The 51,985-nt window shown below is 63.6% G+C and carries 47 protein-coding genes, 1 tRNA gene and 2 pseudogenes (1 of these 50 cut by a window edge); 24 read left to right on the forward strand and 26 right to left on the reverse strand.

The genetic code is table 11. From position 1 onward, the window contains the following. The 9 genes from NKH49_RS13390 to NKH49_RS13430 all read right to left on the reverse strand — a co-directional run. Window positions 1-1,262, reverse strand: the 5' portion of a protein-coding gene (locus NKH49_RS13390; protein ID WP_352448220.1) for a homospermidine synthase. The gene continues 184 nt to the left of window position 1, outside the view; 1,262 of the gene's 1,446 nt are visible here — the first part of the coding sequence; the start codon lies at window positions 1,260-1,262; the stop codon falls past the left edge of the window. 122 nt (window positions 1,263-1,384) lie between these two features. Next, a complete protein-coding gene (locus tag NKH49_RS13395) occupies window positions 1,385-2,218 on the reverse strand; it encodes a hypothetical protein (protein ID WP_352612887.1) in 834 nt (277 codons plus the stop codon). Between the two features lie 127 nt (window positions 2,219-2,345). Continuing rightward, window positions 2,346-2,591 carry a hypothetical protein gene (locus NKH49_RS13400; protein ID WP_352612885.1) on the reverse strand — a complete coding sequence of 82 codons (246 nt, stop codon included), beginning with the start codon at window positions 2,589-2,591 and terminating at the stop codon, window positions 2,346-2,348. 16 nt (window positions 2,592-2,607) lie between these two features. Then, window positions 2,608-3,564, reverse strand: a complete 957-nt coding sequence (locus NKH49_RS13405) for a heme-dependent oxidative N-demethylase family protein (RefSeq protein ID WP_352612883.1) — start codon at window positions 3,562-3,564, stop codon at window positions 2,608-2,610. Then, complete coding sequence (locus NKH49_RS13410) at window positions 3,561-3,848, reverse strand: YciI family protein (RefSeq protein ID WP_352448216.1); 288 nt, start codon at window positions 3,846-3,848, stop codon at window positions 3,561-3,563. Before NKH49_RS13410 ends, NKH49_RS13405 begins: the two co-directional genes overlap by 4 nt. A 17-nt stretch (window positions 3,849-3,865) precedes the next feature. Next, window positions 3,866-4,528 (reverse strand): aminotransferase class IV family protein, encoded by a 663-nt coding sequence (locus NKH49_RS13415; protein WP_352469537.1) that lies wholly within the window; start codon window positions 4,526-4,528, stop codon window positions 3,866-3,868. Then, a complete protein-coding gene (locus tag NKH49_RS13420) occupies window positions 4,477-5,628 on the reverse strand; it encodes an aminodeoxychorismate synthase component I (protein ID WP_352469538.1) in 1,152 nt (383 codons plus the stop codon). The genes NKH49_RS13415 and NKH49_RS13420 overlap by 52 nt, the downstream gene beginning before the upstream one ends. 157 nt (window positions 5,629-5,785) lie before the next feature. Then, on the reverse strand, window positions 5,786-6,583 hold the full coding sequence (locus tag NKH49_RS13425; RefSeq protein ID WP_352612880.1) for a helix-hairpin-helix domain-containing protein: 798 nt from the start codon (window positions 6,581-6,583) through the stop codon (window positions 5,786-5,788). A gap of 390 nt (window positions 6,584-6,973) precedes the next feature. Next, window positions 6,974-8,809, reverse strand: a complete 1,836-nt coding sequence (locus NKH49_RS13430) for a M3 family oligoendopeptidase (protein ID WP_352612878.1) — start codon at window positions 8,807-8,809, stop codon at window positions 6,974-6,976. A gap of 152 nt (window positions 8,810-8,961) precedes the next feature. On the opposite strand from NKH49_RS13430, the gene NKH49_RS13435 reads away from it, so the two are divergent. From NKH49_RS13435 to NKH49_RS13445, 3 genes are all read left to right on the forward strand, one after another. After that, window positions 8,962-10,539, forward strand: a complete 1,578-nt coding sequence (locus NKH49_RS13435; RefSeq protein WP_352612876.1) for a sigma-54-dependent transcriptional regulator — start codon at window positions 8,962-8,964, stop codon at window positions 10,537-10,539. A gap of 359 nt (window positions 10,540-10,898) precedes the next feature. Next, on the forward strand, window positions 10,899-12,752 hold the full coding sequence (gene mepK, locus NKH49_RS13440; RefSeq protein WP_352926290.1) for a peptidoglycan L,D-endopeptidase MepK: 1,854 nt from the start codon (window positions 10,899-10,901) through the stop codon (window positions 12,750-12,752). A gap of 105 nt (window positions 12,753-12,857) precedes the next feature. Beyond that, a tRNA-Gln gene (locus tag NKH49_RS13445) sits at window positions 12,858-12,931 on the forward strand. Window positions 12,932-12,974: 43 nt separating this feature from the next. Here NKH49_RS13445 and NKH49_RS13450 read toward each other — a convergent pair. Continuing rightward, entirely contained in the window at window positions 12,975-13,613 is a 639-nt protein-coding gene (locus tag NKH49_RS13450; RefSeq protein WP_352469543.1) for a 2-dehydro-3-deoxy-phosphogluconate aldolase, read from the reverse strand. Here NKH49_RS13450 and NKH49_RS13455 point away from each other — a divergent pair. Further along, complete coding sequence (locus NKH49_RS13455; RefSeq protein ID WP_352588071.1) at window positions 13,603-13,764, forward strand: hypothetical protein; 162 nt, start codon at window positions 13,603-13,605, stop codon at window positions 13,762-13,764. The genes NKH49_RS13450 and NKH49_RS13455 overlap by 11 nt on opposite strands. 18 nt (window positions 13,765-13,782) lie before the next feature. After that, window positions 13,783-14,703 (forward strand): oxygen-dependent tRNA uridine(34) hydroxylase TrhO, encoded by a 921-nt coding sequence (gene trhO, locus NKH49_RS13460; RefSeq protein WP_502907876.1) that lies wholly within the window; start codon window positions 13,783-13,785, stop codon window positions 14,701-14,703. Window positions 14,704-14,725: 22 nt separating this feature from the next. Here trhO and NKH49_RS13465 read toward each other — a convergent pair whose 3' ends face one another. Further along, a complete protein-coding gene (locus NKH49_RS13465) occupies window positions 14,726-15,085 on the reverse strand; it encodes a YybH family protein (RefSeq protein ID WP_352539344.1) in 360 nt (119 codons plus the stop codon). 277 nt (window positions 15,086-15,362) lie between these two features. On the opposite strand from NKH49_RS13465, the gene NKH49_RS13470 reads away from it, so the two are divergent. Further along, complete coding sequence (locus tag NKH49_RS13470; RefSeq protein ID WP_352612871.1) at window positions 15,363-16,109, forward strand: tellurite resistance TerB family protein; 747 nt, start codon at window positions 15,363-15,365, stop codon at window positions 16,107-16,109. A 223-nt stretch (window positions 16,110-16,332) separates the two neighbouring features. Next, entirely contained in the window at window positions 16,333-17,088 is a 756-nt protein-coding gene (locus NKH49_RS13475; protein ID WP_352478254.1) for an SDR family oxidoreductase, read from the forward strand. Window positions 17,089-17,111: 23 nt separating this feature from the next. Here the strand turns inward: NKH49_RS13475 and NKH49_RS13480 are convergent, their stop codons facing one another. After that, the gene (locus NKH49_RS13480) at window positions 17,112-17,492 is read right to left on the reverse strand and encodes a YciI family protein (RefSeq protein WP_254816974.1); all 381 of its coding nucleotides are present in this window, start codon (window positions 17,490-17,492) and stop codon (window positions 17,112-17,114) included. Between the two features lie 24 nt (window positions 17,493-17,516). Next, window positions 17,517-18,701, reverse strand: coding sequence for a pyridoxal phosphate-dependent aminotransferase (locus NKH49_RS13485; protein WP_352612870.1), 1,185 nt, complete (start codon window positions 18,699-18,701; stop codon window positions 17,517-17,519). A gap of 83 nt (window positions 18,702-18,784) precedes the next feature. Here NKH49_RS13485 and NKH49_RS13490 point away from each other — a divergent pair, with 83 nt between their 5' ends. The 4 genes from NKH49_RS13490 (at window position 18,785) to denD (ending at window position 21,816) form a co-directional block, all read left to right on the forward strand. Beyond that, entirely contained in the window at window positions 18,785-19,471 is a 687-nt protein-coding gene (locus tag NKH49_RS13490; RefSeq protein ID WP_352612868.1) for a GNAT family N-acetyltransferase, read from the forward strand. A 113-nt stretch (window positions 19,472-19,584) separates the two neighbouring features. Beyond that, entirely contained in the window at window positions 19,585-20,568 is a 984-nt protein-coding gene (locus NKH49_RS13495; RefSeq protein ID WP_352612866.1) for a cation diffusion facilitator family transporter, read from the forward strand. Between the two features lie 62 nt (window positions 20,569-20,630). Beyond that, complete coding sequence (locus NKH49_RS13500; RefSeq protein ID WP_352539338.1) at window positions 20,631-20,837, forward strand: hypothetical protein; 207 nt, start codon at window positions 20,631-20,633, stop codon at window positions 20,835-20,837. A 1-nt stretch (window position 20,838) separates the two neighbouring features. Next, on the forward strand, window positions 20,839-21,816 hold the full coding sequence (gene denD, locus NKH49_RS13505; RefSeq protein WP_352612864.1) for a D-erythronate dehydrogenase: 978 nt from the start codon (window positions 20,839-20,841) through the stop codon (window positions 21,814-21,816). A 25-nt stretch (window positions 21,817-21,841) separates the two neighbouring features. On the opposite strand, the gene NKH49_RS13510 is transcribed toward denD, so the two are convergent. From NKH49_RS13510 to NKH49_RS13525, 4 genes are all read right to left on the reverse strand, one after another. Further along, entirely contained in the window at window positions 21,842-22,987 is a 1,146-nt protein-coding gene (locus NKH49_RS13510) for a nickel/cobalt transporter (RefSeq protein ID WP_502907877.1), read from the reverse strand. Between the two features lie 5 nt (window positions 22,988-22,992). Next, window positions 22,993-23,661, reverse strand: a complete 669-nt coding sequence (locus tag NKH49_RS13515) for a DUF1007 family protein (protein ID WP_352469555.1) — start codon at window positions 23,659-23,661, stop codon at window positions 22,993-22,995. A gap of 86 nt (window positions 23,662-23,747) precedes the next feature. Then, window positions 23,748-24,647, reverse strand: a complete 900-nt coding sequence (locus tag NKH49_RS13520) for a LysR family transcriptional regulator (protein WP_352469556.1) — start codon at window positions 24,645-24,647, stop codon at window positions 23,748-23,750. A 1-nt stretch (window position 24,648) separates the two neighbouring features. After that, a complete protein-coding gene (locus NKH49_RS13525; RefSeq protein WP_352612859.1) occupies window positions 24,649-25,848 on the reverse strand; it encodes an amidase in 1,200 nt (399 codons plus the stop codon). A gap of 562 nt (window positions 25,849-26,410) precedes the next feature. Here NKH49_RS13525 and odc2 point away from each other — a divergent pair. Beyond that, entirely contained in the window at window positions 26,411-27,544 is a 1,134-nt protein-coding gene (gene odc2 / locus NKH49_RS13530; RefSeq protein ID WP_352612858.1) for an ornithine/lysine decarboxylase, read from the forward strand. A gap of 208 nt (window positions 27,545-27,752) precedes the next feature. Continuing rightward, the gene (locus NKH49_RS13535) at window positions 27,753-28,355 is read left to right on the forward strand and encodes a GNAT family N-acetyltransferase (RefSeq protein ID WP_352613150.1); all 603 of its coding nucleotides are present in this window, start codon (window positions 27,753-27,755) and stop codon (window positions 28,353-28,355) included. A 54-nt stretch (window positions 28,356-28,409) separates the two neighbouring features. On the opposite strand, the gene NKH49_RS13540 is transcribed toward NKH49_RS13535, so the two are convergent. Further along, a complete protein-coding gene (locus NKH49_RS13540; protein WP_352612856.1) occupies window positions 28,410-28,694 on the reverse strand; it encodes an SCP2 sterol-binding domain-containing protein in 285 nt (94 codons plus the stop codon). Between the two features lie 179 nt (window positions 28,695-28,873). Between NKH49_RS13540 and NKH49_RS13545 the strand changes: the two are divergent. Next, window positions 28,874-29,074, forward strand: a pseudogene (locus tag NKH49_RS13545) (chloride channel protein); the annotation flags it as partial. Between the two features lie 57 nt (window positions 29,075-29,131). Here the strand turns inward: NKH49_RS13545 and NKH49_RS13550 are convergent. Then, on the reverse strand, window positions 29,132-30,142 hold the full coding sequence (locus NKH49_RS13550) for a nucleoside recognition domain-containing protein (RefSeq protein WP_352926294.1): 1,011 nt from the start codon (window positions 30,140-30,142) through the stop codon (window positions 29,132-29,134). Window positions 30,143-30,260: 118 nt separating this feature from the next. Here NKH49_RS13550 and NKH49_RS13555 point away from each other — a divergent pair, with 118 nt between their 5' ends. Then, window positions 30,261-30,713: an Lrp/AsnC family transcriptional regulator gene (locus tag NKH49_RS13555; protein ID WP_352612852.1), complete on the forward strand. Its 453-nt coding sequence runs from the start codon at window positions 30,261-30,263 to the stop codon at window positions 30,711-30,713. A gap of 126 nt (window positions 30,714-30,839) precedes the next feature. Here the strand turns inward: NKH49_RS13555 and NKH49_RS13560 are convergent, their stop codons facing one another. The 7 genes from NKH49_RS13560 to NKH49_RS13590 all read right to left on the reverse strand — a co-directional run bounded on the left by NKH49_RS13560 (window position 30,840) and on the right by NKH49_RS13590 (window position 38,563). After that, window positions 30,840-31,487 carry a VOC family protein gene (locus tag NKH49_RS13560; RefSeq protein WP_352612850.1) on the reverse strand — a complete coding sequence of 216 codons (648 nt, stop codon included), beginning with the start codon at window positions 31,485-31,487 and terminating at the stop codon, window positions 30,840-30,842. Between the two features lie 182 nt (window positions 31,488-31,669). Further along, on the reverse strand, window positions 31,670-31,915 hold the full coding sequence (locus NKH49_RS13565; RefSeq protein ID WP_023675441.1) for a MoaD/ThiS family protein: 246 nt from the start codon (window positions 31,913-31,915) through the stop codon (window positions 31,670-31,672). After that, window positions 31,915-34,179, reverse strand: coding sequence for a xanthine dehydrogenase family protein molybdopterin-binding subunit (locus NKH49_RS13570; RefSeq protein ID WP_352767312.1), 2,265 nt, complete (start codon window positions 34,177-34,179; stop codon window positions 31,915-31,917). Before NKH49_RS13570 ends, NKH49_RS13565 begins: the two co-directional genes overlap by 1 nt. A gap of 2 nt (window positions 34,180-34,181) precedes the next feature. Next, window positions 34,182-34,658 carry a (2Fe-2S)-binding protein gene (locus NKH49_RS13575; RefSeq protein WP_352539334.1) on the reverse strand — a complete coding sequence of 159 codons (477 nt, stop codon included), beginning with the start codon at window positions 34,656-34,658 and terminating at the stop codon, window positions 34,182-34,184. Next, window positions 34,658-35,518 (reverse strand): FAD binding domain-containing protein, encoded by an 861-nt coding sequence (locus tag NKH49_RS13580; RefSeq protein WP_352539333.1) that lies wholly within the window; start codon window positions 35,516-35,518, stop codon window positions 34,658-34,660. The genes NKH49_RS13575 and NKH49_RS13580 overlap by 1 nt, the downstream gene beginning before the upstream one ends. 137 nt (window positions 35,519-35,655) lie before the next feature. Next, window positions 35,656-37,299, reverse strand: coding sequence for an MFS transporter (locus NKH49_RS13585; RefSeq protein ID WP_352926296.1), 1,644 nt, complete (start codon window positions 37,297-37,299; stop codon window positions 35,656-35,658). Between the two features lie 232 nt (window positions 37,300-37,531). Beyond that, window positions 37,532-38,563: a histone deacetylase family protein gene (locus NKH49_RS13590; protein WP_352926298.1), complete on the reverse strand. Its 1,032-nt coding sequence runs from the start codon at window positions 38,561-38,563 to the stop codon at window positions 37,532-37,534. A 141-nt stretch (window positions 38,564-38,704) separates the two neighbouring features. Between NKH49_RS13590 and NKH49_RS13595 the strand changes: the two genes are divergently transcribed. The 9 genes and pseudogenes from NKH49_RS13595 to NKH49_RS13635 all read left to right on the forward strand — a co-directional run. Next, on the forward strand, window positions 38,705-40,372 hold the full coding sequence (locus NKH49_RS13595; protein WP_352926300.1) for an amidohydrolase: 1,668 nt from the start codon (window positions 38,705-38,707) through the stop codon (window positions 40,370-40,372). 139 nt (window positions 40,373-40,511) lie between these two features. Beyond that, window positions 40,512-41,606, forward strand: a complete 1,095-nt coding sequence (locus NKH49_RS13600; protein WP_352469565.1) for an ABC transporter ATP-binding protein — start codon at window positions 40,512-40,514, stop codon at window positions 41,604-41,606. Continuing rightward, the gene (locus NKH49_RS13605) at window positions 41,606-42,526 is read left to right on the forward strand and encodes an ABC transporter permease (RefSeq protein ID WP_352469566.1); all 921 of its coding nucleotides are present in this window, start codon (window positions 41,606-41,608) and stop codon (window positions 42,524-42,526) included. Before NKH49_RS13600 ends, NKH49_RS13605 begins: the two co-directional genes overlap by 1 nt. Further along, window positions 42,519-43,319 carry an ABC transporter permease gene (locus NKH49_RS13610; protein ID WP_352469567.1) on the forward strand — a complete coding sequence of 267 codons (801 nt, stop codon included), beginning with the start codon at window positions 42,519-42,521 and terminating at the stop codon, window positions 43,317-43,319. Before NKH49_RS13605 ends, NKH49_RS13610 begins: the two co-directional genes overlap by 8 nt. 23 nt (window positions 43,320-43,342) lie before the next feature. Next, a complete protein-coding gene (locus NKH49_RS13615) occupies window positions 43,343-44,377 on the forward strand; it encodes an ABC transporter substrate-binding protein (protein ID WP_352926303.1) in 1,035 nt (344 codons plus the stop codon). Window positions 44,378-44,524: 147 nt separating this feature from the next. Next, window positions 44,525-45,706 (forward strand): serine hydrolase domain-containing protein, encoded by a 1,182-nt coding sequence (locus NKH49_RS13620; protein ID WP_352926304.1) that lies wholly within the window; start codon window positions 44,525-44,527, stop codon window positions 45,704-45,706. A 119-nt stretch (window positions 45,707-45,825) separates the two neighbouring features. After that, window positions 45,826-48,138 carry a Tex family protein gene (locus NKH49_RS13625; RefSeq protein WP_352926306.1) on the forward strand — a complete coding sequence of 771 codons (2,313 nt, stop codon included), beginning with the start codon at window positions 45,826-45,828 and terminating at the stop codon, window positions 48,136-48,138. Between the two features lie 238 nt (window positions 48,139-48,376). Beyond that, on the forward strand, window positions 48,377-49,582 hold the full coding sequence (locus tag NKH49_RS13630) for an acyl-CoA dehydrogenase (RefSeq protein ID WP_352918208.1): 1,206 nt from the start codon (window positions 48,377-48,379) through the stop codon (window positions 49,580-49,582). A gap of 443 nt (window positions 49,583-50,025) precedes the next feature. Beyond that, window positions 50,026-51,876, forward strand: a pseudogene (locus tag NKH49_RS13635) (transglutaminase family protein); the annotation flags it as partial. Window positions 51,877-51,985 lie beyond the last annotated feature (109 nt).

Below are 51,985 nucleotides of genomic sequence, written 5' to 3' on the forward strand. Positions count from 1 at the left end.
TCGGGATTTTCCAGCGCCCAGACCATGCCGGCCAGCACCGCCGACGTGACCTGCATGCCGGTGGCGTTCTGATAGGGCGCCAGCTTGCGCGCCTCGGCCAGCGACAGCTGCGAGCCGTACCAGTAGGCGTTCTTGGCGTGGCCGTAGAGCAGCACGCCGAGTTCGTCGACGCCATCGACCAGTTCATTTTCGTCGAGCACGTGATGCACGGGCTGAGCCTTGCCGGCGACACCGAACATCTCGTGCAGCGACAGCACTGCGTCGTTGCAGGGATGATAGGCGTAATGGCAGGTCGGCCGGTATTGCACCTTGCCCTTCTTGCCGCGCAGCGTGAAAAAATCGGCAATCGAGATCGCTTCGTTGTGTGTCACCAGGAAACCGTATTGCGGGCCGGGCGTCGGACACCACGTGCGCACGCGTGTATTGGCGCCGGGCTGCTCCAGATAGATCGCGGCCTTCGAACCGTTCTTGTGGCTTTTGGCGTTCTTCGGCATCCACGCCTCATGCGTGCCCCAGCCGAGCTCGGCCGGCTGCAGCCCTTCCGAAATGAAGCCTTCGACCGACCAGGTGTTCCAGAACACGTTCATCGGCTTGGGCTTCTTGGTGCGCTGGGTGTCGCGCTCGGCGATATGGATGCCCTTGACGCCGGCCTTCTTCATCAGCCTGGCCCAGCCTTCGCGATCGTGCTGCGCGGGTTCCGAGAAGTCGAGGCCAAGATCTGTGGCGAGATTGACCAGTGCCTGCTTGACGAACCACGAGACCATGCCCGGATTGGCGCCGCAGCACGAGATCGCCGTGGTGCCGCCCGGGTTCTTCGCGATTTCAGTACGTACGGTCTCGCGCAGCGCATAGTTGGTGCGTGAGGCGTTGTCGGCCTTCTCGTCGAAATAAAAGCCGAGCCAGGGTTCGACCACCGTGTCGATATAGAGGACGCCAAGCTTGCGGCAGAGCTTCATCAGCTCAAGCGAGGAAGTGTCGACCGACAGGTTGACGCAAAAGCCCTGGCCGCCGCCATTGGTCAAAAGTGGTGTCAGCAGCTTCTTGTAGTTCTTTTTGGTCACCGCATCCTGCATGAAAGTGATGCCGCGCTCGTCGAGCAATTTGCGGTCGGTGTCGCGCGGGTCGATGACCGTCATGCGCGACTTGTCGAATTTGAAATGGCGCTCGATCAGCGGCAGCGTTCCCCGTCCGATCGAGCCGAAGCCGATCATCACTACAGGGCCGGTGATCTCACCGTAAACGGGCCAGTTTTCATTCGCCATTTATCGATTACTCCCTCAAAAAACGCTTCGGAACAGCGGCTTGGCCGCGGCGCGACAAACCATAGATCATTGTCACAATAAAGCGAAAAGCGGACGGCCGGCCTCACGCCGCGCCATCCCGGCTACGGCTCGACTAGTCTCGCGAATGCAGGCTTGAAGAGGTCACGTGCCTCGGAGACCGGCAGTTCCAGCAGATCGTCGGCGCAGGCCTGGATGGCATGCGGCAGGGTCTGGAGCCCGAAAACCAGAACCTGCTTGTCGCCCTCACGCCAGAGGCTGACCGCTAGATATTCGCCGATGAGATCGTCCATGCCGCATTCGGCTTCGTGATCGATATCGGTCTGATCGATCGGTTTCTTGTGCCGCTGCTTGACGAAGGAGGCCAGGGAAGGACCGGGCTTGCCATCCACCGTATCCGAGAAAATGTCCTGAAGGCCAAGCAGGGCGCCGCGCAGCACATCCATGATGTAGGCGTCCGAATTGTTGGTCGGATGCGCTCCGCCGCAGAAGATGCTGCCGGACTCCCGCCAGCTCATCAGCCGCGGAGTCAGCGACGTCACTTCGAATGTGCTGTCCTCATAGCCGCCGAGCGTGCCGCCGTTCATACCGTCAATTGGCCCGCCTTCGTTGAAACCGGCATATTGCGCCGCCACGCAGCCCAGTGCGCCGATGTTTGCGCGCCAGTGCCTCTCTTGCAGCAGAGCATTCGCGGCCTCGATCGGAACGTCGCCGGACAGTTCGACAATGCGCGGCGTGGCAAACCTGGTGCGGGGGTCGACGACATAGCGGTAGGTTGCGTCCGGCCAACCAGTCGTCTTGCCGTTATCGAGCTGAGTGTCCATCCGCAGATAGTCATAAGGGGACGTTTCCATAGTGAGCGGCGTGTCATTGGCGAAGAATTTCATGAAGCTGAAATCGTAGAGATCGAGCGGGGTGCCGGGCTCGTTCCCGGTCACTTGCCGACTTGCGACCCGTTCCAATCTGAGCGGCAGCGCCTTCTTTCCGTTCCAGCTGCCTTCAAGGGTCTTGCCGTTACTGGATGAGGCCAGGCGCCACACAGCGGCAATCGGCGCGGCCTTTCCGTCATCGCAATTGTCGGCGCCGCATGCCTCCTCCTCGGCCAGTTCGAACTTGCTGCCCCTTTTGAGACCGGGCCTGCAGCGGGATGTCAACGCCCTTCGAGCGGTAGAAATAGCGGCCGGCCAGCGGGCCGCCGGGCGCCGCGGGGTCGCCGGTGAATTCGACGACGATATCGGCCTTTCCAAGCTTGCCGGCATAAGTCACCGGCTCCGCCCCGGCTGCTGTCGACAGTAGCAGGATCGCGGCCATGAACGTGACCGGCCTGCTAAGATGCTGGATCATTGTTCCCCCCAGCGATCATTTTCAGTGTTTCCACCAGCCGGTCACGGTCGGCGGTCATCCCCTTGTAGTCGAGTTGTGCCTCGTCCAGCGCCAGAAGTTGTTCGGCCAAGGACGCCGCGAGCGCCGCGCGGTCGGGGTGGCGTTCCAGCACGGCGAGCGGGTCGAGATGGATGCGGATGGTGAAGAGTACGTCGCCCGAAACGGGGAGCTTTCTCAGCGTCTGCCGCTCGACGCGGATAAAGGCATGGGCGTCGATGTCGCCATCCGGGAATCTCGACGGGCGACTGCTGGCGCGGTCGATGCGTTCGAGGTTGGAGAGCGGATGGTAGAGCGCGTCGCCCGCCTGGATCGACCAGTTGTAGCGCTCGACGGCTTGGCCCTGGAGGCCGTCGAACATGCGGTTGATGAGATCGGCCGGGCGTGTGCCCGGGCCGAAACCCGGTACCGGCGCGTGGATCTGCTGCAGCGGCTTGCCGAATTTTTCGATCAGCGACCATGACGACGGGAAGCAGAGCGAGCCGGCCGCCAGACGCCAGCCGCTCTCGTCGCGACGCATCAGGATCAAATCCTCCTGGACGAGCAACGAGGCCGCGACAAGCGGCGCATCGCTGAAAGAAGCTGAGGTGCCTGAGCCCTCGAGATTGTCGATGCCGCCGATCACCTCGATCGCATTGTCGGTACGCCTGTGGGTCTCAGGAAAGTTCGCCGCCAGATGCGCACCGAGCAGATCGAGCACTTCGCGCTGAGCGTCGCGCGTTGTTTGCTCCTCGACAAAAACCTTGCCGGGAATTTCCGCATAAAGCCGGCGTTTCTCGGCAAGATAGGGCAGCAGATATTCGTCGACCTCGATCCAGCTATCGAGATTGAGCGGCTTCAGCCCGATGGTGAACAGTTTCGACGAGCCGTCATAGGGTGTGTGGGTCGGCGGGCGGAAGCTCATGCCTCTTTGTAGGCTTCCAGTGCGGCGGCGGCCATTCTCGCCGTGAATTCGGTGATTTCGTAATCGGCGGCACCTGCCTTGGCGAAGGGATCGTCCGCCAGTCTGGCATCGAGCACTTCGCGTGGACCACGCGCGATGATGATGCCGCCGGTCCTTGGCCGCTTTGGCCCGGAGGCGACAAAGATACCTTGCGCATAGCAGGCCTTCAGCCACTCGACATGCGCTTGCTGCAGGCGGTCGATCTCGGTCAGCGGCACCTTGTAGTTCAGCGAAACCACGAACATTGTTGTCTCCAGATGCTTCAGCCCAGCCGCGCCGGGATCAATCCGCGCAGCGAGTTGCCGACGAACAGCGCCTTGGCCGATTTCAGTTCGTTCCACGTGTAGACCGCTTCACCGGCGCGGCCTTGATCCAGCAGTTCGCCGCGCAGGACGCCAGGCAGCAGGCCGCAATCGAGCCGCGGCGTGGCCAGCACGCCGTCGCCGAAATCGGCAAAGACATTGGTGATCGTGCCCTCGCAGATTTCGCCGCGCTCATTGGCGAGCAGCACCTCGTCGGCGCGCCCGGCGAGATATTCGGCGCGCGCGCGCGTATAGGTTTGTCGGCGGCTGGTCTTGTGGCGCAGCAGCATATCGCTCGAATCAAGCCGCACGCGCGCCAGCTGCAGGGTCCAGACCTTGTCTGCGGCGAGCGGCTCGTAGGGCTGCACCGACACCGCCATTTCCCCCTTGCGCGACAGGACGAGGCGGGTGCGCAACGCGATCTGTTGGTGGCCGACCGCATTCATCAGCGCTTCGCCGACCCTTGTCGGATCGCAGGCGAAACCGAGTTCGCTTGCCGAGCCGTAAAGCCGCGCGAGATGGCGGTCGAAACGGAGGAAACCCGAGCCGGGTTCCCAGCGCATTGTTTCGATCAGTTCGAAATCGGCAGTGTTCCCGTCGCGAAACGGGCTTTCAGCAGACACTCCTGGTACTCCTCTTCGGCTGTCGAATCGAAGACGACGCCACCGCCGACATTGTAGACCGCCTCGCCATTGGCAAAGAGCGAGATGGTGCGGATCGCCACCGAAAAGCGCATCCGGCCGCCGGGCGCGATCCAGCCTATGGCGCCGCAATAGACATCGCGCGGGCCACTTTCCAGCTCGCGCAGGATCTCCATGGCGCGGATCTTCGGTGCGCCGGTAATCGAGCCGCAGGGGAACAGCGCGGCGAAAATCTGATGGATGGCGAGGCCGGGCAAGAGTTTCGCCCGCACGCGGCTCACCATCTGGTGGACGGTCGGGTAGCTCTCGATGCGGAAAAGCTCCGGCACATCGAGCGTGCCAACCTCGCTGATCAGTGAGATGTCGTTGCGCAGGAGATCGACGATCATCCGGTTCTCGGCCTGGTTCTTCTCGTCGTTGCGCAAGAACGCTTTCAGGCGATCGTCCTCGGCTTTTGTTGCGCCGCGCGGCGCGGTGCCCTTCATCGGATGCGTCTCGATCATGCCTTCCGCGTCCACCTCGAAGAACAGTTCGGGCGAACGCGACAAGACGATCGGATCGCCGAGCGCGACCAGCGCCCCATACTTCACCGGCTGGCGTTCGGTCAGCGCGTTGAAGGCGACCAGCGGGTCGCCCGACCACTGCGCATGGACCGGAAAGGTCAGATTGCCCTGGTAGCAGTCGCCCTTGCGGATGTGGTCATGCAGCCTGGCAAAGCGTTTGGCGTAGTCGTCCGAAGACCATGCTGCCTTGGCGTCGAAGATTGGGCCGTTGCTGGCCGGCGGATCGCCTGGCGCGACCGTCTGCTCGACCGGCGCATCGAACACGCCGAGGCAAAAAAGCGGGGCGCGGCGGCCGGCCGGCAGCAGCGGAACGAGCTTGGGTTCGAGCAGGTAACCGGCCTCGTAGGAGAAATAACCGGCCAGCCATTTGCCGCCGTCATGTGCAGCCTGCGCGGCTTCCAGCGCCGGCAAAAAATCTGCCTCGCCATGCGCTGCGATTAACTCGGCCGGCCGGTCGAAAACGAGCTGCCGCGCGGTCTCGTCGTTCCTGAAAATTGCAAAGGGCAGGGGCAGGGACATAAGGCTCGGATGCTGCGGTCACCAGCGATCGATCTATATGGGGGCTCGACCGTGCGCAATCGAGGGAACGGCGTCCCAAGACGCAAAGGCGCGGCGGGCAAAAACAAAAGCGGCGCCCGAGAGCGCCGCCTTGTTCCCGATGCCGCCTTGCGATGGATCAGGTGTTGCTGGCTTCTCCCGCGGTCGGGAAGCGGCGCGCAAATTCCTTTTCGTCGCCGGCGGCAAGCAGTTTCGCCTGCTCGATCCAGCGTTCACGTTCGATGCGGCCGTCGAAATTCAACGTCGCCTCGATCCGCTTGACATCGTCGGGTGTCCAGGCGGCGATCTGGGCATAGGTCGTGACCCCAAGCCCTTTGAGCAGCCGCTCGTTGGTCGGGCCGATGCCGATCAGGCGACGCAGGTCGTTGGCTTTGCCTGGGGCAATAGCTGTTGCCTTGCCGGTCGCGGCTTTCTTTGCCGCCGGCGCGGCCTTGCTTGCCGCCGGCGCAGCCTTGCTTGCCGTCGGCGCGGCGCTCGCTTTCGATGCAGGCGGTTTCGGCGTTGCCGTTTTCGCGGCACTTGCGCGTGGCGCGGTCGCGGCCTTCGCCGTTGCAGATTTCTTCGGCGCCGGTTTGGCTGGTGCGGATGTCGAAATCAGGGTTGACGGCGCCTGCATCGCCGCCTTGGTCGCACCGGCATTGGCGGCTGGCGCCTTGGCTGTTGCCGCCTTCGCGGTTGGCGCCTGGGTGGTTTTCGCCTCGCCCAGCCGGCGTTCGAGATCGGCGCGGGCGCGGCCGCATGCATCCAACTCACCGGTCAGACGGTCGCTATCGGCCCGCAATCTGTCGCGTTCGCTGCGCGTGCGGTCTAGATCGCCGCGCAAACTGTCGAGTTCGCCACGCAGGCGTCCCCAAATGAACCAGCCAACCAACACACCTACCAGGAACGCCAGGAGCATGTAGAAAAAAGTGCCCATTGTCTTTCTCTCTCCAGTCCGATCCGTCCGCCCTGGCCTGTAGAGCCATGACCTCGGCGAAGGACCATTCGATGGTGGTTCCGCAATTTGCAGAACAGCCGGCTTCGATCGAGCTGTCGGCGACCGGTTTGCCCCTGGCCAACAACCGTTGTCGCATCCGCCGACACGCCATGGCCGGTCGGGATTTTCCGACCGGATCCATTCGTGCCCGGCTGAGCTTGAGGGCGGACGCTATCATACAGCTTACGGGAATCTAACGGAAAACTTCCATGGAAAGTTATTTAAGAACAAATAACCAAGACAAGAATAGACCATCGCCAATATGCGTTGCTGCTAAACTGTTCTGGAAAACCCGGTCATCCGGTGTTGCGCATCGCCCAGTGTTGCGCATCACTTGTCCAGTGTTTCCAGCTCGTCGATCAGTCCGCTGATCACGCCAAGCCCGATCTGCCAGAAGGCAGGGTCGGCCGCGTCGAGGCCGAACGGCGCTAGAAGCTCGGAATGATGCTTGGTGCCGCCGGCGCGCAGCATGGCAAAATATTTCTCCTGAAAGCCGCGCTCGGCGTTCTGGTAGACCGCGTAGAGCGAGTTCACCAGGCAATCGCCGAATGCGTAGGCATAGACGTAGAAAGGCGAGTGGATGAAGTGCGGGATATAGGTCCAGAAAACCTCGTACCCTTCGCGCAGCTTGATCGCCGGCCCGAGGCTTTCCGCCTGCACTTCCAACCAGAACTGGCCGAGCTTGTCGGAGGTCAGTTCGCCGCTCCTGCGCTCGGCATGCACCTTGCGCTCGAACTCGTAGAAGGCGATCTGGCGCACGACCGTGTTGATCATGTCCTCGACCTTCTGGGCGAGCATGGCCTTGCGTTCGCGCTTGTCGGTGGTCTGCTCGAGCAGCGAGCGGAAGGTCAGCATTTCGCCAAACACCGATGCGGTTTCGGCCAGCGTCAGCGGCGTCGATGCCATCAGGGCGCCCTGGCCGCCGGCCAGCACCTGGTGCACGCCGTGGCCGAGCTCGTGCGCCAGCGTCATCACGTCACGCGGCTTGCCCATGTAGTTGAGCAGCACATAGGGATGCGCCGAAGGCACGGTCGGATGGGCGAAGGCGCCAGGCGACTTGCCGGGTCTCACCGGTGCATCGATCCAGTTGCGGTCGAAGAAAGTTCTGGCGATCTCCGCCATGTCGGGCGAAAAGCGCTGGTAGGCGGAAAGCACGGTGTTCTTGGCCTCGTCCCAGCCGATGACCGCCTGTGGGGTCTCGGGCAATGGCGCATTGCGGTCCCAGTGGTTCATCACCTCCATGCCGAGCCAGCGCGCCTTCATCGCGTAATAGCGATGCGACAGGCGTGGATAGGCGTCGCGAACCGCGGCGGCGAGCGCATCCACCACGCTGCGTTCGACGCGATTGGCGAGATGGCGGGAATCGGCAATGTCCTCGAAGCCGCGCCAGCGGTCGGAGATCTCCTTGTCCTTGGCCAGCGTGTTGGTGACCAGCGTAAAGACGCGCAAATTCTTGCGGAAGGTCGTGGCCAGCGCCTCGGACGCCCGGCGGCGCACCTCGCCGTCGGCGTCCTGCAGGCGATTGAGCGCCGGCTCAAGCGTCAACTCCTCGCCGTCGACGTCGAAACGCAAATCGGTCATCGTCTCGTCGAACAGGCGGTTCCAGGCCCCGCGCCCGGTGATCGATTTTTCATGGAAGAGCTGCTCGATGCGGTCTTCGAGCTGGAAGGGCTTGTCCTTGCGCAGATCGAGCACCCAGGGCCGGTAATGGGCGAAGGCCGGATCGGCGGCGAGTGCGGTTTCGATCGCACCATCGTCGATGAGATTCAGCTCGAGCGCGAAAAACAGCAGGTGCGCGCTGGCATCGGTCATCTTTTCCTGGATGTCGCCATAGAGCTTGGCGCGCTGCGGATCCGACGTGTTGCCGGCATAGACAAGCCCGGCATAGGAGACGATGCGGCCGATCAGCTCCTCCAGCACTTCATAGACCTGAAGCGCCTCGCCAAGCCTGCCGGCGCCGCCACGCCCGGCCTCGGCGGCGAGCGTGCCTTTCCAACGGCTCTCGAAGGCGATGGCATCAGCGGCGGCCTTGGCGATGTCGCGCTTCAACTCGGGCGCCTCCATGCCCGAATAGAGATCGGCTAGATTCCATTCCGGCAGGTCGCCAAGCTCCGCCACGCCCTGACCGGGCGCCGCCGCCAGCTTTCGAGCAAAAACCATGCGCATTGCCGATCCTTCCAGACACAAAAATTCGAGGAAACGAGAAGCCGGTCAAATCCTAAGGAATTCATTCACCGGGTTTTTTGAAAGCTTATTTAGAACCCTGTGCCAAGATGATCCATAGGGCGCATTCTCGGGCGGGCACGGTCGGATCAGTCATGGCAGCTTCCATACTCATAGTCGATGACGATCCCGTGCAGCGCAGGCTGCTCGAGGCGGCGGTGACGAAATTCGGCCACACCGCGATCGTCGCCGATGGCGGCGAGGCCGGTCTCCATCTCGTCGACGGACCCAATGCGCGCGACGTGTCGGTGATCATCCTCGACCTGATGATGCCGGGCCTCGATGGCATCGGCGTGCTGAAGGCGATGCGCGAGCGTGGCATCCACATTCCCGTCATCGTGCAGACCGCACAGGGCGGCATCGAAACCGTCGTTTCGGCAATGCGTCACGGCGCCTTCGACTTCGTCGTCAAGCCGGCCTCTCCCGACAGGCTGCAGGCGTCGATCGGCAACGCCCTCAAGGTCGAAGCGCTCGAAGGCGAAGTGAAGCGCTCGTCACGGCAGCGCGGCGGCCATCTGACGTTCAAGGACATGATCACCCACAGTCCGGCGATGGATCGGGTGATCCGGCTCGGCAGCAAGGCGGCGGCGTCCAACATTCCGATCCTGATCGAAGGTGAATCCGGCGTCGGCAAGGAACTGGTGGCGCGCGCCATCCAGGGCAGCGGCGACCGCCGCTCGAAACCCTTCGTCACCGTCAATTGCGGCGCCATCCCCGACAATCTGGTCGAATCGATCCTGTTCGGGCACGAGAAGGGCTCGTTCACCGGCGCCACCGAAAAACATACCGGCAAGTTCGTCGAAGCGCACACCGGCACGCTGTTTCTTGACGAGATCGGCGACCTGCCGCTCGACGTGCAGGTCAAGCTGTTGCGCGCCGTACAGGACGGCGAGGTCGATCCGGTTGGCGGCCGCTTGACCGTCAGGGTCGACATCAGGCTGATCTCGGCAACCCATCGCAACCTGCTGCAGCAGGTCAAGGACGGCAAGTTCCGCGAGGACCTGTTCTACCGGCTGAACGTCTATCCGATCTTCGTGCCGCCATTGCGCGACCGTCGCGACGACATCCCCTATCTGGTCGAGCACTTCATGGAGAAGGTGGCGCCCGCCGATCCGCGCCACCGCCTGCGAGGCATCTCGGCTGCGGCGCTTGCCATGCTGCAGGCCTATGACTGGCCGGGCAACATAAGGCAGCTCGAAAACGCCGTCTTCCGGGCCTCGGTGCTCGCCGACGGCGACATGCTGACCGAAGAAGAATTCCCGCAGATCCGGGCGCAAGTCGAGGGCACGGTCAATCTCGATTCGGGTATCGCCTTGCCAGCTCCAGGGTGGCCAGCTTCAGGGGGGCCAACTCCAGGGTGGCCAGCTTCCGGAGTGGCTTCGGGCAGCCAGCCGCGCGACAACATATCGGCCGCTGGCGGCATCGCAGCCGCCGACGCCGATGCACCAGCCAAGCCTCGTTTCGGCACGCTGCGGGCGCTCGACGAGCGCGGCAATGTGCGTGCGCTGGCCGACGTCGAACTCGAAATGATCAAGCTCGCCATCGATCACTATAACGGCCAGATGAGCGAAGTCGCCCGCCGCCTCGGCATCGGCCGGTCGACGCTCTACCGCAAGCTCAAGGAATACGGCATCGACCCGGAAACCGGCCGCGTCGAACGGCTCGCTTCCTGAGTCACAGGGCCAAGCCGGTTCTCATCCGGACATCATTCCACGCAACTGCGCCTCGAAATGATGTGTTCGCCACAGTGTTCACGTATTAAGGCGGACGGTAACAGATCGTGTTTCGAGCTGGCGCCAAAACATGATCTAAACCAGCGGTTTACCAAGATATCCTGCGCAATATTTTTGGCGGGATATCGCCACCGTGTTACCGCATTTCGGCTTCAATAAGCGATGATTAACCATTAGGATCGATATTCGGATGCACACACCACGCATCCGTTTGGTCAAATCCGGGGACAAAACGGCAGCCTGCAAGGCCTTTTGATTTGAACAGAATCGAACGACACGAAAACGGGCGGCATTATCACATGAGCGTCTGGCCGAGATGGCTGGCAGCGGTGATTGTTGCCGTCGGGTTCCTTGCAGCGGCGGCAACCGGCGCCAGCGCCGAGACACGTTCGCTGAAGCTCTATCATCTCCACACGCATGAAAAGGCGGAGATCGTCTACAAGCGTAATGGCCGCTACGACCAGGCGGGCTTGCGAAAGATCAACATCATCCTGCGCGACTGGCGCCGCAACGAGCCGACCAAGATGGATCCGCGCCTGCTGGACCTGGTCTGGGAAGCGTATCGGGAGAGCGGCGCCACCGATTACATCCAGGTCGTCTGCGGCTATCGTTCGCCGGCCACGAATTCGATGCTGCGCAGCCGCAGCAGGGGCGTCGCCGAGAAGAGCCAGCACATGCTCGGCAGGGCGATGGATTTCTACATTCCCGGTGTCCCATTGAAGAAGCTGCGTGACATCGGCCTCAGGATGCAGGGCGGCGGCGTCGGCTACTACCCCAGTTCCGGCTCGCCCTTCGTGCATATGGATGTCGGCAATGTGCGCCACTGGCCCGGCATCAGCCGCCAGGAACTGGCGCGCGTGTTCCCCAACGGCAAGACGCTGCATGTGCCGAGCGACGGCAAGCCGCTGCCTGGTTATCAACAGGCGCTCGCCTCCTACAAGGCCCGCAAGGGCGCCGGCGCACCGGCCATCGAACTGGCCAGCGCAAGCGGCGGCGGCAAAAAATCCCGCGGGTTCCTGGCAGCCTTGTTCGGCGGTGGCGACGACGAGGCGGACGACAGCGCCGATGTGGCGATGGCCGAGCCGGCGCCAAAGCCCCGTAACGTGAAGCCGGCGCCGTCCGCCAAGAGCAGCAACCTGCCTGGCATTGCCATCGTCGCGCCTCAGGATGCCAAGCGCGCTCAGATTCCGGAAGTCGCTGATGCTCCGGCGCCTGCGCCTGAACCGGAGGATGACACGCCGGAGACGATCATCGCGGCATTGCCTGCCCGCAGCATCCCGCTGCCGGATTTTGCTCCGCGCCCGAAGACGGACGTCGGCGCCCAGCCGCCTGAGAACGTTCCGTTCGGCGTGGCGGATGCGGCTGGATCGACTGAACAGGCGGTGGCGACCGCGCAAGCGCCGGCAAGCGCGGCGCCGGCAAATGTTCCGTTCGGCATAGCAGACCCGTCTGCTGCGGCCGGCCCGGTGCAGGTCGCTGCAAACAACATTCCCGTGCCGAGCTGGCGGCCCGATCATTCGCTGCCGGCCGATCTTTCGCCTGCTAGTCTTGCGCCGCAGGACAAGCAAGTGTTGCTGGCGCTGGCGAGTGCGGCCGAGCGGAGCAACACCGCCACCGACGCATTCTCGGTGTTGCCGTCGGCGCGGCCCGACAGTTCCCAGCCCGACGAGGTCAAGGCCGTTCTGGAAAGGGTCAGCGCGACCGACGAATACAAGGTCGCGTCGCTTTCCGAGCAAGCATCGGTGTTCGAGGAACCGGCGAGCGACGACGGGGCATCGAGCGACGGGGCATCGCCGCGCGAGGCCATCGTTGCCCGCCCGGCCGGCTCCGATCCGGCCGCCGTCATCGGTGCAGGCGTGAAGACCACACGCAAGGAACCCAGGGCCACCGCCCGCGACCTGAAGCCCGGCCCCAAGCCGGTGGTGGTCGCCGCCGCGCCGCAGGCCGCCCGGTGGGCGCTGCACAGCGGTGAGTATGTCGCAACCGTTTCAGATGCGACAACGGCGCCGCGCTACGCCTACGACTTCGTCCGTACGGCACCGAGCGAGGTCTATACGATAGGCTTCCAGCCGGGCAACGAGATGGCCGACGCAAACCGGTTCACCGGCAAAGCCGTCAAGTTCATGTCGGTTGCCCGCTTCAAGACCGAGTAGGCCGCGCTGGGCAAATATCGTAAAGGCTGCGCTGGCACCCCGCGCGGCCTCCACCGCCGGCACTGGTTTCCTTCATCCAGGGATGCTAACCACTGGTCGGCATTCTCCCGCTTCGTCTAATGGTAGGACAGCGCCCTTTGAAGGCGTGAATCGTGGTTCGAGCCCATGAGCGGGAACCAGCCCGGCGAACCAGATCGGCGGCGGCTTTTGATGCAGAAGATGCTAGCGCCCGAGCTTGCTTGCCGCGCGCGCCAAGGCTTCGATCTCGTCCCATTTGCCGGCCTTGACCAGATCGTCCGGCGCCACCCAGGAACCGCCGACGCAGATGACGTTGGGCAGGCTGAGGTAGTCGGCGGCATTCTTGCCGGTGATACCGCCGGTCGGGCAGAATTTCACGTCGGCAAGCGGCGAGGCGAAAGCCTTGAGCGAAGCGATGCCGCCCGACTGTTCGGCCGGGAAGAATTTCAGAAAGCGCAGGCCGGCTTCGCGGGCGGCCATGACCTCTCCCGGCGTGATGGCGCCGGGCAGCAACGGCACGTCGCTGTCCTTGGCTGCCGCGAGAAGCTCGCGGGTGATGCCGGGGCTGACGATGAACTTCGAACCGGCGGCCGCCGCCTCGCCGAACTGCCGGGCGTCCAGGATGGTGCCGGCGCCGACGACGGCGTCTTCAACCTCGCCCGCCACCCGGCGGATCGCCTCCAGCGCGTCGGCGGTGCGCAGCGTGATCTCGATCGCCGGCAGGCCGCCGCGGGCCAGCGCCCGGGCCAGCGGCACCGCGTCGGCGGGATTGGCGATCTTCAGCACCGGTATGACCGGCTGGCCGTTGAGGAGCGACAGGAGCTTTTCGGTCGTGCTGGGCATTCGTCGTCTCTCCTCTGTTGATCAAGTCGACCGGTTAGCAGAAGGCGGTTTTTCTGTCCACGAAACGCGGCGTGTCGCGATGTCACGCGTGGTGTTCGAAACCTTCCGCGATCAGACCGCTCCCGGCTCTGCCTTGATCCGGCTGTCGTGAGCGTCTAGTGGCTTGGTGATGACACTTCCCAGCCAAGCCTTCCGCGTTGCCGCGCTTTACCGCTTCGCCCGGCTCGACACCTTCGAGGCGCTGCGCGCGCCGCTCGCCGCCTTCTGCTGCGCACGCGGCATCAAAGGCACGCTGCTGTTGGCGCGTGAGGGCATCAACGGCACGGTCGCCGGCAGTGAAACGGCAATCGCGGCGCTCATCGATCATCTCGAATCCATCGACGGTCTCGCCGGCCTCGAGATCAAATACAGCAGCGCCGCAACGATGCCGTTCCACCGCATGAAGGTGCGGTTGAAGCGCGAGATCGTCACCATGGGCGTGGAGAATATCGATCCGGCGGCAGATGCAGGCACCTATGTCGCGCCGGCCGACTGGAATGCACTGATCTCGGATACGGGCACCATCGTCATCGACACGCGCAACGCCTACGAGGTGTCGCTCGGCACCTTCAAGGGCGCTGTCGATCCCACCACCAACAGCTTCCGCGAATTCCCGGCCTGGGTCGAGCAGCATCGGCACGAGCTCGACGGGCGCAAGGTCGCCATGTTCTGCACCGGCGGCATTCGCTGCGAGAAAGCGACAGCCTATGTGAAGTCGCTCGGTTTGGAGGATGTGTTCCACCTCAAAGGCGGCATTCTGAAATATCTCGAGGACGTGCCCGCCGAACAGAGCCTCTGGCAAGGCGAATGCTTCGTCTTCGACGAGCGCGTTTCGGTATCGCACGGGCTGGTCGAAGGCGAGGCCGAACTCTGCCGCGCCTGCCGGCATCCGCTGGCTGCAGAAGACCGGCTGTCGCCGGAATATGCCACCGGCGTTTCATGCCCGCATTGCTTCGATGCCCGCTCGGACGAAGATCGCGCCCGCTACGCCGAGCGCCAGCGCCAGGTCGAACTGGCGCAAGCGCGCGGCGATCGTCACATCGGAAGTTAGCTTCACGTTAAGCAACTTTACGTTAAGCAACAGAGAAACGATCGATGACCCACAGCCATGTCCCGTCGTTCTGCCGGCGCGCGACCTCGGTGGTGATGGTGCCGTCAGGAAGCCGGGTCGAGGTCAGCGCCAGGTCGCCATTGACGACAGCCGGGCGCTGATCTCCGGACTGAAATTTTCGGCCGGTTGCGGTGATCTCCGCGAACAGCCCCCGGATGGCTTCGCGGCCGAACGTCAGCTGTCCGCCACCGCTGTCGATGACGGCATGCTGCTCGAAAAGCGCGGCCATGCCGTCAATGTCTCCGACCCATTGCCGTGAAATCAACAGGCGCTCCAGTTCCTGGGGGTCGCGTGCCGGCTGGCGGTCTGTCTCATCGGTCATGCCAGGCTCCTCTCAAGCGACATGCCGCGACATTAGTCGAAGTCGGGGGCGGTTTCGACACGTCCGATGTCCAGAGCGTCGCGCGTTTTTTGACGCGGATGGAGGCTGCAGCATTATAATTTCCGCGTGAAATCCCAGCAGATGTCGGTGCGAGGTCATGCGTGGCAGCGGGCAAAAGGACGCGCCGCGTCATTGTAATGTCAAACTGCGGGACCTAGGTCTTCGACGTGCAAACCCTGCCCGCGCACCTTCGGCCGGGCCAATTCTGGAGGCATAGATGTTCGATCCCAAGAAGCTCCTCGACGATCTGCTCGGCTCGCAAGTTCCCGGCACCGGATCGACCGTCCGCGACAAGGCGGGGCAGGCGGTGCAGATGGCCAAGGACAATCCGCTTGCCGCCGGTGCGCTGGCCGCGGTGCTGCTCGGAACCGGCCCCGGCCGCCAGGTCACCGGTGCGGCGGTGAAGCTTGGTGGGTTGGCTGCGATCGGCGGCCTCGCCTACAAGGCCTACCAGAACTACAAGAACGGCAACGCGCCGGCCGAGACGCAAGCTGCAGGCGAACCGGAATTGCTGCCGCCGCCGGCCGATACCGCCTTCCATCCGTCGCAAGCGCCGCAGGGCGAAGACGAATTCACGCTGACGCTGGTCAGGGCGATGATCTCGGCGGCGAAGGCCGACGGTCACGTCGATGACGAAGAGCGGCAGAAGATCGCCGGCAAGCTCAGCCTCGCCGGCGTCGGCGCCGAAGCGGAGAAATTCCTGATGTCGGAACTGGAGGCGCCGCTCGATCTGGATGTGCTGATCGCCGGGGCCAAGACCGATGCGCAAAAGCTGGAACTCTACACCGCCTCGCGTCTTGCCATCGATCCGGACACGCGGGCCGAACGCGGCTATCTCGACCTGCTTGCCGGCCGTCTCGGCCTGCCGGATGCGCTGGTCGACCATGTCGAGGCGACGGTGACGGCGGCGAAGGTGCCGGCAGCGGGCAGCACGGCCAAGCCGGTGAGCGGTTCGCGCTGGTAGCTTGGGGGAGGAGCCTCGGAGAGCTCGGCGGCATTCGCGTTAGCTTCTCGTTAATCCGGTGGGCGCATGATTCAGGCAGTCGGATCGGCTTTCCTCCTCCCAAAGCCCGGTTCGGATCAGGGGCGGTCGCTAATGGCCGCCCTTTTTGTGAGCACAGGCTTTGGGCCGGCTTGCCATGGTTCCCGTCATTTGCGATGCCTCGTCCCTTTCAGGGAGTACAGCCATGACCGACTATAAAACCGCCATCGTCACCGGCGCCGGTACGGGCATCGGCAAAAGCGTCGCCACGGCGCTGCTCAAGGCCGGCTGGAACACGGTCTTCTGCGGTCGCCGCAAGCCGGTGCTGGAGGATGCGATCGCCGCGGCCGGGCCGACGCAGGCCAAGGCATTGGCCTTCGCCTGCGACATCAGCAAGGCCGATCAGGTCGACGATCTGTTCGAGACGGTGGCGGCGGCTTTCGGGCGCGTCGACCTGCTCTTCAACAATGCCGGCACGAGCTACAAATCGACATTGATCGACGACATCCCGGTCGAAGTGTGGAACGACATCGTCGGGGTCAATCTCACCGGCTCGTTCCTGTGTGCTCGCGCCGCGTTCGGCGCCATGCGCAGGCAGCAGCCGATGGGCGGCCGCATCATCAACAACGGCTCGGTATCGGCCTATGCGCCACGGCCGGGCTCGGTGCCCTATACGGCGACCAAACACGCCATCACCGGGCTGACCAAGACGCTGGCGCTGGACGGCAGGCCCTTCGACATTGCTTGCGGCCAGATCGACATCGGCAACGCGCTGACCGACATGGCGCAGGCGATGACGGTCGGCGTGCCGCAAGCCAACGGCACCATTGCCGCCGAAGCGGTGATGGATGTCGAGCGCGTCGCCGATGCCGTCCTCCATATGGCCAGCCTGCCGCTCGACGCCAACGTGCTGTTCATGACCGTGATGGCGACGAAGATGCCATTTGTCGGGCGAGGCTAAATTGGTCTCAACCCGGTCCTAAATCAGGGCCGGGTGACCGGAAGCGGCACGCCGGGTAAATATAGCGAAATCGGGCGGATTTCGTAGACGGCGGTCGGATTGACGCGGCGAAGGTCGCGCGCAATGTCGATGGCGGCGTCACGGTTGGCGCAGTCGACGACATAGAGCCCCAGCAATTGTTCCTTGGTCTCGGCAAAGGGGCCGTCGATAACCATTCCGGTGCCTGGCCCGCGCAAGGTGCAGGCGTCTTGTGTCGCGCCGAGCCGGGCCGCCGGCCCAAGGGTGCCTTGCCGGTAGAGCCGATCGTTGATCTGGAGAAGATCGGTCATCAGCGCCGCATCCTGCTCAGGCGTCAGTGCCGTAATCGCTTCTTCCTCGTGATAGGCAAGAATGGCATAGAACATCTGGCGTCTCCTTTCGTCGTGCCCTCACTTTGCCAGAAACGTCTCGATCCGCTCCAGCGCGCGCAGGATGTTCTCCTCGGAATTGGCGTAGGACAGCCTGACATAGCCTTCGCCGAGAATGCCGAAATCGGGGCCGCCGATCAGCGCCACGCCGGCATCCTCGAGCAGCGCCGAGGCGAGCTTCTTGGCCTTCCAGCCGGTCTTGGAAACATTGGGGAAGGCATAGAAGGCGCCTTTCGGCGTGATGCAGGAAACGCCGGACAAGGCATTCAACCCCTCGACCACGACCTTCCTGCGGCGGTCGAAGGCGCGCATCATCCTGTCGACGTCGTCCTGCGGGCCGTCGATGGCGGCTATGCCGGCATACTGGCTCGGCGCGTTGACGCAGGACCAGCAATTGACGGCCAGCTTGCGCACCTTGTCGTAGAGATGCGCGCCCTTGTCGCCATTCGGCCAGATCGACCAGCCCATGCGCCAGCCGGTCATCGCCCAGGTCTTCGACCAGCCGTTGAGCACGATAAGCCGGTCGCGGATTTCGGGGAAGGCGAGCAGCGAACAATGCGTCTCGCCGTCATAGGTCATCACGTCGTAGATCTCGTCGGAGAGGATGGTGACGTCCGGGTGCGCTTGCAGCCCCTTGACCAGCTTTTCGATCTCGGCGCGGGGGGTGACGCCGCCGGTCGGGTTGGCGGGCGAGTTGAGGATCAGCAGCCTGGTCTTCGGGGTGATCAGCGCCAGTGTCTCCGCGGCCGAAAAGGCAAAGCCGTTCTCCTCGCGCATCGGCACCGGGATGGGGGCAGCACCGGTGAACTCGATCATCGAGCGGTAGATCGGAAAGCCGGGATCGGGATAGAGGATTTCGGCGCCCGGCTCGCCGAACATCAGGATCGCCGCGAACATGGTCGGCTTGCCGCCGGGCAGGATCATCACCGCTTCCGGCGAGACTTCGACGCCGGTGGTGGCCAGCGTGCGGCGTACCACCGCTTCGCGCGTCGCCAGCAGTCCGTTGGCCGGCGTATAGCCGTGATGGCCATCGCGCAGCGCCTTGATCGCGGCCTCGACGATGTGCTGCGGCGTCTTGAAGTCGGGCTGGCCGATGCCGAGATTGACGACGTCGCGGCCCTGGTGGGCAAGTGCCGTGGCACGCGCCAGCACCGCGAACGCATTTTCCTCGCCGAGGCGGTCGAAGGCCGAAATCGTGTGGAGCATTTTTCCCGTCCGTGTGGTTCTTTCAGCGAGCGTGCGTTTTTGTGAGCGTCCGCCCGCAAAAGTCAAACGGATTGGAGTTTTCGGTGTCGGAAAATCTCAAGAATTGGCAACCGCGCCCGCAGCCCGAACGCAAGGTGCTGGAGGGGCGAACTGTCAGGCTGGAGCCGCTCAACGCCGAAAAACACGGTGACGGCCTGTTCGAGGCCTCGTCGGTGGCCGATGCCGGCGGCCGCTTCGCCTGGCTGCCAGACTACCCGCCGGAGAGCCGTGCCGCCTTCCAGCCGTGGCTGGACAAGGCAGAAGCCAGCGAGGACCCGCTGTTCTTCACAGTCATCGACAAGGCCAGCGGCAAGGTCGCCGGGCGCCAGACGCTGATGCGCATCGACGCCGCCTACGGCGTCATCGAGATCGGCAACATCTATTGGGGCCCGTTGATCTCGCGAAAGCCGGCGGCGACGGAAGCGCAGTTCCTGTTCATGAAGTATGTCTTCGACGAGCTTGGCTACCGCCGCTACGAATGGAAATGCAACAATCGCAACGAGCCGTCGAAGCGCGCGGCGGAACGTTTCGGCTTCAAGTTCGAGGGCATTTTCCGTCAGCATCTTGTGGTCAAGGGCGAAAACCGCGATACCGCGTGGTATTCGATCATCGACAAGGAATGGCCTGATCTGCGCAGAGCCTATGAAGCGTGGCTCGATCCGGCCAATTTCGACAGCGATGGCCAGCAGAAGCGGCGGCTCGAGGATTTTCGCGCCGAGTTCGGCGCCTGACCATGCTCCCGAAAAGTGGTATCCGGTTTTCGGATAGGATTATGGTCAAACGAGAAGACAGAGCCTCCATCCCGAGTCTGCCGGGATAGATCAGGCTCTAGCAGGGGCTATAGATGGCGCATACCCACGACCACGCTGCGCAGGGCCACGACCACAGCCATGGCGCAGGTCATGTGCACGGCTCGACCGACAAGAAGCGCGTGCTGATCGCTGCCTGCCTGACCGCCAGCTTCATGGTCGCGGAGACGCTGGGCGCCATCTTCACCGGTTCACTGGCGCTGCTGGCGGATGCCGGCCATATGCTTGCCGATTGCGTCGCGCTCGGCCTTGCCTGGTATGCCTTTCACCTTGCGAGCCGGCCGGCGACCGTGCGCCTCACCTACGGCTTCGGCCGGGTCAAGACGCTGGTCGCCTACACCAACGGCATCGCCATCTTCGCCATCGCGCTGTGGATCGTCTACGAGGCTTGGGGCCGCTTGCAAGCGCCGGCTCCGGTGCTCGGCGGGCCGATGCTGGTCGTCGCGATCGCCGGCCTGCTGGTCAATCTCGGCTCGTTCTACGTGCTGCACGGCGGCGACCACGGCAGCCTGAATATGCGCGGCGCCATCCTGCACGTGCTCGGCGACCTGCTCGGCTCGGCAGCGGCGATCGTCGCGGCGCTGGTGATCCTGGCGACGGGCTGGACGCCCATCGATCCGATCCTGTCGATCCTGGTCTCGCTGCTGATCCTGTCCACGGCCTGGTCGCTGATGCGCGAGGCAGCCCACGTCCTGCTCGAAGGCGTGCCGGCAAGCCTCGACCGCGACCTGATCGCCAGGGACATCGAAGGCTCGATCAAGGGCGTGCGCGAGGTGCATCACATGCATGTCTGGTCGCTCGACGGCTCCAGCAACATGGCGACGTTGCATGCCTGCCTCAATGACGGCGTCGACGCGCATATGGCGGTAAGCGCGATCAAGAAGCGGCTTGCGGCGGAACATGGCATAGCCCATGCCACGGTCGAACCGGAATTCGGCCGATGTGCCGACAGCCATGAGCATGATGACGAGCACGATCACGCGCATGATGCGGCACCGCACCGCGGCCATTATCACTGACTTCGGGAGTTCTGGGCATTGGCAACGATCGACATGAACTCTCGCCACCCTGGCGCCGCGTGATGGACCGCGACACCCGCAATGCGGCGATCGGCGCCGCTTGGGTTTTGCTGCTGTTCGGCATCGCAGCCTATTATCTTCCAACAGTGATGCTGGCGGTCGGCAGGGTCTCGACGGTGCTTGCCGGTGTCGTCGCGGCGATCTTCATGGTGGCAATCTTCGTCGTGTTCTGGCTGCGTAGCCGCAGCCAGCGCAAAAAGGGAAAGTGACATGCGCATTCTGATTACCGGCGCGGCAGGCATGGTCGGCCGCAAACTCATCGCCAGGTTGGCCAAGGACGGGACGCTCGGCGGCCGCAAGATCGCCGCGCTCGACCTTCACGATATCGTGCCGCCGCAAGCGCCGGTGCTCGAAGGTGTCAGCATTACCCTCCACACCGGCGACCTTGCCGCACCGGGAGCGACCGCAAATCTGGTCGCGCCGCGCCCCGACGTGATCTTCCATCTCGCCGGCGTGGTGTCGGGTGAGGCGGAGACCAATTTCGATCTCGGCTATCGCGTCAATCTCGACGGCACCAGGGCGCTGTTCGATGCCATCCGCTTGGCCGCCTATACGCCACGCGTCGTCTTCACCTCGTCGATCGCCGTGTTCGGCGCACCGTTTCCCGACATCATTCCGGACGAGTTCCACCCGACGCCGCTGACCTCCTACGGCACGCAGAAGCTGATCGGCGAGGCGCTGCTTGCCGACTATACGCGCCGCGGTTTCTTCGACGGCATCGGTATCAGGCTGCCGACCATCTGCGTCAGGCCGGGAAAGCCGAACAAGGCGGCCTCAGGGTTCTTCTCCGGTATCATCCGCGAGCCGCTGAGCGGCCATGAAGCGATCCTGCCGGTGCCGCGCTCAGTCGTCCACACACACGCCAGCCCGCGTTCGGCGGTGAATTTCCTGATCCGTGCGGCTCAGATCGACGGCAGTGCCGTCGGCCCGCGCCGCAACCTGACGATGCCGGGCGTCGCCGTCAGCGTCGGCGAACAGATCGAAGCGCTGGAACGTGTCGCCGGCGCCAAGGCGGTGAAACTGATCCGCGAGGAGCCCGACGAGACGATCTGGGCGATCGTCAAGGGCTGGCCGACGCGCTTCGAGGCGCGGCGCTCGAGGGAGCTTGGCTTTGCCGCCGAAACGAGCTTCGACGAGATCATCCGCGTCCATATCGAAGACGAGTTGGGGGGCAATATCCCTAGTTAAAGCGCCCCGATCGGACGCAACGAGGTCAGGCGCCAGTCAGGCTGGCCGAGAGCAGCAGCAGGCCGAACAGGAAGACGAAGGCGGCGCCGCCGATCTCGACGAAGGAATGGATACGGTTGCCCATGCGGCCGTCGCCGGCGAAATACACCGCCCAGTTCTTGGCGGTCACCGCAAGCGTCGCCAGGGCCGAGACGGTGATTGCGGTGCCGAGCGCCATGGCCAGCACCGAAAGGATGCCGCCGAACCACAGCCCATTCAGCAAGGCGAAGCTCAGCACGATCAGCGCGCCGGAACAGGGGCGGATGCCGACGGCGGCCACCGCCGACCAGGCCGTGCGCCAATCGAAGCGATCGCCAGAAAGCAGCGCCGGGTCGGGCGCATGCGAGTGCCCGCAGGTCTCGCAGACCTCGCCCGCCGCATGGCTGTGGTGATCGTGCGCAGCATGGGCGTGGTCGTGGGCGCCGTGGTCATGATGGTCATGCGCATGATCGTGGTGGTCATGCGCATCAAGCGCGTGGGAATGTGCCGCATGGGAATGCGCGGAATGTGAATGGCCGGCATGTGAATGGCCGGCATGGGCAGCCGAGAGGCTGTAGCCCGGATTTGCGCCGAACACGCGAAGGATGGCCGGGCCGGCCTTGCGCCACAGCAGCCAGGCGCCGAACAGAGTGACGAAGACATAGCTCATGATTTCGAGGAACCATGCGGCGTCTGTCATCGAGACAGCAGTGCCGCGCAGCAAGAAATAGGCGACCAGCATCACCACGATCGCGGTCAGCGCCTGCAGCAGGGCCGAGACGAAGGACAGCATGATGCCGCGCCGGAGCGCCACTTCATTGGCCACCATGTAGGAAGAGATCACCGCCTTGCCGTGACCGGGGCCGGCGGCGTGGAAAATGCCATAGGCAAAGGACAGGCCGATGAGCAGCCACAACTTGCTGCCGTCCTGGCGCATCGCCTTCATCGCGCCGGCAAGCGCATGATAGAATTCCTGCTGGCGCAGATTGATCCACATCAGGATGTGGGCGAACGGGCCGGTGGCGGTTGGAGCCATGCCGTCATTGGTGCCGATGCCGAGTGAACTCTGGGCGTGGGCGGAGCCGAGAAAGTGCGTCATCACAAAGGCGACGGCCAGAAGACCGAATGCCAAACGCAGGGACGGTTTGGTCACTGGATCTATCCTTCCGGCTGACAGGTCAGTTCAAGCTTGGTGGCAAAGATCTTGCTCATGTCGGTGCCTGTCGGATCATTGAAGAAGGCCTCGGTCAGGGTCTTCTGGTTCTGGGCGATCGCCTCGTCCGGGTTCGGGCGGACAACCTTGCTGGTGCAGGTCGGCGGCAACCCATCGACCTGCAGATTGGCATCCTCGGTGAAATCGATCGCGGTGTAGAAGGTCGGGTCGTAGACGCCGATATCTATCTTGCCGCTCAGTTTGATCGGTACCTTCGGTTCAGATTCAAACAGGATGATCAACTGGTCATTGTCGAAATTGGCCATCAAATGCGGCGGCGGGGTCATTGCCACGTCCTTGCCGTCGACGGTGACGAGCTGGAAATAGTTGAATTCGGCAAGCGAGGCATGGACGGTGTCGGCGACATCCTTCAGCTCCTTGTCGTCGAGTTTCAGGTCGGAATTCTTGTCGAACTCCATCATCACCGTGCTCGAAAACAAATCGTCGAAGCGCCAGACATGGCGCAATGCCTTCACAGTTTGGTGATCCGGGCCGAGGACCACTTCGAGGCGGGCTTCGGCGAAGACGTGGGGATGCACCTCAGCCGGTCCGACGGCGGCAAATGTCGCGGTCAAGGCCGAAGCCAGCATGATTGCTTGCCGTTTCAGGTGCATTCTCGGTCGCGATTCAATCGGCTTCGGTGAATTGCCGACAGTTACCAGAAAGCGGGCGAAAATGGGACCGCAACGCGGCTGAAAGCTCATGCGTTGTCCAGCGTCTTGAACCACTGCACCAGGAAGTCGACGAAAACGCGAACTTTTGCAGGCAGATAGCGCCGGTGCGGATAGACGGCAAAAATGCCGCCGCCGGGCAGAATGCGGTCATCCAGCGCAGTCAGCAGCTTGCCGCTTTCGATGTCGGGCGCGGCGATGAAATCCGGCAGGACGGAAAATCCCAATCCAGCCACGGCAGCGGCCCTTGCCGCCATCGGGCTGTTGACCTCGATCGGGCCGGAAACCGAAACGCTCACCGTATCGCCGCTGTCGCCTTTGAACGGCCAGTTGGTGAGCCAGCGCCCATTGGTGTCGATGATGCAAGGCACGCGGGCAAGGTCTTGCGGCCTGACCGGCATGCCGTGCCTGGCGATCAGTTCAGGAGACGCGCAAAGCCGTACCGAAAATGGCGCCAGACGCCTGGCGATCAACGAGGAATTTTCCAGCCGCGAAATGCGCACCGCCAGATCGAAGCCCTCCTCGACCAGATCGACGAAACGGTCGTCGAGATGGATGTCGAGCACGATGTCGGGGTGCTGCTTGGCGAAGTCGATCAGCGACTGGCCGATCGGCGCGTCGGCAAAGGTGCGCGGCGCCGACAGCTTGATCCTGCCGCGCACGTCGCCGGAGGATTCGCGCACCGCATCGGCAAGGCTGTCGACCTCGCGCACGATCTCCGAGGCGCGCCGGTAATAGGTGTGGCCGGCCTCGGTCAGGGAAAACTGCCTGGTGGTGCGGTTGAGCAGCAGCGCGCCGAGCTCGTCCTCCAGCTCGCGCACATATTTCGACAATAGCGCCTTCGAGCGGCCGATCTTGCGCGCCGCCGCCGAAAATCCTTCGGCCTCGACCACGTCGATGAAGGCGCGCATGCGGGTCAGCGTATCCATGTCATGCGCCTCCTTGGTGGGCCGAAAGGATGCGGGCGGCCAGCGCAATCAACTGCCGGTCGCTGTTCTTCGGACCGAGCAGCGAAAGGCCGAACGGCGCCCCGCCGGTCTTGCCGAGCGGCAGCGTGATTTGCGGAAAGCCGGACAGGCCGGAAAGGCAGAGCAGTCTCAGCGCCCGCTCGCGATAGGTCTGCAAATCGTCGAATGACGCGGCCTTGAGCGGCGCGGCACCAGGAGCGGTCGGAAGCACAAGAACGCCGTCGTCGCCAAGCAGGCCGGCCAGTTCGAGGCGAAACGAAACGCGACGTTCCGTTTCACATTGCGCGGTTGCCGCGTCGATTGTCGCGCCGTGCTCGAAACGCTCCTTGACACCGGGTCCCAGCATGCGGTCGCCGCCGGCGATCCAGGCGCCGTGACTTTGCCAGGCTTCATAGCCTTGCAGCTTGCGGAAGCACCAATAGAGATCGTCGGTCGAATGCGACAGCGGGCCGACGCTGCGCGGTGCGCCCAGCACCGAAGCGACACTGCGGAGCATGGCGCGATATTCGTCGGCCTCGTGCGGGCCGAGCACGAGGCCGTCCAGCGCAGCGAGAGTGACGGGGCGTCTCAGTTCATGGGAATGCGGATCGTCGCCGAGCAGCACCGTGCCGACCTTTTCGTAGATGACGATGTCGCTTGCGAACCAACCGAATGTGTCCAGCGAAGGCGCCAGCGGCATGGTGCCGTCGAGCGGGATACGGCCATGCGTCGTCCTGAGGCCGATCAGGCCGCAGAAGCTTGCCGGCGCTCGGATCGAGCCGCCGGTGTCCGATCCGGTTGCAATGTCGGCCAGCCCGCCGGCGACTGCCGCGGCAGAACCGGAGGACGAGCCGCCGGTGACGCGGTCGGGTGCTGCCGGGTTGACGGGCGACGGGAAATGCGCGTTCAGCCCGAACAGGGAAAATGCGAGTTCGTCGGTCTGCGTCTTGCCGACGAAGCGGGCGCCCGAATCAAGCAGCGCCTGGACGGCCGGCGCGGTCGCCATGGCCGGCGAGGCTTCGCGGTATTTCTGCGGATTGCCGCAACCGGTGCGGTAGCCGGCGACGTCGAAGATATCCTTGACGGCCAGCCGCAAGCCGGCAAGCGGGCCGGATTGCGCATTGGTAACAGGGACTTGATCAAGATCGAGAAAAGCGTTCAGCGGGCCGCGAGTGCCTGTCATGCGTTCGATATCCGGATGTGCTTGTCGCAGCATTGTTCTTCTGGTGCCGCAGCATTGTTCGATGCCACAAATTTTACAACCTGCCATACGATTTTTATTGATTGTGAAATCTTTCGATCTTATATCGCGCTTGCCCAAAGTCGCACGTGCCTGTGGGTGTCCGCCGATCCTCGAATGGTGAGGGCAATCGGTAAGGTAACTGGAGCCAACCCCTCCAGTCGGTTTAGCGGCCAACCGCCAACCGAGGACACCTTGAAGCAACGACGGTGCGGGCCTTTCTGGTGTTCTGCCGGTCGTCCAAAGACCGGGGTTACTGAAGAGGCACACCTTCATTGCCGGCAGTGCGGACGGGTCTCCCATCCAAGCCAAGGCAGACAAAGCGAACCGAGGCCGGGCAAGGCCAAGGTTCACCGCCGCGAGACGGCGCTTCATGGTTCCGGGGTCTCCACCGGCTGGTTCCATGGATTTGACGTCCCGCCTTTGTCCACCGCGTGTTCGCGAGGCCGAGAGCCCGCGTCCGCAAGCCTTTGTGCGCGCCGCAAGGCGCTGATGGAGAGACCCGATGGCTACCCAGCGCATCCTTGACTTTCTCGCCACCCGACGTCCGAACGGCCCGTGCCTCGTCGTCGACCTCGATGTCGTGCGCGACAATTTCCGTGCTTTCGAGAAGGCGCTTCCCGATTCCAAGATCTACTATGCGGTGAAAGCAAATCCGGCGCCGGAAATCCTGCGCCTGCTTGCTGCGATGGGCTCGTCCTTCGACACCGCTTCCGTTGCCGAAGTCGAGATGGCGATGGACGCCGGTGCGCCGGCGGACCGCATCTCCTTCGGCAACACCATCAAGAAGGAGCGCGACATCCAGCGCGCCTACCAGCTCGGCATCAAGCTGTTTGCGGTGGACTGCGTCGAGGAGGTCGAGAAGATCGCCCGCGTCGCTCCCGGCGCCCGCGTGTTCTGCCGCGTCCTGACCGACGGCGAGGGCGCCGAATGGCCGCTGTCGCGCAAGTTCGGCTGTGTGCCGGCGATGGCGGTCGACGTGCTGCGCCATGCCAGGGCGCTCGGTCTCGATGCTTATGGCGTGTCGTTCCATGTCGGCTCGCAGCAGACCGACCTGACCGCCTGGGACCGCGCGCTGGCCGACGCCAAGAAGGTGTTCGCGACGCTGGCCGACGAAGGCATCGTGCTGAAGATGGTCAATATGGGCGGCGGCTTCCCGACCCGCTATCTCAGGGATGTGCCGGTGGCGCAGGCCTACGGCCAGGCGATCTTCTCGGCGCTCAGGAAGCATTTCGGCAACGCGATCCCCGAGACGATCATCGAGCCGGGCCGCGGCATGGTCGGCAATGCCGGCGTCATCAAGTCGGAAGTCGTGCTGATCTCGAAGAAAGCCGATAACGACAATGTGCGCTGGGTGTTCCTCGACATCGGCAAGTTCGGCGGTCTCGCCGAGACGATGGACGAGGCGATCCGCTACCCGATCGTCACCGCGCATGACGGCAGCGAGACCGCGCCTTGCGTGCTCGCCGGCCCGACCTGCGATTCGGCCGACGTGATGTACGAAAAGACGCCGTACCCGCTGCCCTTGTCGCTGACCATCGGCGACGAGGTGCTGATCGAGGGCACCGGCGCCTACACGACGACCTATGCATCGGTCGCCTTCAACGGCTTCGAGCCTCTCCGATCCTACGTGATCTGAGGGCTCGCAAGAGCTGCTCAGATCATCCCCGGTGGGCGCCTGTCGCCCGCCCGGGCTCGCCTGTGGAACAATCCGCTTGTGAAGGATCGCGGAAATGAACATTGCAGATCTCATCGTTGAAGGCGTGGGAATCTCCCCTCTCGAGGGGGAGATGGCCGCGAAGCGGCCGGAGGGGGTCGGTTCGACTGGACTCGGCCTACTGCCGCAGATGGAGGCCGGCGCTTCACGCGCGACAACCCCCTCTGTCGCCTTCGGCGACATCTCCCCCTCGAGGGGGGAGATTGCGGTCGTCGCCGAAACCGCCGCCGACGTTGGCGCTCGCGACGCTTTGCTCGATCGCGCCATGGGGCCGAAGCGGCGGAAGAAGTCGTCGGAAAAGCTGCGGCGCGGCCGCCGGCCTTCGGAGGGCCTTGCCTTTGTCGCGCGCGATGCGTCGGGCACTGTTGCCGGCACGGTGCGGCTGTGGGACGTGGTGCTGGGCGAGGGCGGCACGGCAGCGCTGCTGCTCGGCCCGCTTGCGGTCGACCCGGCGCTGAAAAATGCCGGCATCGGCTCGGCGCTGATGCGCCATGCGGTCGCTGAGGCCGCGCGGCTTGGCCATGCGGCGATCCTGCTGGTCGGCGACGCGCCCTATTACGAGCGCTTCGGGTTTTCGGCCGCAAAGACCGGCTCACTGGCCATGCCGGGGCCTTACGAGCGGCACCGCCTGCTGGCGCGGGAACTGGTTGTCGGCGCGCTCGACGGCGCGCAAGGCACGCTGAAGCCGGCCGGGCGCAAGCTGAAGGCACAGAGGCTGCCGCTCGCTGCGTGACGGATCAGAAGCAAGCCGCCGCCATCGTGCGGCGGCTTGTTTCACCTCAAGCGATCAGCCGATCAGCTGGTTGAGCGCCATGGCGACGCTCATGTCGCCTTCGACCTTTATCTTGCCGGACATGAAGGCCATGGTCGGGTTGAGATCGCCTGATATCAGCGAGTCCAGATCGTCGAGCGACAGCTTTATGGTGCAATCGGCCGGCGCATCGGTGGTCGAGACATCGGCGCCGTCGATAACGATGACGCCGTCGCTGCCGGTGTCGAATTTCACCGAGCGATCGAACCCGGCACTCGCCACGCGCGACCTGATGTTGTCGGCAATCTCCTGAACGCTCATGGCGGTTCTCCTCGTCTGCTTGCGTTTGTCGCTCGCCGCTTGCCTGGTTTTACAGCCACGGCCGCCGGCGCATATAGCTTCGGGTTGACGTTTACGTCAACGCAGTTCCCCGAGGTGAAGATGGGCTTTATCGCCGCAGCATCACGCGGGCATGGTTGCCGGTGCTGTCCTTCGCCAAATTCAGGGATGCGGTGCTGGTGCCGAGCATGAACGTGCAATCGGCGGCCGAGACCTTCCAGCGTGCTGGCGCCGAGGAATTGGCGGTGGTCGAGGATTTCACCGATTGCAAGGTGGTCGGGCTGCTGACCGAAGGCCACCTGATGCGGCGCTATGCCGAGGAACTCGACAAGGCGCGGCGGGATCTGTCGGGCGAGGGGTAGCCGCGTCCTGTCCGGATAGCGATGCGACACACATGTCGGCTGCTGCGTAAGGAGGGCTCACGTCAACGGCCCGCTAATCGCCGGCTCCGAAATCCGATTGCGCGAACTGTCTTCTTCCTTGTGGAAGAGTGTCTTCAAGAAAAAAGCGTCGGGAACCGCCTTGATTACTTTTGCGATCACGGCGGTCGCGAGCACGGCAAACGCTAGGCGACCGAGAAGCACGCTCGTAGCATCAGCGCCAAGCGTGACGACGACCAACGTATCCTCAATGAGGCTATGGGCAAAACCCATGAACACGCAGGCAAGGAATATCTGACGCGGCTCCGCGCTAGGCGTGCGCGCCTCGCGGATCAGCAGTCCTGCGCCATAGGAAATCCCGAGAAACAGGCCGACAGCGGCGAAAGGTACCGTCTGCTTTTCGATGCCGGCGAGCCGAAAGAGCGGTGCAAGCCCTCTGTTCATCCAATCCAAAATGCCCGACATCTTGAGAAGCTCGATCACCCAGCTCAGCGCAAGCAGAACAACGAGCATGATGCCCAGGGTTTTGAGCGTACCCAGGAGAAAGCCGCCCCAGTCGGTGCTTTCATTCGTCGGCATCCACGCCGGCTTCACCGGTCCTGACAGCCATCCGGTCACGGCGAATATCTGATGCAGAAGGACAGCAAAGACCAAACCCCCGCCAATACGAAGCGCCGCGGTGACCAGGAAGCTCGGCCCGGCCCTCTGAATGATCCGTTGCTCGATCGGAATGGCATGTGCAAACAGCAAGAGAGCCGAAAGAACCGTCATGTCGGCAGTGCTGAGCGCCGAAACCGGAACCAAGGTGAATACGATCACAAGCGCGCCCCAGATCCCGACCAGCAATCCCGTCAGCCAGGCAAAGGCGAGTTCAGGTGGCAACCCCACCTGCAACATGAGCGGGGAGAAGAACGGAGAAATCGCCTGGATGACGCCAAGGTCCTGCAGCAGCCGCGTGGCAATCGCAACCGGAACGATCACGCGAACCAGTTCCCAATAGATTTCAAGCGTCTCCAATGTCTTGCGATAGAAGGCGGCGCAAATTGCCATCATGCTGCTCCATCATCCCTGGAGCCATCTGAGTAGCGTGAGACGCTTCGCATTTGTGGTCAAAGTTTGCGATTCCGTGCAATAAAATTGCAACGCACCGACGATGAGCGCGACCAACATGGACAAGATCGACAGAAGGCTTCTCAACCTGCTCCAGGATGATGCCTCACGAACTAACGCCAAACTGGCGGGGTTAGTCGGGCTTTCCCCTTCGAGCTGCCTGCGCCGCATACGACGACTGAAGAAAAGCGGTGTCATCAGCCGCGTTGTCGCGCTTCTCGCACCGGCAAAGGCTGGCCGGGGCTTGAAGGCGATCGTCACCGTCGAACTGGAGCGTCATGGTGAGCAGTATATGCGGGACTTTCTCGAGTTGGCCGCCCAGGAACCGGCCGTCACTCAGGCCCACAGTGTAAGCGGCGAAACCGACGCCGTCCTCATGCTCCGCCTGACGGATATGGAAGAGTTCGATGCGCTGTGCGAGCGACTGTTCCGAGACCGAAGCAACGTCGGGCGGTACCACACGATGTTCGTGATCCGAACGGCCAAAGAAGTGACGGCAATTCCACTGTAGTGTTCGGGTTACGATAGACCTGCTGGGCCGCGAATTCATAAACGAGCATTGCCAGTTCCGTAACACGGCTGTTCTTCTCGCATCGCGGAGGGTCGCAAAGATGCCAACTGCTGGGCTGCGTACTATCTACTTACCCGGGCCAGCAAAAAGCAGCAGATTCCCGTCCGGGTCCTTGACAATGAAATCTCGCGCGCCCCACGGCTCGCTCTTGAGGGACTGGAAGAAGGGCACGCCGGCGGCTTGAAACTCGAGAAAAAGCTGCTTGATTTCTTCCGCCGTAGCGACGGTGAGCGAGGCGGAGAGTAATTGCTCGCGTTCTCGCAGCCCCGGATCGATCACAGGCTGCTCAACGCATCGCAGGTTGACTAGTGCGCTATCGCGCTTGACCTGCGCGTAGAACGGCGGCGTGCCATAAATAAACGCGACGGCGAAGCCGAGCTTGTTTGTGAAGAAATCGCACGAGGCCATGATATCGGCGACGAACAATTGCGGCTCTGCACCGGCGATGACGGTTTTGGTGGGAGTCGCGTCTGCATGATCTGACATGGTTGGGAGTCCTGTCTTCAGGGCCTGCCAGCTTTCGAAACCGTTTTGCCTTGCGACCAGCTCCTGCGCATCGCTGAGTTTGAAGCTTTGCACTAGAATTTCTGGGTCTGTCATCTTGCTAAAGCGAGGCAAGCCCGACCTGATCTGCGTCGCGACCGGGTAATAACGGTCGCGATGCCAGCGCAAGATGAGCTTCGCCTGCTTCCGGAGGTTATCGAGATTCGGCATGGGCGCGCTAAGGTTGACAATGCGTAGGTGGGCATTGCCCCTTCGGCACGACACCGATGCGCCCTACACGCAACGTGATCAGAATGCAGAATCTTCAAATGCCCGTCAACGGGGCGGCGGATGCGGCCGCGCTCGGCCATGGTGGCGATGGGATCGCTGCGCGGCTTGAGCTCGAGCCCAAATCATCCCCCGGCAAGGCGCGGCAGCAGGAAAATCTCCGCCCCTTCCGGCAGTTCCTTCGACCAGGTGTCGCGATAGATCGTCCCGTCGATGGCGACGGCGATGCCGCGATCGATGTATGGCTCGAGGCCGGGATACTGTTCAGCCAGTTTCCTGAACAGCTCCCGAATATCCTTCGCCTCGATCTCGACCTTGCTCTTGCCTCCGGCGATCGCGCCGAGCGACCCCCAGAGCGTTACTTCGACCATCAGCCTCCCCGTTCCGCCTCGATCGCCGCCAGAATGCGCGGCGGCGACATCGGGATATGAGTCATGCGCACGCCCGCGGCGTTCGACACCGCATTGGCGATCGCCGCCAGCGGCGGCACGATCGAGGTCTCGCCGACGCCGCGCACCCCGTAAGGATGGTTGGGATTGGGGATCTCGAGGATCTGCGTGTCGATCATCGGCAGGTCCGAGCAGACCGGGATGCGGTAATCCAGGAAACCAGGGTTCTGCAGCCGCCCGTCCTTGCCGTAGATATACTCCTCGTTGAGCGCCCAGCCGATGCCTTGCGCGGCACCACCCTGGTATTGCCCCTCGACATAGGTCGGATGCACCGCCTTGCCGGCGTCCTGAACGACGGTGTAGCGCAGCACCCTGGTGGAGCCGGTCTCGGGATCGACCTCGATATCGCAGATATGGGTAGCGAAGGAGACGCCGGCGCCGTCGGCGACGAGCTCACTGTGGCCTGCGATCGGTCCCCCCGTCTTCCCTGACGCGGCTGCGATCTCCTTCAGCGACAATGCTGCAAGGTTGCCGTATTTCTCGCCCTTGGCAATCGCGTGACCTTTTTCCCAGACCACGTCGTCGACGGGTATGTCCCACATCTGCGCGGCGCGTTCCCGCAACACCTTGATGGCGTTGCGGGCGGCCGAGATCGTCGCCATGGAGGAGGAGAAGGTGCCGCGGCTGCCGTCCGTCATGTCGTTGTAGCCGAGGCTGGAGGTATCGGCGACCACCGCCTTGACCTGCTCATAGGGGATGCCGAGCTCCTCCGCCGCGACCAGCGAAAGCGACGCGCGGGAACCACCCACATCGACCGTGCCGACGGCAAGCGAGACCGAGCCGTCCATGCCGATGTTGAGGTCGGTGCAGGTCTGGCCACCGAAATTGAACCAGAAGCCGCAGGCCATTCCGCGGCCCTGGTTCTTGCCGAGCGGCGCCTTCATGTGCGGATGGTTCTTCACCGCCTCCAGCGTCGGCCCGATGCCGATCGGGCCGTATACCGGTCCATAGGACGATCTGGTGCCTTCCTGCGCCGCGTTCCTGATCCGGAACTCGACGGGGTCCATGCCGATCTCCTTGGCCAGCTCGTCGACCGCACTTTCCACCGCAAACGCCGCCATCGGAGCCGACGGCGCGCGATAGGCCGCGGTCTTGGGCCGGTTGACCAGCACTTCGTAGCCGACCGTCCTGACGTTCTCGAGCTTGTAGCAGGCAAAGGCCGTCATGGCGCCGATCTCGGCCCACGTACCGGCATAGGGGCCGCAGCTATAGCGCAGCGTCGCCTCGGCCGCCGTGATCGTGCCGTCCTTGCGGGCGCCGATCCGAACGTCGATCGAGGTGGCGCTGGTCGGGCCGGAGGCGCGGAACACCTCGTCGCGCGTCATGACCAGCTTGACCGGCCGCCCGGCCTTGCGTGACAGCGCCAGTGCCACCGGCTCGGCCCAGACATGGGTCTTGCCGCCGAAACCGCCGCCGATCTCCGAGGAGGTGACGCGCAGCTTCGAGGCTTCCATGCCAAGCAGTTGGGCGCAATGTTGGCGGTAGACAAAATGGCCTTGCGTACAGACCCACAGGTCGGCGGTGCCGTCGGAGCTGACATTGGCCACGCAGGCATGCGGCTCGATATAACCCTGGTGCGTCTGCTCGGTCTTGAAGGAGCGCTCGACGACGAAGTCGGCCTGGCCGAAACCTACGTGGATGTCGCCATGGCCGTACTGGGTGCGCTTGGTGACATTGGAAGGCTTGACGGGCTTTTGCTCGAGGCCCTCGGTGAAGATGGCGTCGTTGACCAGAGGTGCGGAGTGCTTCATCGCCTCGTCGACGTCGGTGACATGCGGCAGCACCTCGTAGTCGACCTCGATCAGCTTCAGTGCCTGCCTCGCCGTGCGGGCATCGACCGCAGCCACCGCGGCCACGGCATGGCCGTCATAGAGCGCTTTCTTGCGCGCCATGCAGTTGTCGAGGATGTCGTACATGGCGGCATCGCCGTCGGTGAGGTCGGGCAGGTCGGCCGCGGTGATCACGGCCTTGACGCCGGCGAGCTTCTCCGCCTTCGACGTGTCGATCTTCCTGATCGTGGCATGCGCATGGGGGCTTCTGAGAACGCGCCCGACCAGTTGCCCGGCCATGTTGAAGTCGGCGCCATAGCGTGCGCGGCCCGTCACCTTGTCGACGCCGTCGGGACGGATGGGACGCGTGCCGACAGAGGTGAAATTGCGTCCGGAGTAACGCGGATCGAAATTCATCGTCATGCTCCCTTCATCACGCTGGCCGCGTCCTGAACGGCACGCACGATCTTGTCATAGCCGGTGCAGCGGCAGAGGTTCCCGGCGAGGCCGAAGCGGATCTCCTCCTCGGTCGGATCGGGGTTCTTGGCCAAAAGGTCCTTCGCCGCTATCAAAAAGCCCGGCGTGCAGACGCCGCATTGAAGTGCGGCGTGCTCCAGGAATTTCTGCTGCAGCGGATGCAGCCTGTCGCCGTGCGCCATGCCCTCGATGGTCTCGACGTGCCGGCCCTCGGCCTCCGCGCCGAGCACCAGGCACGAGCACACCAGCCGATCGTCGAGGATGATGCTGCAGGCCCCGCAGTCGCCGGTGCCGCAGCCTTCCTTGGCGCCCGTCAGCCCCAGGCGATCGCGCAGGACATCAAGCAGCGTCTCGTCCGGCTGGCAAAGGAACTCGACATTGTCGCCGTTGATTGTCGTTGATACTGCCACACCAGCCATCATTTGCCTCCTGCGCGTGCATAGGCGGTCGTGGCGGCCCGCTTGGCCAGCACACCCGCGACTTTCCGTCTGAATTCGATGGTGCCGCGCTTGTCGTCGATCGGCCGGCAGGCGCCCGAGCAGACCTTGGCGAGCCTCTCCAGCGTGGCTTCGTCCAGCTTGGAGCCGATGAGAACCTCGGCGGCCTCCTCGACCAGAATCACCGTCGGCGCCACGGCGCCCAACGCCAGACGGGCGGATTTGACGCGACCCTGCTCATCGAGCGTCAAGTTCACGCCGGCGCTTACCACCGCTATGTCCATCTCCGTGCGCGGAATGAAACGCAGATAGGCATCGCCCGAACGCGGCAGACGGCTGTCGAGCAGGATTGCCTCGATGATCTCGCCCTTGGCCAGCGACGTCTTGCCCGGCCCAGTCGGCACCGCTTGCACGGCAATCGTGCGCCTGGTTCCCGGGCCGACGACCACAGCCTTGGCGCCAGCGGCGACCAGCGCCGGCACGCTGTCGGCGGCCGGCGAGGCGTTGCACAGATTGCCGACGATGGTGCAGCGTCCCTGCACCTGCTTCGAGCCGATCAGCTTGGCCGCTTCGACGACACCGGGCCATGCCTTCTGCAGGGCCGTGTTCTCGCCCAGCACGGCGCAGGGGACCGCCGCGCCGATGCTGAAGCCCTCGGCTGTTTCCCTGATCTCGCCAAGCCCGTCGATCGCCTTGATGTCGACGATCAGGTCGGGTTCGATAAAGCCGCCTTTCATTCGCACCAAGAGGTCGCTGCCTCCGGCGAGGATGGCGGCCGTGCCGGCTGAACCGGCCAACAGGCCGGCGGCGTCTTCAATTGAAAGCGGACGTATGTAACGCATCGTCTCCCCTTAGTGGTCATGGTCACACCAACTGATATAACCGTCTCTCCACAATGGCCATCCTGTTCGTGCACTCGCGGATTGGGCCAGGCGCCGCAATCTCATTTTGCTCGTCCAACTGGACGCACCGCCAGCCACTAATGCTCGATCGGTCCCTTCGGCATCACCAGCGCGGTGCCGGCTGTCGTCGGGCGCTCGATCATGCGGCGGACGCGCGGTGGCTCGTTGCCGCTGTGCAGCGCCCTTATGCGCTCGCCGATGACGGCGTCGGCGTAGGTGGCGCGCCGATTGTGGCGGATATATTCGACCCAGGTCGGCGTGTGGTAGTGCTCGATCCATATCGAGGGATTTTCGAGATCGCGCGCCAAGGTCCAGTTGCGGGCGCCATCACGGCGGCGGATGCGGCCGCGCTCGGCCATGGTGGCGAGGAATTCCGGTACGTCCTCGTTGCGGATGACATATTCGATCATGATGGCGATGGGACCGCTGCGCGGCTTGAGATCAAGCGCCAGATGCGGCTCCTGAAAACGGTTGAGCGGATCGAGGTTGAGCACGGCCTGCTGCGGCAGCGGCAGCAGCAGGCCGATGGCGCCTCCCGCCAGCATGGCGATGCTGGCCGCCATCAGGGCGACTTCGGCGCCATGCGCGTCGGCAACGACACCCCAGACCCAGCTGCCGAGCGCGATGCCGCCGAAGGTCGCGGTCTGGTAGACCGAAAGCACGCGGCCGACCACCCAGCGCGGCGTCGACATCTGCACGGTGACGTTGAAATGCGAAAGCGCCGTCACCCAGCAGGCGCCGCCGAGCAGCAGGCCGAGCGACGTCTGCCAGGCATGATTGCTGACGGCGGCGTTGAAGGCGCAGACGGCGAAACCGGCGAATGCCATGCGCACCATGGTCTCGCTGGACAGCAGCTGCCGCAGCCTGACGCTGGTCAGCGCGCCGCCGACGGCGCCGATGCCGAAAGCCCCTAACATGATGCCGTAGCTCAGCGCATCGCCCTTGACGACGTCACGCGCGACCAGCGGAAGCAGTGCCAGGACCGCGCCGGCGCTGAAGCCGAAGGCCGAGCTCCTGACCAGCACCTTGCCGATGTTGGGCGACATGGCGACGTAGCGCAGGCCTGCGCCCATGGCGGCGCCCAGCGTCTCGCGGGGCAAGGTCGATGCCGGCAGTTCCGGCCTCCAGCGGGCCAGCACGATGATGAGGCCGACATAGCTCAGCGTGTTGACGGCGAAGGCCGCGGCAGCGCCTGCCGCGGCAACGATGATGCCGCCGATCGCCGGGCCGACGCTGCGCGTCAGGTTGAAGCCCATCGAGTTGAGCGCGATCGCCGCCGGCACCTTGGTGCGAGGCACCATGTCGCCGACCGAAGCCTGCCAGGACGGACTGTTGAGCGCGGTGCCGCTGTCGATCAGGAAGGTGAAGGCGAGCAGCGTCCACGGCGTCATCAGGTCGAGATAGGTGAAGACGGTCAGAAGAGCCGAGACGACGAGCATGAAGATCTGCGCGATCAGCATGATTTTGCGCCGGTTGAAGCTGTCGGCGATGGCGCCGGCCAGCAGCGCGAAGAGCATGATCGGCAAGGTGGTCGAGGCCTGGACCAATGCCACCTGGTAGGACGAGGTGGCGATCGTCGTCATCATCCAGGCGGCGCCAACGCCCTGGATGAGGCCGCCGAAATTGGAGACGAGGCTGGCGGACCACACCGCCCGGAAGATGCCGTGCCGGAACGGCGCCAGCGCCGAGGCGCTTTCGCTTTCCGGTGTGTCGTCGTTCATAAATGCCTTCCCGGGCTCAAATGCGTTTGTTCTTCCGATCAATCGGCCCCGCAAGCCGTGGGTTCAAAAAATAGAACATCATTTCGCAAAGGGCGAACGCATTCTGGAAAAACATCATGGTCCAACAACAAGATAGCGGGCGGGTCAGCGCGTGCCGCCGCAGGCTGAACGATCGGTCAGGCAGGCGGTACCGCGAGCGCTGCCATGTGATTGGCAGGCACCGGCGGCACTTCTAGCGGTCCTCGAAGCCGGTCAGCACGCCGACGGCGTTGATGCCGATCTCCTCAACGGCGTAGCCGCCTTCCATGACGAACAGCGTCGGCAGGCCGAGCCTGGCGATGCGGCGGCCGATCCTGGGATAGTCGCCCGTTTTCAGCTTGAACTGGCTGATCGGATCCTTCTCGAACGTGTCGACGCCGAGTGAAACCACGACGACGTCAGGAGCATAAGCCGAAAGCCTCGTGCAAGCGTCCTCGAGCGAGGCGTTCCACACGTCCCAGCCGGTGCCGAAGGGCATCGGGTAATTGTCGTTGAAGCCTTCGCCGTCGCCCTCGCCGCGTTCGTCGGCATGGCCGAGGAAGAAGGGATATTCGGTCATCGGATCGCCATGCAGGTTCAGCACCTGAACGTCACCGCGGCGATAGAAGATCTCCTGGGTGCCGTTGCCGTGGTGATAATCGATGTCGAGGATCGAAACGCGCCCGGCGCCATGGTCGCGGAACCATTGCGCGGCGACGGCGGCGTTGTTGATGAAGCAATAGCCGCCCATGAAGGCCGCCCCTGCATGGTGCCCTGGCGGGCGGCACAGCGCGAAGGCGGAAGGCTCACCGGCCTTGACCAGCGCGGCGGCGGTCAAAGCGACGTCATAGGACGACTTGATCGCATCCCATGTGCCTTTGACGAACGTTGCCCCACCGTCGAAGGAGTAGAAGCCGAGCAGCGCATCGATGCCTTTCGGGCGCACGTCGCCGCGCAGGCCGCGCGTCGGCCAGGTGAAGGGAATGGCCGAACCGCTGCGGCCCGACGCTTCCCAGAGCGGCCACACGGTCGGCAGGAAATCGATGTAGTCGCTGGCATGCACCTTCCTGGCGGCGGCGAGGTCGTGGCTTTCCGGCGGCAGGATCGGACCGAGCTTCTCGCTCTCCACCCGCGCCCTGATGAACTCGGCGCGCGACGGCTTTTCAAAGGCCGGCACGATGGCGCCGGCGATCAATTCGACATTGCCGGAATGGCCGGCATGGAAAGGCGAAAAAACAGTCTTCATGAAATTGTTCCGTGGTGAGACGCGGCGACCCTAACCGTCCTGCACTGCCTTTCACAAGGCGCTGGGCCAACCAGCCATGGCTTGCTGGCCCGGCAGCCGGTCGTCTAGCCTGCCGGCAGCGCAACCGACCTGCGGGTAATCATGAGTTCAAATGCCGACCTGATCGTCACCAATGCCCGTGTGCTGACCATGGACGAAGGCAATCCGACAGCCGAGGCGGTGGCGATAAAGGACGGCAACATCCTGGCGGTTGGCGATCGCCGGATGATCGAGGCGCTGAAAGGGCCGGCCACGAAGATCATCGATGCGCAAGGCGGGTCGGTGGTGCCGGGCTTCATCGAAGCGCATATGCACCTTTTCGGCGGCGCGGCCGAACTGGACAATCTGCACCTTCAGGGCGTGCACGGCTTCGATGCGCTGAGCGACGCGATCCGCGCCTACGCTGCGGCACGGCCGAACGCCAAATTGCTGCTTGGGGCCGGCGTCGACTATACCATCCTTTCCAAGGAAGAGCCGGTCACCCGCCATCATCTCGACCGCATCATCGCCGACCGGCCGTTCGCCATGTCGGCTTCCGATCACCACACGATGTGGGCCAACACCAAGGCGCTGAAGCTGGCCGGCATCCTGCACGGCAAGCAACTCGGCCTCGGCAACGAGATCGTCATGGGCGCCGACGGCCTCGCGGCCGGCGAATTGCGTGAGGGCGAGGCGTTTGGGCCGATCCTCGAGCTTTCCGGGCAGAACCGCGTGCGGCTCGGCCTTGCGACAGGCGGCGAGCCCGAACCGTACCCTTCCGCAGCCGAAGTCGCGGCCGATCGCGACCTGATGCATCGCGGTCTGGAATGGTGCGCCCGCCACGGCATCACCTCGATCCAGAACATGGACGGCAATCTCTACCAGCTCGAACTGCTTGCCGGTTTGGAGCAGGAAGGGCGGCTGCTCTGCCGCACCAAGATACCTTTTCATTTCAAGAACTTCATGACGCTCGACAAGCTGGAAAAGGCATCGAGCATGGCCAACTCCTATCGATCGGAATGGCTGTCGTCCGGCATGGTCAAGATGTTTTACGACGGCGTGCTTGAAGGCTGGACTGCGGTCATGGTCGACGACTATGCCGACCGGCCGGGCTGGCGCGGTGAGCCGCTGTTCACGCCAGAGCATTTCGCCGAGGTGGCAGTGGAGGCCGACCGGCGCGGCCTGCAGATCGCCGTGCATTCGATAGGCGACGGCGCTGTGCGCGCGGTCCTCGACGGTTACGAGGCGGCGCGGCGGAAGAACGGCAGGCGCGACAGCCGGCACCGGGTCGAGCACATCGAGGTCACCACTGCCGCCGACGTGCCGCGCTTTGCCGAACTCGGCGTCATCGCCTCGATGCAGCCGCCGCACCCGCCCGGCGCCATGGACTTCCCGCTGGAGCCGACGCTCTCGCGCATCGGCCGCGAAAGATGGCCGCTCAGCTATGCCTGGCGGACGCTGAAGCAGGCGGGCGCGCATGTCGTTTTCGCTTCCGACTGGCCGGTGTCGCGGGTCGACCCGATCCTGGGCATTCAGGCGGCGGTGCTGCGCAAACCTTGGGCAGAGGGCGATCCCGACCAGAGCTTCTCGCTGCTGGAAGCGCTTGCGGGCTATACGGTCGAAGGCGCCTATGCCGAATTCATGGAACACCGTAAGGGCCGGCTGAAACCAGGCTATCTGGCCGATCTGGTGGTGCTGTCGGCCGATATCGAGGCAACTGAACCGGCTTCCTTGCACAAGGTGCGTCCGGTCAGCACCATCTGCGGCGGCAAGATCACTTACCGGGGTTGATGATGGCGCTGACTATGGCATGGGGCTTGCGTTCTGAACCGAGATCCAGATGCATGGTTGCCAAGCCGACCGGCATATGCTGACAATCGAATGGGAACTGGATCCGCCATCAAGAGCGGACATGAAAATGGGGTAATGCGTGCCGGATCAACCGGGTAAGAGTGCAATCGAGGTCCGCAGCGTCCGCAAGGTGTTCGGTACCGGGGACGCACAAGTCGCCGCTCTCGACACGGTTTCGGTGTCGATCCGCGAGAACGAGTTCTTCACGCTGCTGGGGCCGTCGGGCTGCGGAAAGACGACGCTGCTCAGGCTGATCGCCGGCTTCGATTTTCCCAGCGAAGGCGAAATCCTGCTGCACGGCCACGACATCGCGCCGCTGCCGCCGTTCAAGCGGCCGGTCAACACCGTCTTCCAGTCCTATGCGCTGTTCCCGCACATGACAGTGGCCGAGAATATCGGCTTCGGCCTGGAGATGCTGGGCAAGCCGAAAGCCGAAATCAAGGCACGCGTCGCCGAGATGCTGAAGCTGGTCAAGATGGAGGCGCTGAGCGGCCGCCGCACCAGCCAGATCTCCGGCGGCCAGCAGCAGCGCGTCGCACTGGCCCGCGCGCTGGCGCCGCAGCCGAAAGTGCTGTTGCTCGACGAGCCGCTGTCGGCACTCGACTACAAGCTGCGCAAGGAAATGCAGATCGAACTGAAACGGCTGCAGCACCAGACCGGCATCACCTTCATCTTCGTCACCCATGACCAGGAAGAAGCGCTGACCATGTCCGACCGCATCGCCGTGATGTCGGCCGGCAAGATCCTGCAGGTCGGCACGCCCTGGGACATCTATGACAAGCCGGCCGAGCGCTTCGTCGCCGACTTCATCGGCGAAACCAATTTCCTGACCGCGGCCATCACCGGCATCGGCAACGGCAAGGCGCGCGCGACACTAAAATCCGGCGCGACGATCGACGCGACGGTGGCTGAGGGCTTCCAGCCGAAGGAGAATGCGACGCTGGTGGTCAGGCCGGAACACGCCAAGCTGACCGGCGGCAAGGGCGATCTTTCCGGAACCGTCGAAAACATCGTCTATTTCGGCACCGACACGCATATTCATGTCCAACTGGACAGCGGCGAAGCCTTCACCGTGCGCCAGCAGAACACGCGCAGCGCAGGCTGCGGTTTCGAGCGGGGCGACAAGGTCGGCGTCTCGATCGGCAACGACGCCGCGCAAGTGCTGAGGGATTGATGGCGAGCGCGGAAGAAGTCGCCAAGGCGGCCGAACGGCGCGACATCCGCGACCGCTGGCTGCTGTCGGCGCCGGCCCTGCTGATCATCTTCCTTGCAGCAACCGGTCCCTTGCTGATCGTGCTGGTTTATTCGTTTTTGACGCCCGGCCCTTATGGCGACGTGAAGTGGCAATTCTCGCCCGAGGCCTGGACATCGGTGTTCATGGAACGCGACATCTTCGACGACACGCTTTCCATTGCTGCCGCCCATGTCACTATCTTCTGGCGCTCGATCAAGCTTGCCATCGTGACCACGATCGCTACTTTGGCGCTTGGTTTTCCTACTGCCTATTTCATGGCGACGCGCAGCGAGAAGACGCGCGATCTCTGGCTGTTCCTGATCACCATACCGTTCTGGACCAACTTGCTGATCCGCACCTTCGCGGTGCTGCAGATCATCCGCAACGAGGGGTTGATTAACACGGTGCTGCTCAAGCTCGGCATCATTTCGGCGCCGATCCAGATATTGTTCACCGATACGGCGATCCTGATCGGCATGGCCTATGTCTATCTGCCGCTGATGGTGCTGCCGATCTACGCCAGCATGGAAAAACTCGATTTCCGGCTGGTCGAAGCCGGCTACGATCTTTATGCGACACGCTTCCAGGTGCTCAGGCGTATCATTTTCCCGCTGGTCAAGCCGGGCGTCATCGCCGGCTCCATTCTGGTGTTCATTCCGGCGCTCGGCGCCTATGTCACACCGGTCCTATTGGGCGGCGGTAAGACCATGATGCTTTCCAACCTGATCGAGCTGCAGTTCGGACAAGGCCGCAACTGGCCGCTCGGCTCGGCGCTGTCGATCGCCGTCATGGTCATCGTCATGGTGGCGCTGCTCGCCTATGTGCGCAACACCGGCCGGTCGGAGATGCGTCATGGCTAGCAGCTTCGCAATCAAGCATCAGCCGGGATTCACCGCGATCGCCGCGACCTGCTTCGTCGTGCTCTATCTGCCCATCGTCGTGCTGGTCGTCTATGCCTTCAACGCCGCGACCTCGACGTCGGAATGGGGCGGCTTCTCGCTCAAATGGTTCCAGTCGGCGTGGCAGAACACGCAAGTCATCGACGCCACCGTGCGCTCCTTCCAGATCGGCGCCATCGCGGCGATCCTGGCCACGATCTTCGCCACCATGGCGGCGCTCGCCACCACGCGCACGCCGCCCTATCCCGGCCTGACCTTCAAATATGCCGCCATCAACCAACCTCTGATGGTGCCGGAGATCGTCACCGGCGTGGCGCTGCTGATCTTTTTCTCGCGCATCAAGATATTCACCGGCTATTCCGGGCTCGGCTACCTGATCGCGGCGCATACGGCCTTTTGCATTCCGTTCGCCTACCTGCCGATCCGGGCGCGGCTGGAGAACATGGACCTGACGCTGGAACGGGCCGCCGCCGATCTCTATGCGACGCCGTGGAAGACGTTCCGCCGCATCACCCTGCCGCTGCTTTGGCCCGGCATCCTGGCCGGATTGATGCTGGCCTTCGTAATCTCGCTCGACGATGTCGTCATCACCGAGTTCGTGAAATCGGGCGGCCAGGACACGCTGCCGACCTACATGCTTGGCCAGATACGTCGAGGCATAACGCCGGAGATCAACGCGATATCGACCGTGTTCCTGCTCTTGTCGGTCGCCATCGTGACGTTGTTTTTCTTCATCAGCAGGAAACGGGACTGAAAATCGAAAATGGGAGCTAAAACATGAACTGGAAGACATCAGCGACCGCCGTCGGGTTGGCGCTGCTCGCCTCGACAAGCGGCGCTTTCGCGGACGGCGTTTTGAACATCTACAATTGGGGCAACTACACCAGCCCCGACGTGATCAAGAAGTTCGAGCAGAAATACAACATCAAGGTGACCATCACCGACTACGATTCGAACGATACGGCGCTGGCCAAGGTTCGCCAGGGCGGCACCGGCTTCGACATCGCGGTGCCTTCGCAAACCTTCGTGCCGATCTGGATCAAGGAAGGCCTCGTTCAGGAGACCGATCCCGGCAAGATGGAGAACTTCAAGAACGTGGCGCCGGAATGGGCCAATCCCGATTTCGATCCCGGCCGCAAATATTCCGTGCCATGGGCCTGGGGCACGGTGGGTATCGTGGTGAACACCGATGTCTACAAGGGGCCGTCGGACAGTTGGGGCATCATCTTCAACACACCCGACGAACTGAAGGGCAAGGTCAACGTCGTGCCGGAAATGAACGACGTCATGTTCGCGGCAACCAAATATGTCGGCGCCGCGCAATGCGCCAGCGACAAGGAAACGCTGAAGAAGGTGCGTGACACGCTGGTTGCTGCCAAGCCGAACTGGATCGCGATGGAATACAATACCATCGAGAAAATGGGCGCCGGCGATTTCAAGGCGACCAGCGACTGGAACGGCTCGGCCCTGCGCCAGCGGCTGGCGAACCCCAAGATCCACTATTTCTATCCCAAGGAAGGTTTTGGCCTCTGGAGCGACAATGTCATGGTCCTGAAGGAAGCCAAGAATGTCGAGAACGCCAAGCTGTTCCAGAACTTCATCATGGATCCGGAAAACGCCGCCGGCCTATCCGCCTTCCACCGCTACGCCAACGGCATTACCGGTTCCGACAAGTACATGCCGGCCGATATGAAGGATGCGCCGGAAGTCATCATCCCGGAAGACGTCAAGGCGCATGGCGAGCTGCAAAAATTGTGTTCCGAGGACGTGCAGGCCATCTACAGCAAGATCTGGACCGAACTGCAGAAGTGACCGCATCGTGATGGACCCGGCGGCAGGCGCCCGCCGGGTCCATTTTGTCCGCATTTTTTAACGTCGCCTATCGGTGGCGACACTGAAAGCCGTGCATGCCATTGCCGCGGCGCTCGCCTGAACCTCAAAGAAATCCGCAGGACCACCATGGCCGGCAAGACCGCGTTCGAAACCAGATATGGCTTTGCCCGCAAGGAGGTGCTGCTCGGCAATTGGCGGGAAAGCCCGTTCAACCGGTGGTCGTTCCAGAATGTCGGCGAGCTGGTGCCGAGCGCTGCCGTGGCGGCACAGCCGGGCAGCAGCGAGGCGCCGGCGCAGGATTTCGGCGGGCTACTTGGCGAAAAGGTCGCTCTTGCAGGCGGCGCGGAGACGGTCGCGGCGTTTCTCGCGCGCTCCGATACCGACGCGCTGACGATCATGAAACGCGGCAAATTCGTCGGCGACTGGTTCGCGCCGCATATGGAGTTTGGGGCGCGCCACATCGTCTTTTCGATCAGCAAGTCGCTGACCGCCATTGTTGCCGGCATATTGGAAGGCGAGGGGATTTTCGATCCGCAGGCACCGGTAAGCCGCTATCTGCCCGAAGCCGCCGGCTCGGCCTATGGCGATGCGCGTGTGCGGCACGTGCTCGACATGAGTGTCAGCCTCGATTTCGAAGAGGCCTATCTCGATCCGGAAAGCGCCTTCGCCCGCTACCGCCGCGCCATGCTGTGGAATCCAGGCGGGGGCATCGAGAGCCTGGCCACTTTCCTCACGACGCTGCAGGGCCTGGCCGAGCCGCATGGCCGGACGTTCCGCTACCGTTCGCCCAATTCCGACCTGCTTGGCATCCTGCTCGAACGTGCGTCGGGCCGGCGCTTCGACGATCTGATGCGCGAAAAATTATGGGAGCCGCTCGGCGCCGTCGGCGACGCCTCGGTGACAGTCGACGTGGAAGGCACGGCGCGCACTGCCGGCGGCATTTCGGTGACGCCGCGCGACCTTGCACGCGTCGGCGAGATGATGCGGCAAGGCGGCGTGGCCAATGGCCGCCGCGTCGTGCCGGAAGCCTGGATGCGCGACACGACCGAAACTGGCGGTGACGCCGAGGCCTGGCGGCGCGGCACGATGGCGTTCCTGTTTCCGCGTGGCCGTTATCGCAACAAATGGTACCAGACGGGCGCGGCAAGCGGCGCCTTCTGCGGCATCGGCATCCACGGCCAGTGGCTTTACGTCAATCCGAAGGCCGAAATTGTGATCGCAAAGATGTCGTCGCAGCCGGTACCGGTCGACGATCCGCTCGATCTGGATATGATTTCTTTCTTCGAGGCGCTGAGCCGGATGGTCTGATCCATCCAGGCAGCCCGACCTTTCCTGTGGACCTCTCGCCGGGTTGAAAATGGCGCAGTTGGCGCGGCAGTGCTCTGCGCCTATGGTCGCTGCTCGTTTCGACTAGCGACAGGTACGACATGGCATCCGACATCAAGCGCATCGCAACTATCATAGCCGCCGAGATCGCCGCCCGGCCCGAGCAGGCCGCGGCAGCGATCGGCTTGCTCGATGACGGTGCGACCGTGCCGTTCGTGGCGCGCTACCGCAAGGAGGTCACCGGCGGCCTCGACGACACGCAGCTGCGCGACCTCGCCGAGCGGCTGGCCTATCTGCGCGAACTCGACGCGCGCCGCGACACCATCCTTGGTTCGATCCGCGAGCAGGGCAAGCTGACCGAGGAGCTCGAAGCAAAGATCGCTGCGGCCGGCACCAAGGCCGAACTCGAAGACATCTACCTGCCTTACAAGCCGAAGCGCCGGACCAAGGCCGAGATCGCACGCGAGCGCGGGCTCGGGCTTCTGGCGGAAGCTATTCTCGCCGACCGTACGGCTGTACCCGCCGAGCTGGCGCTGGCCTACATCAGCGAAAACGTGGCCGACGCCAAGGCAGCGCTCGAGGGTGCGCGCGACATCCTGTCCGAACAGTTCGCCGAGAATGCCGATCTGGTCGGCAGATTGCGGACCTACATGAAGGAACGCGCCTTCCTGCGCTCGCGCGTCGTCGACGGCAAACAGGAGGCCGGCGCGAAATTTTCCGACTATTTCGACCATGTCGAGCGCTGGACCAACGTGCCGAGCCATCGCGCGCTGGCCATGTTGCGCGGCCGCAACGAGGAGGTTCTGTCGCTCGACATCGAAGTCGATGCCGATGACGCCTCTCCGGTGAAACCGGTTGAGCGGATGATCGCCGACGCCCACGCCATCGGCCGCCAGTTGCCGGGAGACCGCTGGCTGATGGAGGTCGCCGGCTGGACCTGGCGCATAAAGCTGTCGCTGCACCTGACGCTCGATCTGATGCGCGATCTGCGCGAGCGGGCCGAAGAAGAAGCCATCCATGTCTTCGCCCGCAATCTCAAGGATTTGCTGCTTGCCGCGCCTGCCGGCTCGCGGCCGACGATGGGGCTCGATCCGGGCATTCGCACCGGCGTCAAGGTGGCGGTGGTGGACGGCACCGGCAAGCTGCTGGCGACGACAACGGTCTATCCGTTCCCGCCGAAGAACGATGTGCGCGGCGCGCAGGCCGAACTGGCCAAGCTCATCCGGCTGCACAAGGTCGAGCTGATTTCGATCGGCAACGGCACCGGCAGCCGCGAGACCGAAAGGCTGGTGGCCGACATGCTGGCTGACATGCCTGCCGGGTCCGGGCCGAAGCCGCTCAAGGTGATCGTCAGCGAAGCCGGTGCCTCGGTCTATTCCGCCTCGGCAGCGGCGGCAGCTGAATTTCCAGGCCTCGACGTGTCGCTGCGCGGGGCGGTGTCAATCGCGCGGCGCCTGCAGGATCCGCTCGCCGAACTGGTCAAGATCGAGCCCAAGTCGATCGGCGTCGGCCAGTACCAGCACGACGTCGATCAGTACCGCCTCGGCCGCTCGCTGGAAGCGGTGGTCGAGGATGCGGTCAATGCCGTCGGCGTCGATCTCAACACGGCCTCAGTGCCGCTTCTGGCGCGGGTTTCGGGTCTCGGCGCATCGCTGGCCGAGGCGATCGTTGCGCATCGCGATGCCTCCGGCCCGTTCGCCAGCCGCCGCGAACTGTTGAAGGTCTCCCGCCTTGGACCCCGCGCGTTCGAGCAATGCGCCGGCTTCCTGCGCATTCCAAACGGCAGCGAACCCCTCGATGCCTCGGCCGTGCATCCGGAAGCCTATGGCGTTGCCAAGAAGATCGTCGCGGCCTGCGGGCGCGACGTCCGCTCGCTGATGGGCGACAGCGCCGCACTCAAGGCGCTCGATCCGCGCGTCTTCGTCGATGAGCGCTTCGGCGTGCCGACGGTGCGCGACATCCTGGCGGAACTGGAAAAGCCCGGCCGCGATCCGCGCCCCGGCTTCAAGACCGCGACCTTTGCCGATGGCATCGACGACATCAAGGATCTGAAGCCCGGCATGCGGCTTGAAGGCACTGTCACCAATGTCGCGGCTTTCGGCGCCTTCGTCGATATCGGCGTGCACCAGGATGGGCTGGTGCACGTCTCGCAACTGGCCGATCGGTTCATCAAGGACGCGCATGAGGTGGTCAAGGCCGGCGACGTGGTCAAGGTGCGTGTCGTCGACGTCGATATCAAGCGCAAGCGCATCGGCCTGTCGATGCGCAAGGATGGTGACGGTGGCGCACCGAAGCCGCGCGACAATGGCAGCAGGCCGGTGCCGCGCGCGCCCGCGCCCCAACGCCAGCCGGAGCCGCCGGCGCAGCAGGGCGCGTTCGGCGCCGCTTTGGCCGATGCGTTGAAGCGGAAATAATTTCGCGAGCCGGCTGTGGCAGGTCAGACGGCGGCGCTCGACATTGATGATCCATCACCAATGCTCATGGATCGGCGAAGCTATTTCGTTTGATTTTTTCAGGACGGGAGCCGATAAGCCGCGCGTTTCAAGATTTCTGTTTCGATGCATGTCGTTATCCCCAAGCTGCGGAACACCCTCGGGTCAGGCCCGCGGGCAAGCTTTGGGCGACATGCATGAGTTTGGGAGACCGAGGGCCATGGCCGCCGACAAGAACGCATTCGTCTGGGATGATCCTTTCCTGATCGAGGACCAGCTTTCGGAGGACGAGCGCATGGTGCGCGATGGCGCCGCGGCGTTTGCCGCCGACAAGCTCGCTCCGAAGATCGAGGAAGCCTATCTCGAGGAGAAGACCGACGCCGGGATCTTCCGCGAAATGGGCGAGGCCGGTCTGCTCGGCATCACCATCCCCGAGGAATATGGCGGGCTCGGCGCCAACTACGTCACCTACGGGCTGGTCGCGCGGGAAGTGGAGCGGATCGACTCGGGTTATCGCTCGATGATGAGCGTGCAGTCGTCGCTGGTAATGTATCCGATCCATGCCTATGGCTCGGAAGAACAGCGCAAGAAATACCTGCCGAAGCTGGCGTCGGGCGAATGGATCGGCTGCTTTGGCTTGACCGAACCTGATGCCGGTTCCGACCCGGGCGGCATGAAGACGCGGGCCGAGAAGACTGCGAGCGGCTACAGGATCTCCGGCTCGAAGATGTGGATTTCCAACGCGCCGATCGCCGACGTGTTCGTCGTCTGGGCAAAGTTGTCCGACGAAAGTGGGGGCGCGCATGACAACCAGATTCGCGGCTTCGTCCTGGAAAAGGGCATGAACGGGCTGTCGGCGCCGAAGATCGGTGGCAAGCTGTCGCTGCGAGCCTCGATCACCGGCGAAGTGGTGATGGAAGGCGTCGAGGTGGGCGACGACGCGCTGCTGCCCAATGTCTCGGGTCTCAAAGGGCCGTTTGGCTGCCTCAACCGGGCACGCTACGGAATTTCCTGGGGCGCCATGGGCGCGGCTGAGGATTGTTGGCACCGCGCCCGCCAGTATGGCCTCGACCGCAAGCAGTTCGGCAAGCCGCTGGCCGGTACGCAGCTTTTCCAGAAGAAGCTCGCCGACATGCAGACCGAGATCGCGCTCGGCCTGCAGGGCAGCCTGCGCGTCGGGCGGCTGATGGACGAAGGCAAGATGGCGCCGGAGATGATCTCGCTCGTCAAGCGCAACAATTGCGGCAAGGCGCTCGACATCGCCCGCCAGGCCCGCGACATGCATGGCGGCAACGGCATCCAGATCGGCTACCACGTCATGCGCCACGCCCAGAACCTGGAAACCGTCAACACCTACGAGGGCACGCATGACGTGCATGCGCTGATCCTCGGACGGGCGCAGACCGGGTTGCAGGCATTCTTTTAGGGTTCAGGCTCCGCTTCCAGGATGCCCGTGCCTGGTATCTCCCCTCGCAAAGCGGGAGATCGGCAACTTTCGTCGACCATGCCACATTTTGTTCTTGCTTTGTGCCGGCAGCTATGCTACTAATTTGGGTATGGTGCTAATTGGCTCCAACGACCCGCCCGCCGAGGCGGGTTTTTCTTTTTCGCTCTTTTCGACGAAGCATCGCGTGTGCTGCCGATCATCGATATCGGCGGGAAGCGCCCGGTGCTGACCCGCCGGACTTCGGCTCTGCAGCGTTGCAACGTCTTGCCGCCACACTGCGGAATCCCGGGGTCGGCGCTCCGTTTCGTGAGCTATGAAAGCTGCTTGATTTAGGTGCAGCGCAACATCTCTGCTTGGAGAATGGTCAGCATTCGTGTCAGGGTTCAGCGAACTCCTTTTGAAACGCCGACTTCAGGGGCACCATGGCAATTCTGGCAGCCGTCTATCACCTGACCCATTACAAATACGACCGGCCGGTCGTCTTAGGCCCGCAAGTCATAAGGTTGCAGCCTGCGCCGCATTCCCGCACCAAGGTGCTCAGCCATTCGCTGAAGGTCGGGCCGGCAAATCACTTCGTCAATCTGCAGCAGGACCCCTACGGCAATTTCCTGGCCCGCTTCGTCTTTCCCGAGCCGGTGACGGAACTGAAGATCGAGGTCGATCTCGTTGCCGACATGACGGTCTACAATCCGTTCGATTTCTTCGTCGAACCGTCGGCCGAGACGTTTCCATTCGAATACCCCGAAGAGATCCGGGACGATCTGACCATCTATCGAACGCCGGAACCGGCGGGGCCGCTGTTGGAGGCATTCCTGAAAACCATCCCGCGCCACCCGACCAACACCGTCAATTTTGTCGTCGACCTCAATGCGCGGCTACAGCGCGAGATCGCGTATATCGTGCGCATGGAAACCGGCGTCTTCTCGCCCGAGGAAACGCTGGCCGCCGGCAAGGGATCGTGCCGCGATTCGAGCTGGCTCCTGGTGCAGATACTGAGGAACCTCGGCATCGCCGCGCGTTTCGTCTCCGGCTACCTGATCCAGCTCAAACCCGACCTCGTTGCGCTCGACGGGCCGCCCGGCACGGCGACCGATTTCACCGACCTCCATGCCTGGTGCGAGGTGTATCTGCCGGGCGCCGGCTGGATCGGCTTCGACCCGACCTCCGGCCTGCTCACCGGCGAAAGCCATGTGCCGCTCGCGGCAACGCCGCATTTCCGCAATGCCGCGCCGATTTCCGGCATGGCGAGCTTCGCCAATGTCGAGTTCGGTTTCGACATGCGGGTCGACCGCATCGCCGAGCATCCGCGCATCACCAAGCCGTTCTCCGACGAGAGCTGGCAGGCGCTCGACGCGCTGGGCGTCGAGGTCGATGCCGCGCTCCAGGCCGGCGACGTGCGGCTGACCATGGGCGGCGAGCCGACCTTTGTCTCGATCGACGATTTCGAGGCGGCCGAGTGGAACACGGCAGCCGTCGGGCCGACCAAGCGGGAAAAGGCCGATGCCCTGATCCGCCGGCTGCGCGAACGCTTCGCGCCGGGCGGCTTCCTGCATTACGGACAGGGCAAATGGTACCCCGGAGAAAGCCTGCCGCGCTGGACGTTCTCGCTCTACTGGCGCGCCGATGGCGAGCCGGTGTGGAGCGACCCGTCGCTGATCGCGCATGAAAAGAGCGAGGCGGATGTCGGACCGATGCAGGCCGAGAGCCTGCTGACGGCGATTGCCGACGAACTCGGCATCGACAAGACGATGGTCAGCGAAGCCTATGAGGATCCGGCCGAATGGCTGCTCAAGGAAGGCAAGCTGCCTGACAACGTCGATCCTTCCAATTCGAAGCTGGAGGACCCTGAGGAGCGCAGCCGCATGGCGCGGGTGTTCGAACGCGGGCTGACCAAGCCGTCGGGCTATGTGCTGCCTGTCCAGCGCTGGAACAGCCAGGCGTCAGGACCGCGCTGGCGCTCGGAGAAGTGGAAGACGCGGCGCGGCAGGCTGTTCCTGGTGCCCGGCGATTCGCCGGTCGGCTACCGCCTGCCGCTCGGCACGCTGCCTTACGTGCCGCCGGCGCAGTTTCCCTATATCGTGCCGGTCGATCCATCGCTGCCGCGCGGCCCGCTGCCGGCGCGCGAGGCGATCTTGCCCGGTTCTGTTTCTTCGCCGGCTGCGGCCGAACTGGAAGGCGCCGACGAAATGGCGCGACGCCAGCAGGCCGTTTCCTTCACGGCCGCCACCGGCCAGCAGGACCGTGTCGAACAGGAGATCACCGAGATCGGCGGCGGGGGGGGCCCGCCCCGGGGGGTGTAGCCCCCCGCCGCCCCGCGTTGTTTGTTTTTTAATCACGGCGCGCGGCGGGAGGTGTATATATATATCAGGTGGGCGGGGGGGG

It is taken from the genome of Mesorhizobium sp. M1088 (assembly GCF_040318575.1).
Lineage (GTDB): Bacteria > Pseudomonadota > Alphaproteobacteria > Rhizobiales > Rhizobiaceae > Mesorhizobium.

Bases quoted from the DNA above. Each gene is read 5' to 3' on its own strand.
- NKH49_RS13450 (WP_352469543.1), bottom strand. From the start codon at position 13,613: ATGCCCAGCACGACCGAAAAGCTCCTGTCGCTCCTCAACGGCCAGCCG.
- NKH49_RS13580 (WP_352539333.1), bottom strand. From the start codon at position 35,518: ATGCGTTACATACGTCCGCTTTCAATTGAAGACGCCGCCGGCCTGTTG.
- NKH49_RS13560 (WP_352612850.1), bottom strand. From the start codon at position 31,487: ATGCCGAATCTCGATAACCTCCGGAAGCAGGCGAAGCTCATCTTGCGC.
- NKH49_RS13575 (WP_352539334.1), bottom strand. From the start codon at position 34,658: ATGGCTGGTGTGGCAGTATCAACGACAATCAACGGCGACAATGTCGAG.
- NKH49_RS13555 (WP_352612852.1), top strand. From the start codon at position 30,261: ATGGACAAGATCGACAGAAGGCTTCTCAACCTGCTCCAGGATGATGCC.
- NKH49_RS13595 (WP_352926300.1), top strand. From the start codon at position 38,705: ATGAGTTCAAATGCCGACCTGATCGTCACCAATGCCCGTGTGCTGACC.
- NKH49_RS13565 (WP_023675441.1), bottom strand. From the start codon at position 31,915: ATGGTCGAAGTAACGCTCTGGGGGTCGCTCGGCGCGATCGCCGGAGGC.
- NKH49_RS13480 (WP_254816974.1), bottom strand. From the start codon at position 17,492: ATGTTCTATGCCATTCTTGCCTATCACGAGGAAGAAGCGATTACGGCA.
- NKH49_RS13625 (WP_352926306.1), top strand. From the start codon at position 45,826: ATGGCATCCGACATCAAGCGCATCGCAACTATCATAGCCGCCGAGATC.
- NKH49_RS13540 (WP_352612856.1), bottom strand. From the start codon at position 28,694: ATGAGCGTTCAGGAGATTGCCGACAACATCAGGTCGCGCGTGGCGAGT.
- NKH49_RS13435 (WP_352612876.1), top strand. From the start codon at position 8,962: ATGGCAGCTTCCATACTCATAGTCGATGACGATCCCGTGCAGCGCAGG.
- NKH49_RS13465 (WP_352539344.1), bottom strand. From the start codon at position 15,085: ATGACCGATGAGACAGACCGCCAGCCGGCACGCGACCCCCAGGAACTG.
- NKH49_RS13420 (WP_352469538.1), bottom strand. From the start codon at position 5,628: ATGTCCCTGCCCCTGCCCTTTGCAATTTTCAGGAACGACGAGACCGCG.
- NKH49_RS13400 (WP_352612885.1), bottom strand. From the start codon at position 2,591: ATGGCCGCGATCCTGCTACTGTCGACAGCAGCCGGGGCGGAGCCGGTG.
- mepK (WP_352926290.1), top strand. From the start codon at position 10,899: ATGAGCGTCTGGCCGAGATGGCTGGCAGCGGTGATTGTTGCCGTCGGG.
- NKH49_RS13535 (WP_352613150.1), top strand. From the start codon at position 27,753: ATGGAGGCCGGCGCTTCACGCGCGACAACCCCCTCTGTCGCCTTCGGC.
- NKH49_RS13430 (WP_352612878.1), bottom strand. From the start codon at position 8,809: ATGCGCATGGTTTTTGCTCGAAAGCTGGCGGCGGCGCCCGGTCAGGGC.
- NKH49_RS13405 (WP_352612883.1), bottom strand. From the start codon at position 3,564: ATGAGCTTCCGCCCGCCGACCCACACACCCTATGACGGCTCGTCGAAA.
- NKH49_RS13630 (WP_352918208.1), top strand. From the start codon at position 48,377: ATGGCCGCCGACAAGAACGCATTCGTCTGGGATGATCCTTTCCTGATC.
- NKH49_RS13515 (WP_352469555.1), bottom strand. From the start codon at position 23,661: ATGCACCTGAAACGGCAAGCAATCATGCTGGCTTCGGCCTTGACCGCG.
- NKH49_RS13620 (WP_352926304.1), top strand. From the start codon at position 44,525: ATGGCCGGCAAGACCGCGTTCGAAACCAGATATGGCTTTGCCCGCAAG.
- NKH49_RS13570 (WP_352767312.1), bottom strand. From the start codon at position 34,179: ATGAATTTCGATCCGCGTTACTCCGGACGCAATTTCACCTCTGTCGGC.
- NKH49_RS13520 (WP_352469556.1), bottom strand. From the start codon at position 24,647: ATGGATACGCTGACCCGCATGCGCGCCTTCATCGACGTGGTCGAGGCC.
- NKH49_RS13605 (WP_352469566.1), top strand. From the start codon at position 41,606: ATGGCGAGCGCGGAAGAAGTCGCCAAGGCGGCCGAACGGCGCGACATC.
- NKH49_RS13475 (WP_352478254.1), top strand. From the start codon at position 16,333: ATGACCGACTATAAAACCGCCATCGTCACCGGCGCCGGTACGGGCATC.
- NKH49_RS13590 (WP_352926298.1), bottom strand. From the start codon at position 38,563: ATGAAGACTGTTTTTTCGCCTTTCCATGCCGGCCATTCCGGCAATGTC.
- NKH49_RS13500 (WP_352539338.1), top strand. From the start codon at position 20,631: ATGGACCGCGACACCCGCAATGCGGCGATCGGCGCCGCTTGGGTTTTG.
- trhO (WP_502907876.1), top strand. From the start codon at position 13,783: ATGACACTTCCCAGCCAAGCCTTCCGCGTTGCCGCGCTTTACCGCTTC.
- NKH49_RS13610 (WP_352469567.1), top strand. From the start codon at position 42,519: ATGGCTAGCAGCTTCGCAATCAAGCATCAGCCGGGATTCACCGCGATC.
- NKH49_RS13410 (WP_352448216.1), bottom strand. From the start codon at position 3,848: ATGTTCGTGGTTTCGCTGAACTACAAGGTGCCGCTGACCGAGATCGAC.
- NKH49_RS13425 (WP_352612880.1), bottom strand. From the start codon at position 6,583: ATGGGCACTTTTTTCTACATGCTCCTGGCGTTCCTGGTAGGTGTGTTG.
- denD (WP_352612864.1), top strand. From the start codon at position 20,839: ATGCGCATTCTGATTACCGGCGCGGCAGGCATGGTCGGCCGCAAACTC.
- NKH49_RS13585 (WP_352926296.1), bottom strand. From the start codon at position 37,299: ATGAACGACGACACACCGGAAAGCGAAAGCGCCTCGGCGCTGGCGCCG.
- NKH49_RS13485 (WP_352612870.1), bottom strand. From the start codon at position 18,701: ATGCTCCACACGATTTCGGCCTTCGACCGCCTCGGCGAGGAAAATGCG.
- NKH49_RS13550 (WP_352926294.1), bottom strand. From the start codon at position 30,142: ATGGCAATTTGCGCCGCCTTCTATCGCAAGACATTGGAGACGCTTGAA.
- NKH49_RS13525 (WP_352612859.1), bottom strand. From the start codon at position 25,848: ATGACAGGCACTCGCGGCCCGCTGAACGCTTTTCTCGATCTTGATCAA.
- NKH49_RS13495 (WP_352612866.1), top strand. From the start codon at position 19,585: ATGGCGCATACCCACGACCACGCTGCGCAGGGCCACGACCACAGCCAT.
- NKH49_RS13615 (WP_352926303.1), top strand. From the start codon at position 43,343: ATGAACTGGAAGACATCAGCGACCGCCGTCGGGTTGGCGCTGCTCGCC.
- odc2 (WP_352612858.1), top strand. From the start codon at position 26,411: ATGGCTACCCAGCGCATCCTTGACTTTCTCGCCACCCGACGTCCGAAC.
- NKH49_RS13470 (WP_352612871.1), top strand. From the start codon at position 15,363: ATGTTCGATCCCAAGAAGCTCCTCGACGATCTGCTCGGCTCGCAAGTT.